Here is a 56340-nt window from a genome sequence, read left to right on the forward strand (position 1 = left end):
CAAAGATTGCCACCATGACAATAGAAAGCTTGTCGATCGGCGCAACGCGGGCGGCATCACCGATCTTCAGCGCCCGGTAATAGGCGATCCAAGAGCCACCGGTCGCAATGCCGGAAAGACCGAGAAACACCCAGGTCTTTGCAGAAATGTTCGATGGAGACTGCCACTGGCCGGTCGCGGTCACGATGCCGATCAGCACCAGAAAGATAACCACAGTGCGGATCAACGTTGCGAGATCCGAATTGACGCCGGCGACCCCGACCTTTCCGAAGATTGCTGTCAGCGCCGCAAAGACCGCTGACAGGAAAGCCCAGAAAGCCCAGCTCTGGGTCATCAGAATTCGACCCCGATCTGAGCCTTGATACCCGAACGGAAGGGATGTTTGACCAGTTCCATCTCCGTCACGAGGTCGGCGATCTCGATCAGTTCATCCTTGGCGTTACGGCCGGTCAAAACGACATGGGTCATTTCCGGCTTCTCGGTCTTCAGGAACTCCACAACCTCGGCGATATCGATGTAGTCGTAGCGGATGGCGATGTTGATCTCGTCCAGCAGCACCATGGAATAGGAGGGGTCGCGGATCAGTTCCTTCGCCTTTTCCCAGGCGGCTTGTGCCATGGCGATGTCGCGCGCCTTGTCCTGCGTTTCCCAGGTGAAACCCTCGCCCATGGTGTGGAATTCGCACAGATCGCTGAAATGCCTGAGGATCAGGTCGCGTTCGCCGGTCGACATGGCTCCCTTGATGAACTGCACCACCGCACATTTCTTTCCATGCGCGATATGGCGGAAGATCATGCCGAAGGCTGCCGACGACTTGCCCTTGCCCTTGCCTGTATGGACGATGACAAGGCCCTTCTCGCCCGTCTTGGTGGCCATGATCTTCTCACGGGCCGCCTTCTTCTTCGCCATTTTCTCGGCGTGGCGGGCGAGATCGGCGGGCGACGAACCCTCAACTTCCTCGGTCATGGTTCCTGTACTCCATTCATGGTTTCGGCTCCGCGCTCGGCGAGCCGGGAAAGATCGAACATCGCCGAATTGCTGCGCGGCGTCCACAACCTGCGATCGATCGCCTCGATCAATCGTTCGGCCAGTTCCCTGAGTGCCGGCGCATTCTTCTCGGCCATGAAGTCGCGGACGCGTTCATCCATGATGAAGGCCTGATAGACCGCCTCGAAATGATGGTCGCGCACCGCGCCCGTGGTCGCGGCAAAGGCGAACATGTAATCGACCGTCGCAGTGATCTCGAAGGCCCCCTTGTAACCATGCCGCATCACACCGTCGATCCATTTCGGATTGACGACGCGGGCGCGCACCACGCGGCCGATCTCTTCCTCAAGGCTGCGGATTACCGGTTTTTCCGGTCGCGAATGGTCGTTGTGATAGACGGTCGGACGACTGCCCGCGACATGCTCGATCGCCGCCGTCATGCCACCCTCGAACTGGTAATAGTCGTCGCTGTCCAACAAGTCGTGTTCGCGGTTATCCTGGTTCTGCACGACCGCCTGTACCCGGCGAAGCCGCTCTTCGAACAGGCCGCGCTCCGCCTTACCTTCCACATCGGCCCCATAGGCATAGCCGCCCCAGACCAGATAGGCCTCGGCCAGGTCGCCGCGCTGCTCCCAGCCCTTCTCGTCGATCAGTGCTTGCAGCCCCGCACCATAGGCACCGGGTTTCGAACCGAATACCCGGTAACCGGCCCGACGCGCCGCAGCCTTGTCGTCCAGTCCTTCGGCAACGAGCTGCGCCGTCTCAGCCCTCACCCGCGCCGCAATCGGATTGTCGCCTTCGTCTTCATCCAGTGCGGCAACGGCTCGAACAGCCTTGTCGAACAGGGCGATCTGCTCGGGGAAGGCATCACGGAAGAAGCCGGAAATCCTGAACGTCACGTCCACACGCGGCCGACCGAGAATTGCCGGCGGCATGATCTCGTAGCCGGTGACGCGCCTTGAGGCCATGTCCCAGAGCGGCTTCACGCCGATCAGCGCAAGCGCCTGCGCGATATCGTCTCCACCTGTACGCATGTTGGACGTTCCCCAGGCTGTCAGCCCGAAGGAAGTGGGCCATTCGCCATGGTCCTGCACGTAACGCGCAATCAGCAATTCCGCCGACTTCTTGCCAAGCTCATAGGCCGCGGGGGTCGGAACCGCGCGGCTGTCGACCGAATAGAAGTTGCGGCCCGTCGGCAGAACATCCGGCCGCCCGCGCGTCGGCGCACCGGACGGGCCGGGCGGCACGAAGCGTCCATCGAGCCCGGTCAACAGTCCCTCGATCTCGGCCCTGCCCGACTTGACCACAGCAGGCTGCAGCCGGTTTTGAATTTCGTCGAGCACCGCCCGCGTCCGCGACCATTCCGGCGGGCATTCGAGCTCTCCTGCCACCAGCTTAGCCGCCAGCAACTCGATCCGCTCGACGGCATCGCCCTTCGTCCGCCATGGCTGGTCGGTGAGATCCGCCAGAATGTCCGGTCTTGCTCCCATCCATGGATCGGACATCACGCAGTCGAGTGGGTCGAAACCATTGGGTATACCGCTATTGACGGCACTCGCGACGTCACCCCCCTCTGGCCTGCCGGCCATCTCCCCCTCAAGGGGGGAGATCGAGGAGGAAAGCGCTCGACCATCCTTCCGGTCGGAGTCAATGGAAACCTGGCCGCCAGATATCCCGAATGGCGGTGCTTCATCCGAAGCGAGCGACCGCAGTTTATCGATCTCCCCCCCTGAGGGGGAGATGGCCGGCAGGCCAGAGGGGGGTAGACCGCCACGCGACGCCATCAACCCAGCATCAAGCGCAATCGCCCGCTGCAGGCTCTGGTCACCCCCCTCGCCCAGCCCGCGCGGCACCCGCGCCAGCGCCACGGTCAGGTCGGTGAGCAAACGTCCCTCCGGCGCAAGGCCGAAGATATGCAAGCCGTCGCGGATCTGCATTTCCTTGAGGTCACAGAGATAGGCGTCGAGTTTTTCCAGCGCGGCCTCCTCGGCCTCGCCCTTCGCAATGCCGGCGTCCTGATCGAGCCCTATATCGGCGACGAGATCGAGGATCTGTTTCTTCAGGAGCTTCAACCGTCGCGGATCGCCGCCCGAGGCCTCGTAATACTCGTCGACCAGCGCCTCTAGGTCCTTGAGCGGCCCATAGCTCTCCGCCCGCGTCAGCGGCGGCGTCAGATGGTCGATGATGACGGCCGAGGTCCGCCGCTTGGCCTGCGTGCCCTCGCCGGGATCGTTGACGATGAACGGATAGAGATGCGGCAAGGCCCCGAACACCGCCTCGGGATAGCAGTTTTCCGAAAGCGCCAGCGCCTTGCCCGGCAGCCATTCGAGATTGCCGTGCTTGCCCATGTGGACGACGGCGTGGGCATCGAACGCTCGGCGCAGATAGGCATAGAAAGCGAGATAGCCGTGCGGCGGCACGAGATCGGGAGAGTGGTAGGTTTCCTTCGGATCGATATTGTAGCCACGCGCCGGCTGGATACCCACCAGCACGTTCCCGAAGCGCGACAGCGGCAGCGCGAAACGCCCTTCGAGGAAGAACGGATCGGCCTCCGGCGCACCCCAGCGTGCCGTCACCTCATCCCGAACCTTTACCGGAAGATCTTCGAAGAAACGAATGTAATCATTTACTGAAATGGCTTCGCGGATTTCCCGCCCATCGTTCGCTGCATTGGTCGGCCCCGCCCTCAGATGCGCCATCAGCGCATCGCCATCGCGAGGCAGATCACCCACTTTGTATCCAGCCGCCTTCATGGCCTTGAGCACCTCCATGGTGCCGGCCGGCGTATCGAGCCCGACGCCATTGCCAAGCCGTCCGTCCCGGTTCGGATAGTTCGCCATCACGATCGCAACCCGCCGCTCCGCGGCTTTAGTGTTGCGCAACCGCGCCCAGTTCGCGGCAAGTTTCGCGACGAAGGCGGCGCGGCCGGCATCCGGCTCATGGGTGACGATATTGGTCTCGACCCGGGCATCGAAGCGCGCCGCTGCCTTGAAGGAAACCGCGCGCGTCATCACCCGGCCATCGACCTCCGGCAGGGCCACGCTCATGGCAAGATCGCGCGCCGAAAGCCCCTGCAAGGATTGCTCCCACGCATCGCGTGACGAGCTGGAAAACAGCGTCTGAAGCACCACCGCGCCTGCCTCGTCCAGCACGGTGGAGGCGCGCTCGCTGCCTGGAGCCGAGACCGCAAATCCTGTGGCGTTCAGCACGACGGCAGGCGACGCCTCTCCGAAGATCCGTCTGAGCGTATCAACCGAAACGGCATCCTTGAGGCTGGAGACGAACACCGGCAAGGCCGTCAGCCCCTCGGCGCGAAGCGCCTCTATCATCGCCTCGACCGGCCGCGTCTCTCCGCTCTGGACGAGAGCGCGGTAGAAGCAGATGGCGGCGATGGGTACGGTTACACGTTCAGTTGCGGCACCCCCCTCTGGCCTGCCGGCCATCTCCCCCTCAAGGGGGGAGATCGGATGGGGCGGCCTTTCCGCTCCAACTTCCGCGGGAGAAGTTGCGTCACCGAAAGCCGACGATGCGGCAGCGGCTGAGGTCGCAGATGCCTGCCGCGAGTCGATCTCCCCCCTTGAGGGGGAGATGTCCGGCAGGACAGAGGGGGGTATCTCCGAATGCGACGCAACAGCCCCGGAATTTGTCTCCACCGGCTCCGAATGATTCGAGGCGGCTTTACGCGATGGAGAATGAACGCCCGCAGCTTCCCGCCATTCCTCGACCCCGATCACACCCCTGCCCGGCCACCAGACCCCGGCCTTCAGCAAGGGCGAAGCCGGCTGTGGTCTTTCGCCAAAGCCAATGAGAGACATGGCATAGTCGACAAAGGCGGACGCATTCGCCGCGCCCCCCTCAACCAGATAGGACCAGAGCGTATCGAGATCGTCGGCCGCTACGGTCGAGAACGCAGAGAGCCCCGCATCCGGCTTGTCGTCGCCTGGCAGAACAGCGATTGCGGCTCCCGACCGGCGGGCGCAGGCATTGAGCGCCTCCAACGCGTAGTGAAAATAGCTAGCCCCTCCGAGCGCCCGGATGACGATCAGCTTCGCATGCCGCGCGGTCCGCTCGACATAGGTATCGACCGACATCGGATGCTTCAGCTGCATCAGGCTGGCCAGCCGCACGCTCGGACCGCCCGCCCGCGCTGCAACGGCGGTCGCGATTGCGGCAAGCTCGGTATCGGCGGCGGACAGGAAAAGGATATCGCCCGGCGTCTGGCCGAGGTCTATCGCCTCCTCGCCGTCGCTGATCGAACCTTTCTGGGCTAGCAGGAGATGCATCGGTATTGTCCTACGAGGGCAGCGTCATCGGCACCCAAGCCTTACGAAGCCGCCTTTTCGACAGCCTCTACCACGGCCGCATAATCCCACTCGTGTAGGCCGATGACCACGAGACGCGTTTCGCGCTTCTCGCTAGCCCCCCACGGACGGTCGAAGTAGGTGTCCACCCGCGAGCCGACGGCCTGGATGACGAGGCGCATCGGCTTGCCCGGAACATCAATGAAGCCCTTGAGACGCAGCACGTCATGGGTTGCGATCACGTCCTTCAACCGCTCGACGAAATCGGCCGGATCGGCAATTGCTGGAAGCTTCATCACAAAGCTTTCGAATTCGTCATGGTCGTGATGATGGTCATGGGCTTCGCCGCTTGCATGCAGCGCCTCATGTTCCAGTTCGTGATGAGACTTGCGGTTCTCGATGTCGTCTTCGGTGCCTGCGCCGAGACCGAGCAGCACGATAGCCGGCACATCGCCGTTCTTCGCCTCGATCAGGGTCGGCTTGCGCGCGATCCGCTCGGCTACTTCCGCACGCACCCGGGCCACGCCCTCGCCGTCCAGAAGATCGGTCTTGTTGAGCACGATCAGGTCGGCGCAGGTGAGCTGGTCCTCGAACAGTTCCTCGATGGGGCTGTCGTGGTCGAGGCTGTCGTCGGCCTCGCGCATGGCGTCCACGCGGTCGTGATCGTCAGCGAAACGGCCGGCGGCGACGGCCGCGCTGTCGACCACCGTCACCACGCCGTCGACGGTTACCCGCGTGCGGATATCCGGCCAGTTGAAGGCGGCGACCAGCGGCTGCGGCAGGGCAAGGCCGGACGTCTCAATGACAATGTGGTCGGGCTTCACGTCGCGCTCGAGAAGCTTCTGCATGGTCGGAACGAAATCGTCGGCGACCGTGCAGCAGATGCAGCCATTGGTCAGTTCGATGATATCGTCCTCGGTGCAGTTCTCCGCGCCGCAGCCCTTCAGCACATCGCCATCGACGCCGAGATCGCCGAATTCGTTGATGATCAGCGCGATCTTCTTGCCGCCTGCATTCATCAGCATGTTGCGGATGATGGTGGTCTTGCCGGCGCCAAGAAAGCCGGTGATGACGGTTGCGGGGATCTTTTCCTGGAGCATGGTTCAACCCTTCATTTTCAGCGGCAGTCCGGCCGCGATGAAATAGACTTCGGCCGCATGTTGCGCGACCAGTTGGTGAAGACGACCTGCATGGTCGCGAAATTCGCGCGCCATGCGGTTTTCCGGCACGATGCCGAGACCGACTTCATTGGAAACGAGAACGAGACGCGAAGAGAGGCCGGTAACGGCCTCGACCAGTTCCGCCGAACGCATGGCCACGTCGTCTTCCGCCATCATCAGATTGGTGACCCAAAGCGTCAGGCAATCGACCAGCACGACGCGGCCGGGACCGTCGATCCGGCGCAGCAGGTCGGCGAGCTCCACAGGTTCCTCATGGGTCGTCCAGCCCTCGCCACGGTCGGCGCGGTGTTTGGCGATCCGCTCGCGCATCTCGTCGTCATAGGCCCGACCCGTCGCGACATAGTGCCGATCGAGACCCGAGCCCGTCGCCAGCCCTTCGGCAAAACGGGATTTGCCGGACCGCGCGCCGCCAAGCACGAGGATGGAAGAACCCTGCACCGTCATCGCTTGAACCCGGAGACAACAAACGGAGCCGCAGCAAACCGCCCAGGCTGCCCAGCAACTGTCGTCATGTGGAATCGAAACATCTCGGCCACTTCCCGAGACGCTATCCCCGGGAGCATCATGCAATGCGCCGATGCGCGGGATCTGGAGACCCCGCTTCTGGATGACGTCGCCACGACAACCTCCGTGCTGGCAACAAGGGGATCCTCCCCCGAAGGTGTGGGCCAATGCCCGGCACGGTTGGCAGGTCTCCTGGCTCGCGGGTCGTGGCGCTTGTTGCACCAGCGGATATTCCTCACCTTCCCGAGGGTCGATGCTGCGCGAAAGGGGACGATTCGTAGATGATAGAGGCGTCCGCCCTGGCTGATCGCGCAGCCCCTCAGTGGCTTTTCCGGCCCCGCTCTTCTTCCGGACCGGCTGCACCATGCAACCGTCATCCATCGAAAATGGCACCGGACGGAATACCCTCGCCGCTCTACAGTCGCGGGGTCGGCTGCGATTGACGGTCCCGATCTGGGTCACCGCTGTCGCATTCCCTTTTGCTTTTCAATCCACCGGCAGGCGGACATGAAAACCATCCGTATTCCATGTGATTAGGCTCGTGACCGGCCAAAGTCAATTATGCGATTCCGGCGACGGGACAACGTGACCGGCAGATAGGAACGCGGCACCTGGAGTAAAGGTTCTGAGACTCAATTGCCAAGCCTGATCGTCCCGCTGGCACCATCCTCGGGATTGATCCTCGTTGCGGCAGGATTGGGAACGACGACCGGGGCAACGGGCATCTCCGGCATCACGGGTTCCGGCGGATCGTTGACGAACTTGGTCATCATCGTGCGCGGCGGGCGCACCACCTTGCGCAGCGAGGGATTGACCAGCGAGAAGGCAAAACGGATGCGGGCGGAAATCTCCTCGGCAAGGCTTTCCTCCGCCATGCCGGGTGCATCGGTCGTCCCGCTGACGTTGAACGTGCCCTCAGCCACCGGCTCGCCGGTTTCGAGCGAAACGGCCGTCGTGACGAACCGGGCATTGGGAATGCCGCGACGGGCGCCGAAACCTGTTCCGACTTCCTCGATCCGCACCAGCATTGCCACGCGCTGGGCGCCGGCGGGTGGCCGCGTCGAGGCGACCGCGGCGGAAACGCGACGGTCGACCCCTCGGATGACACCGAGCGGTACGCCGGCGTCGGCCATCACAGTGACTTCCCGCACGTAGTAGACAAGCGGTCTTGTAATCGGCCGTCCCTGAAAAATGCTGCAGGATGCAAGCGCCACAAAAAGCAGCAGCGCAAAGCTGAACCTGAAGATCCGTGCAAGCATGTGAAACGTCCCGACCGATGATTCCCTGTCATCGTCAGGATTTCACTTTTATGGTTAGCGGTCGGTTAACTTGCCGGCCGAAGGGAGGCAAACAACGCCGTGGCGGCAACCATTTCCTCGAAGCGTTTTTCGCGACGGGCCTGCGCCTCGGCATCCGTACCCCAGTGTTCGTCCGTCCAGTCCTCGTCGAGATGGGCGAGCGACCAGACCTCGTCGCGGCCAAGCCGCCCATGGGCAAAGGCAAGCGCCAGAAGCGCCGAACCGGTCAACGTCGTGACAACATGCAGACAAGCGAGATCGATCGCGCCGGCAAAGGGACGCAACGCCTCGGAATAGGCGGAAACGGCCTCTTCCGGCTGCTCCTGATGGATGATGCCTTCCGCAAGAATGAAGCGGGCGCCATGCACCGAGGCCACCCAGTCGATAACCGGGTCCCAGCGATCCGACTGGCGGGCAACGAGTTCCTGCGGTCCATCGGCGCGGTAGCACAGCATGTCGGTGCCGGAGAAACGGACGATATCGGCAAAGACCTCGTCCTCCTGCCCGGCAATCGCATCGATCGCCGTATTGGCAAGCCGGGTCACCGGCATCGTCGCCGGATCGATCTCCTGCGCCTGCGCCCGCCACTCCTCAGCCACCAGTTCGGCGGCTGCCTGTGTCGGCAGGCGAAGGACGTTCTTGCCCGGGGTCTTCACCGTGCGCCCGTCCAGACGAACGGCGAAACCGCCCTCCTCCGGCTCCACGGAAACAGTATCGTAGAACCGCTTGGCCAGCGGCCGCTTCATCTGGATCTGGGCGCGGCGCACCGGATCGGCATCACTGAGTTCGGTTCCGAGGTCGCTCAGAATATCACGCATGGTCAATTATCCCTGATGGATGTAGCTCAGGATGGTCTCGGGCCGATCGACCACCGCATCCGCTCCAGCCTTCCACAAATCATCGACGGAGGCATAGCCCCAGGAGACACCGATCGCGGTAGCGCCCGCAGCCTTTGCCATCTGCATGTCGTAGATGGCGTCGCCGATGACAACCGTATCCGACGGCGCGATTCCTGCCTCGTTACAGCATTCGCTGACCATGGCCGGGTTCGGTTTGGACGGGCAATCGTCCGCCGTGCGGGTGACGAAGAAATGAGGCGTGTAACCATGCGTTTCAAGCACGAGATCGAGGCCACGCCGCGATTTACCCGTCACCCCACCGATCAGGACATCTTCACGCGCGACGAGCTTTTCGATGAGTGGTGCGATTCCGTCGAACAATGGCTCGCGAAAGTCGAGATCCTTGCGGACAATAGTGAAGAGGCTCTTGTAGTGAACGGCCATCTGCACAGCCTCGTCATCGACATGCGGTTTGCCCTGAAGCCGCGCAATCGCGATATCGAGCGTCAGACCGATAATGCTCTTGGTCGCCTCGAACGACGGAGCGCGATGCGAAAACGCCTCGAATGTACGCCGCATTGTCTCGTGGATCAGGCCTGCGCTGTCTACCAGCGTTCCATCGAAATCGAATAGTACAAGCTTCATTCCATGCCCCTCACTCGTCGTCATCCTTGTTGCCGTCTTCCTGATCGAAGCCGAGCAGGTTCCAGCTCTGCACCATGTGTGGCGGCAGCGGCGCGGTCACCTTCAACCGTCCGCCGGAGGGATGCGGAATGTCGATGTGGCGGGCATGCAGATGCAGACGCTTCTGGATGCCGCCCGGAAAGTCCCAGTTCGGATCATCTATGAAATATTTGGGATCGCCGATGATCGGATGGCCGATGTGGAGCGCATGCACGCGCAGCTGATGGGTACGGCCGGTATAGGGTTCCATTTCCAGCCAGGCGAGATTCTGCGCGGCGGTGTCGATCACGCGATAGAAGGAAACGGCGTGGTCGGCCCCATCCTCGCCATGCTTGGCGACCCGCATGCGGTCGCCTTCATCGGTCTGGTCCTTGACCAGCCAGGTCGAGATCTTGTCTTCGTGCTTGCGTGGCACACCCTTCACCAGAGACCAGTAGGTCTTTTTGGTATCGCGCTCGCGAAACGCCGCAGTCAGCTTCTGCGCGGCACCGCGCGTGCGTGCGACCACCAGAACACCGGAGGTATCGCGGTCGAGGCGATGCACCAGCCGCGGCTTCTCGCCCTTCTTGTTGGTCCACGCCTCCAGCATCTTGTCGATATGGCGGGTAAGTCCCGAACCGCCCTGAACGGCGAGACCTGCCGGCTTGTTGAGAACGAACACCTTGTCGTCTTCATGCAACAGCATGCGCGACAAGAGTGCGCCGTCATCGGAATGCTTGAGGTCATGTGATCCGATCGGTCCGGCCTTCACCTTGAGGTCGACATCGAGCGGAGGAATGCGCACCACCTGTCCCGGTTGCACGCGGCTGTCGGTCTTGACGCGGCCGCCGTCGACCCGGACCTGCCCGGAGCGCAGCAGTTTCTGCAATGCGCCGAAGCCGAGGCCCGGAAAGTGCACCTTGAACCAGCGGTCGATCCGCATGCCCGCCTCATCGGCGTCCACGATGATGTGTTCGATGCCTGCCATTTGAATATATCTTCCGGTCGTTCGGGCGTCTGATGCGCCACTATCGTTCTCGAAAGCGCTTTAGAGCATTTCGATTGAAGATGGAAACAGGAAAACCGGCCGCGGCTACGCTCAGAGCACCGAGCGCATCAGCAGCATGCCCGCAACCGTCGCGGCGATCGATACGACGATGGAGCTGGCAAGATAGACGAAGGAACTGAAGGCTGCTCCCCGCTCGAAGAGCGATACCGCATCCAGCGCGAAGGCCGAGAACGTCGTGAACCCGCCGAGAAAACCGGTGATCAACAGCAGCCGGAGATCCGCCGAGCCCCCGAAACGAGCCACGATCAGTTCCGCCAGCACGCCGATGCCGAAACAGCCCACGACATTGACGGTCAGTGTCCCCCACGGAAAAGAAGACCCGAGCAGCTTCATGGCGCCGAGCCCCACAACATAACGAAGAACGGAACCGACGGCTCCACCGGTCGCAACGAGCACGATTTGCATCATGCTCTTGTCCTAGCGTCTCACCCCGCCTGCGTCCAGTCCGGCGAGCAGCGGTTTTTCAGGCCTTCGCAGCTGTCAGGAATTCGTCGGTAAAATGCTGGAGCGCAGGCCAGTCGGTAAACTCGTGGACCTGCTTCGTATCGGTCGGCGCTCCCTCGCGTTCTGCCAGACGCTTGGCCATCCAGCGCTTGAAGAAATCGTATTCGGTGTAGCGCAGAGCTCCGGCAGCGTGATGCACCATGCCCGGCACCCAGCCCGTCTCGGCCATCAACGCGTCCGGAAAATGCATTGCCTCCTCGCGTTCGTCCGCATATTCACTGCGAATGAACAGTGAAACCGATACGAAGGCGCTTGGAACACTCTTCAGCCAGTCCCTTTCCCTCTGAACGAAATCGATGAAGGGCACCGGATAGCGTCCGGCATGAATGGGAGCGCAAAGGATGGCAGCCTGCGGGTGATCGACCCCGAATTCGGCGCCCGTCACCACATTGAACAGCACCGCCCGATCCCCGGACTTTTCAATCTGTGCGGCAATCGTCTCGGCAATCTTGCGCGACTGCCCCTCGATGCTGACGTAGCCCACGAGGATTATCATGTTTCAGTCCCTCCCTTTGAAACACACCTGCGAACCGGAATTCCGTCCGAGGAAATGTCCAAATCAAATAATTACACACGCCTCCGATTTCTGTCGGAAAATGACATATCGCCACACATTTGCAAAGCACCGACTGAGAAGCGCGGCATCGCGCCGCTATCCGGCTCAGGGCGGATCCAAGCGACTGAAAAATGACGATATTATTTACGTCAGGCGATCGAATTACGCACCACGGCATAGACAAGATAGCAGGAATTCCGTCTCGATCCGAACATTACTTACATTTTTAATATAATATACGGGTTTACTTAAACAGGGGCTCAACGAAAATGCGACAATATTCTTCGATAGTCGTATTTTGGTGATGAGCATGGTACAGGTTGTTACGGTTTCGGCGAACACCGCCGCATATGCGATGGAACCCATCAAACCGCCACAAAGGGTTTCGCGTAGTACCTATGTTGAAGAATATGCACGTGAAGTGAGGGAGCGCGCGGAAGAAAGCAACGACTTTCGCCTGCGTGCCCTCGCAAACATCGTTCAACCGCCCGCGCTATCCCTTTTCTTTCTCTCAGCCGGTCAGAGGCGGATCGAGCAGGCAACGCTTCGGGAAGCGATCGAGGCATACAAGAACTCGGCATATTGAGCGAATACGCGGGAAGAGCGTTCTGACACGAAAAGGCCGCGCCGGTCCACAGCGCGGCCTTTTATCTTTGATTGGCGAAGGCCGTTACTCTTACTTGCCCTTGGCCGGACCAACCGGCAGCACAATCTCAACCGTGCCTGCTTTCTCGAAGGTCAGCTTCACTGGAACGCTGCCACCTTCGACAAACGGGTGCTTGACGTCGAAGAACATCATATGCAGCCCGCCGGGTTTCAATTCGACGGTCTGGCCCGCAGGAACCGGAATACCGTCGTTCAACTGGCGCATCTTCATGACATCGTTGACCATCGCCATTTCATGAAGCTCAACGCGGCCTGCGACAGGAGATTCCGCCGAGACCAGACGGTCATCGGAAGAACCGGCGTTCTTGATAATGACGAAACCGCCACCGACAGGCTGGCCAGGCAGCATGGCCTTGGTGAACCCCGCCGAAAGCTCGATATCGCCGACTTTTGCAGCCTCCATCGTACCGGGGTCGGCCCCGGCCATGCCGGAACCGTCCATGGCCCCGTGGCCATGCATGTTGTGCCCCTGCATGTCATGGCCGGCCATACCGGGCATGGTGTCGTCACCGGCGGCAACCTTGATAACCGGAGCGGGGCTCTTCAAGGAATGCGGATCAACGCCGGGAGCAGCAATTTCATCCCAGGCAACCTTTCCGTCCTTACCGCAAAGCTGGATCGTCTTGAAGGCGAGGCTTCCGCCGGCCTCGATGCCACTCACCTTACCTCGGATTGCAAAGGTATCGTAGAACTCGTCCGGCAGGTCGCCGCCCTTCCAGCGGATCTCGACCGGGCCGGAAGTCACCTTCTTGCCGTGGTCGTCATAGGGTTTCTGGTAGTCGCCCTTGATGACCTCCAGTTCCCAGCCGGCCTTGGGCTGAGGTTTGGCGAAAACGAAACCTTCAGGCAACGTCACCTGCACCTCATTTGTGGCCTTGCCATCGCAACCATGCGGTATCTGCAGGACGGCAACGAAATAGGACTCTGGCTTGACCGGTTCATTGGCAAAGGAAGCATGCGCGAACGCACCGCCGGCGTAGAGGGAAGCGATCGCGGCCGTGCCGAGCGAAAGAAGTTTTTTCATGTCTGGTCTCCTGACCGGCACGGTCCCTGCCCTTGGCGGACTGCTTGCCGGCGATTTGCCTGTCTCAGGCGTGTAGATGTCGTTGAAAGCGAAGCATTTCAGGAGACGACAGGGGGAGCGCGCGAACGCGGCCGTTCGACCGCTTTCTGTATAAGGTGAGTGACGACTGCCTTTTGAGCATTGTAAAGGCTCGGAAAGTTGGAGAGGAGCCAGCCATCGGTGTCGGGCTGCGGCAACAGCGTCGATCCCGCCAGCATGCAGGCTTCGCAATAAAGCGTCGCCGAGGGGTGCTTTATCGCCGAATCGCTGAGGCAAATATCGGCGTAAGTCCCATCGGGAAGCCTGAGCCCGGCCGTTTCCATTGCGGCAGCCATGACCTGGGGCGGCTTGTGCGCGAGACCAAGCGACAGGATAGCGATCACGCACAGCATGCGCGTCAGCAAATTCGCTATCCCTCTTCGTCTCGTCATGGCCCCTAACGCTCCTCGGCGTCCTGATTAACCGGAATCACCAGCCAAGGCAAAACCGAAATTCCCGTGCGACAATTGGAACCCGAAACGACATGAAGAAGTTTGTTCTGAACCAAACATCCTGCAGAAAGTGACGAAATTTCCGGATAATAATGAAAGGAGAACCATGATGCCGGCAAAATCCCAGGCCCAACAACGCGCCGCCGGCGCCGCACTTGCAGCAAAGCGCGGCGAGATATCCAAGAGCGAACTCAAGGGCGCCTCCAAGGAAATGTACAAGTCTATGACCGAGAAGGAGCTTGAGGACTTCGCAAGCACGAAGCACAAGAACCTTCCGGAACATAAGGATTGAAGACCTGGCCTCACCCCTTGCGATGGCTGGGTTGCGGCGCGACAAAAATTTGGCTGAGAACGACACTAGCCTCTTGCCAAGAGACCCGTGTCACCGATAATGCGGATCAACCTTGTAGGGAGAAACCGGTTCGATCCGGTGCCGAAGGAGCAACCGCCCCGGAAACTCTCAGGCTAAAGGACCACAAGGTGCCGACTGAACTCTGGAGAGAACCCTTTCGTAAAAGCAAGGGAGCGCCGAAGGGATAACAATCTCAGGCAAAGGGACAGAGGGGGCTCACGAACCGGCACAACCGTGCCACGATCTGAGCCGGCGCGTCAGCGCCCCGAATGGAGGCCTTCTTGGATCCGTCCCAGCCCGACAACGTATCCCTCAAGCGGACACCGCTTTTCGATCTTCATGTAGAGCTTGGTGCCCGCATCGTGCCGTTTGCCGGCTATGAAATGCCGGTCCAATACCCCGCCGGCGTGTTGAAGGAGCACCTCTTCACCCGTAGCCACTGCGGGCTGTTCGACGTTTCCCACATGGGCCAGGTTCTGGTTCGCGCGAAGTCCGGACGTTACGAGGACGCGGCGCTCGCGCTGGAGCGTCTCGTTCCCGTCGACATTCTCGGCCTCAAGCCCGGCCGTCAGCGCTATGGCTTCTTCACCGACGAAAACGGCGGCATTCTCGACGACCTGATGATCACCAATCGCGGCGACCACCTGCTGGTCGTCGTCAATGCGGCCTGCAAGGATCAGGACGTGGCACACATGCTGGCCGGCCTCGGCGATACCTGCGACATTACCCTGCTCGACGACCGGGCGCTGCTGGCGTTGCAGGGCCCCAAAGCCGAAAAGGTGATCTCTGAACTCTGGGCCGGCATCGTCCAGATGAAGTTCATGGATGTGCGCGACCTTTCGCTCCACGATGTCGACTGTATCGTCTCGCGCTCCGGCTATTCCGGCGAGGACGGCTTCGAAATCTCCGTTCCGGCCGACAGGGCCGTGGAGATCGCCAAGGCACTGATCGACCACCCCGAATGCGAACCGATCGGGCTTGGGGCCCGCGATAGCCTCCGCCTCGAAGCCGGTCTCTGCCTCTATGGCAACGACATCGACACCACCACATCCCCCGTCGAGGCCGGTCTCGAATGGGCGATCCAGAAGGCCCGCCGCAAGGGCGGCGAGCGAGAAGGCGGCTTTCCCGGCGCAGCCCGCATTCTCGCAGAACTCGAAAACGGCACGGCCCGCCGCCGCGTCGGCCTGAAACCCCAGGGCAAGGCCCCGGTCCGCCCGCCATCGGACCTGTTCTCCGATGCCGAAGGCAGGAACCACGTCGGACACGTGACCTCCGGCGGCTTCGGCCCGAGCGTCGAAAGTCCTATTGCCATGGGCTACGTGCCGGCGGAACTCGCCGCACCCGGTACAGAACTCTTCGCCGAGGTGCGCGGCAAGTACCTGCCCGTCACCGTCGCGACGCTTCCTTTCATCACCCCGACCTACAAACGCTGACCCCTCCCTGGAGAGAGAACCAATGCTGAAATTCACCGCAGAACACGAATGGCTGAAGATCGAAGGCGACGTGGCGACGGTCGGGATTACCCGCCATGCCGCCGACCAGCTCGGCGACCTCGTCTTCGTCGAGCTCCCGGAAGTCGGCGCTGCCTTCGACAAGAACGGCGAAGCCGCCACCGTCGAGAGTGTGAAGGCTGCCTCCGAAGTCTATTGTCCGCTTGACGGCGAAGTGACCGAAATCAACCAGTCGATCGTCGATGACCCGTCGCTCGTCAATTCCGATCCGGAAGGCGCAGCCTGGTTCTTCAAGCTGAAGCTCAAGAACGTTTCGGATGCCGATGCATTGCTTGATGAAGCCGCCTATAAAGAGCTGATCGCATGACCACGCCTGTCGAATTCCAGTTCACCGATTACCAGCCCTACGACTTCGCAAACCGTCGCCATATCGGCCCTTCGCCGGCCGAAATGACGGATATGCTGAAGCTGATCGGCTATCCCTCGCTCGACGCCATGATCGATGCGACCGTACCCGGATCGATCCGTCAGAAGGCACCCCTCGTCTGGGGCGCCGCTATGACGGAACGCGAGGCGCTCGACACGTTGCGCGAGATCGCCAACCGCAACAAGGTGCTGACCTCCCTCATCGGTCAGGGCTATTACGGCACGATCACGCCGCCGGTCATCCAGCGCAACATTCTGGAAAACCCGGCATGGTACACGGCCTACACGCCTTACCAGCCCGAGATTTCGCAAGGACGTCTCGAAGCGCTTCTGAATTTCCAGACGATGATCACGGACCTTACCGGCCTAGATGTCGCAAATGCCTCGCTGCTTGACGAAGCGACCGCCGCGGCGGAAGCGATGGCGCTCTCCGAACGAACCGCCAAGTCCAAGGCGAAGGCCTTCTTCGTCGATAAGAACTGCCACCCGCAGACCATCGCCGTCATCGAGACACGCGCCGCCCCCCTTGGCTGGCAGGTCATCGTCGGCGATCCCTTTGCCGATCTCGACCCGACCGAAGTCTTCGGCGCGATCTTCCAGTATCCCGGCACCTACGGCCATGCGCGCGACTTCTCCGGCCTGATCGCACGCCTGCATCAGACCGGCGCGATCGCCACGCTTGCCGCCGATCCGCTGGCGCTGACGCTGCTGAAATCTCCCGGCGAAATGGGTGCCGATATCGCCATCGGTTCGACCCAGCGCTTCGGTGTTCCGGTCGGTTACGGCGGTCCGCATGCCGCCTACATGGCGGTCAAGGATGCGATCAAGCGCTCCATGCCGGGCCGCCTCGTCGGTGTCTCCGTCGATGCCCGCGGCAACCGCGCCTATCGCCTGTCGCTACAGACCCGCGAACAGCACATCCGCCGCGAAAAGGCGACGTCCAACATCTGCACGGCGCAGGTGCTGCTTGCCGTCATGGCCTCCATGTATGCCGTCTTCCACGGACCGAAGGGCTTGAAGGCAATCGCCCAGCAGGTGCACCAGAAGGCCGTTCTGATGGCCAAGGGCCTGGAAAAGCTCGGCTACCAGGTCGAGCCGGAAACCTTCTTCGACACCATCACCGTCGAGGTCGGCCACATGCAGGGCCTGATCCTGCGCGCAGCCGTCGCCGAAGGCGTCAACCTGCGCAAGGTCGGTGAAACGAAGATCGGCATGTCGCTCGACGAACGCACCCGTCCCGCGACGCTCGAAGCCGTCTGGCGCGCTTTCGGCGGCAATTTCGCAGTCGCCGACTTCACCCCGGAATACCGGCTGCCGAAGGATCTGGTACGCGCCAGCGACTACCTGACCCACCCGATCTTCCACATGAACCGCGCCGAAAGCGAGATGACGCGCTATATCCGCCGTCTCTCAGACCGCGACCTCGCGCTCGACCGGGCGATGATCCCGCTCGGCTCCTGCACGATGAAGCTGAACGCAACGGCGGAAATGCTGCCGATCACCTGGCCGGAATTCTCCGAGATCCATCCCTTCGTGCCCGCCGATCAGGCTCAGGGCTACAGGCAAATGATCGACGACCTGATCGACAAGCTCTGCGCCGTCACCGGCTATGATGCCTTCTCGATGCAGCCGAATTCCGGCGCGCAGGGCGAATATGCCGGCCTGCTCACCATCCGCAACTATCACCTCTCGCGCGGTGACAGCCACCGGACGGTCTGCCTGATCCCGACCTCCGCCCACGGCACCAACCCCGCTTCCGCCCACATGGCCGGCATGACGGTCGTCCCAGTCAAGGCAAAGGACAACGGCGACGTCGATCTCGACGATTTCCGCGCCAAGGCCGAGCAGTATGCCGACACGCTGTCCTGCTGCATGATCACCTATCCCTCGACCCATGGCGTGTTCGAGGAAACGGTGCGGGAGATTTGCGAGATCACCCACAGGCACGGCGGTCAGGTCTATCTCGACGGCGCCAACATGAACGCCATGGTCGGCCTCGCCCGCCCCGGCGACATCGGCTCCGACGTCAGCCACCTCAACCTGCACAAGACCTTCTGCATCCCGCATGGCGGCGGCGGTCCGGGCATGGGGCCGATTGGGGTCAAGGCGCATCTGGCCGAGTTCCTGCCGGGTCACGTCGAGACAGACGGCCGTCCGGGCGCGGTATCGGCGGGTCCCTACGGCTCGCCGTCGATCCTGCCGATCTCCTGGTCCTACTGCCTGATGATGGGCGGCGAAGGCCTGACGCAGGCGACCAAGGTTGCGATCCTCAACGCCAACTACATCGCCGCACGGCTGAAGGGCGCCTATGAAGTGCTCTACAAGTCCGAGGCCGGCCGCGTGGCGCATGAGTGCATCGTAGACACCCGCCCGCTGGCAGAATCCGCCGGCGTCACCGTCGACGACATCGCCAAACGGCTGATCGACTGCGGCTTCCACGCCCCGACCATGAGCTGGCCGGTTGCCGGAACCCTGATGATCGAGCCGACCGAAAGCGAAACCAAGGCCGAGATCGACCGTTTCTGCGATGCCATGCTGGCGATCCGCGAGGAGGCCCGCGCCATCGAGGAAGGCCGGATGGACAAGAACGACAACCCGCTGAAGAACGCTCCCCACACTGTGGAAGACCTCGTCGGCGAGTGGACGCGGCCCTACAGCCGCGAGCAGGCCTGCTTCCCGCCCGGCGCCTTCCGCGTGGACAAGTACTGGTCGCCGGTCAACCGCGTCGACAACGTCTATGGCGACCGCAACTTGGTCTGCACCTGCCCCCCGATGAGCGAATACGCGGAAGCCGCGGAATAGTCGGGAAACCGTCATGAAGGGCGCGGTTCACGCCGCGCCCTTCGCCGTCTCCGCACGTCATTCCTGTGCTCGGCACAGGAATCCAGCCAGCCCAAGTCCTTGGGCTGAAGGAACTCGCAGGCCGCCATCCGCCGATCGGCGGATGGCGGAGCAAGATGCACGCCATCCCATTCCGGCACACGCGACCGCAATCTCCGGCAGATCGCTAACCCTGCTCCTTTAAACTTTTCTAAATTGCACCTTGTAGAACCGCTCCATCCGGGTTTTCGACGCCCGCTTTTCAAGGATGGACGGGAAATGGGGATTTCGGCAGTTCTGAATATCGCATCGTCGGGCTTGCAGACGAACACGAAGCGCCTTGCCACCACAGCCAACAATGTCGCGAATGCCGGAACACCCGGCTACAATCGCCTCGAGACCAGCCTGACCAGCCAGCCCTATGGCGGTGTATCGGCGAGCGTCTCCCCGTCGAACGGCGCGACCTTCACCGACACCTCCAATGTCGACCTCAGCTCTGAACTCATCGACATGAAGACCGCCGAAATCGGCTACAAGGCCAACGCCGCCGTCTTCGAGACCGGCGCCGACCTCTGGGATGTGCTGATGAGCATCAAGAAAGATTGAGGATCGCCTCGCCCCTTCTTTCGCACCTTACACCAGCCCCTCGACGCCCAGCGATTCCGCCGTGATCCAGAACACTGCATCCTGCGATTCCGCCGTTTCCAGCCAGACGAATTCCAGATGCGGGAATTCTTCCTCGAGGATTTCGCGGCCCGAGCCGATCTCGCAAATCATCCCGCCGCCCGGATTAAGATAGTCCGCGGCCTCTTCGAGAATTTTCCTGACGAGATCGAGACCGTCCTCACCGCCATCATGGGCCATCGCCGGTTCGGCGCGGAACTCCGCCGGATAGCCATCCATCGCGGCATGATCCACATAGGGCGGATTGGTAATGATGAGGTCATACCTGCGTCCCGCAAGCGGCTCGAACAGATCGCCCTCAAACAGGCTCACCTGATCCTCGACCTCGTGCTCCTTGAGATTAAGCTTCGCGACCTCAAGCGCATCGGCCGAAAGATCAACCGCATCGATCGCCGCATTCGGCAGGAACTTGGCGGCGAGAACCGCAAGGCAGCCGGAACCGGTGCAGATATCGACGGCGCTTTCGACCGCCATTGGATCCGGCAGGAAAGACGAGCCCTGCGGATTGAGATATTCGGCAAACAGGATTTCCCCGATATGCGAGCGCGGCACGATCACCCGTTCGTCCACATGGAAGCGCACGCCCTGGATATAGGACCGGCCGGTGAGATAGGCCGAAGGCTTGCGAGTCCTTACGCGCGCATCGATCCGATCGGCCAGAAGCCTGCGTTCGGAAGGCAGCAACCGCGCATCGAGGAACGGATCGAGCGCATCGATCGGCAGATCGAGTGAATCCAGCAGCAGAAAGGCCGCATCGTCGCTCGCAGTCGTCGTTCCGTGACCGTAGCTGAGATCCGCCGCATTGAAGCGTGAGATCGCATAGCGCCAGTAATCGCGCAGCGTTACGAGTTCGCCGGTAATATCGTCCTGGTTCGCCATTCTCTCAACTCCAAACTTGCGCCATCTCGCCCATTGCCGGTTGCTGAACGGCAGGCATGGTTTTATTGCGAACGCTCTACAGCAATTCCAGCAAAAGTGTGAAGCGGTTTTGCGTCCGTAGTGCCGTCAAAACAGGGAGACGGAGCGTTGAAGGCGATTCCGTTTTCGCCGGAAATGTTCTAGCAATTCCGGACACAAGACGACTGCATGCCGTTGCCGGAAGTGCTCTGGAATGACAGGGGCCGGCGGGTCAACAGATCCTGTCATGGGAACGCATGATGTCAGGGAACACATGATGCCACGCGAACGGAAAGACACACGCAGACAGCCGCAACCGGCACCTGCCCGCAAGCCGGAAGCGTCTCAGGGCGGAAAGCGCGCTACCATTGCCCGGGCACTCTCGAAACTGGGCTATTGCTCCCGCACCCAGGCCGAGGAACTGGTGATCGCAGGGCGCGTGTCGCTGGCCGGACGCATCGTCAGGGACCTGCAGACCTGGGTGGATCTTTCGGACGCGGCGATTGCCGTGGATGGCAAACCGGTCATCGCGGAACAGCGCGTCTACCTGATGCTGAACAAGCCGCGCGGCCTCGTCACCACGCGCCACGACCCCGAAGGGCGCCCGACGGTCTTCGATTGCCTGAAGGATCTCGACCATAGCCACCTCTCCCCCGTCGGCCGTCTCGACAAGGCGAGCGAGGGCCTGCTGCTCTTCACCAACGACACGGAATTCGCGCAAAGCCTGCTCGATCCCGAGACCCATGTGCCGAAGACCTACCACGTCCAGATCGACCGCATCGCCACCGACGAGATGCTGCAAGCCCTGACAGCTGGCATCCGCCACGATGGCGAGTTTCTCCACGCCGAAAGTGTCACGAAACTGCGCGAAGGCGACCGGAATTCATGGCTGGAAATCGTTCTCGACGAAGGCCGCAACCGCCAGATCCGCCGCATGCTGGAAGCGCTCGACATCGCCACCCTCCGCCTGCTCCGCGTCTCGATCGGCAATCTTCCCCTCGGTGACCTCGAAAAAGGCGCCGTCCGCGCGCTGACGGACAAGGAAGTCGAGGGCTTGAGAAGCCTCGTCGCGGCCAAGACTGCGAAGTAGGAGCTTTCCCTTCGATGTTAATCCAGTGTGCTTCGCCGGAAATGGCCTCTCACCCTGATTCTCTTCCCGTGAACGGGAAGAGAGTTCCGGCAGGGGAATGAGGGGCAACTTATCCATTGTCCCAACGGCCGGAGGGAAGGCGACAACTGCGTCCCCCCTCTTCCCCGTTTCCCCTCAAAATCCCCGCCCTCATCCCTCGCGCCTACAATCCATCTGTTCCGTCGCGGATACACCGGGTGTGCGTGCCCGGCGAGGCGGGACCGGCGCTGAAAGGTTCGGGCGATCGCAGGTCCGGCCTTTCGGGGTTCGCGGAAAATGGTCTCCCTCCGGCGACGTGGGGACATGGGAAGGCCTCGGACGGCTGAACCCCATGTCGGCCCTGACGGCGCGCCGGACGCGCCTGTGAGGCGTCAGAGACCGGCGGTATCAGGTGGTCCCGGCGTCCGGCGGTGAAAACCGCAGCCCGATGGACGGAAAATCCTGGGAACCGCCGGAGCAGAGGGACCGAAGTCGCGGATAAAAACCGCCGAACGGGGCGCCGGAAGGTGTCACTTTACTTTTACTTTACGAGGCAGCTTCCAGCGCCCCGACCGCACCCCTCGCCTAAGCGTCGGGTGGAGATCGAAGTGAAAGCCTGAACCGGAAGGAGAGATCCCGACCGGCGTTCATCCATGTTCTTTGAAAAAGCGAAGCAGAAGCACCCCATCGGATCGCCCCCCGCAACGGCAGCCTCAGGCCACCAGTATCGCCTTGACGCCCATGCCCAGAGCGAGAGCGCCGAAGACCAGCAGCACGATGCCGGAAGCGCGGGCGACCCAGTGGGAGAAGCTTTCCGGCAGGCGATGGTGGAGCAGCGAAACCGTCCCGCACAGGAAGCACCACCAGAGCAGCGAGCCGATAAAGACGCCGGCGACGACAAAGGCGGCGCTGGAGCCGTCCACGGCGCCTGCAATCCCAAGGCCGGCCAGGATCGCTGCAAAGGACAGGATAGTCGCGGGGTTTGCCATGGTCAGCAGGAAGGTGGCGACCGTAGTCGAGAACAGGTCACGCGCGCCGATGGTCGCGGCCACAGCGGCCGGGCGGGGCTGGAAGCTTTTAACGCCGAGCCAAAGCATGAAGGCGCCGCCGAAAAGCTGCAGGGGCACTGTGATCGCATCGAAGAACATCGTGAAGGCGGCAAAGCCCGCCGCTGCCATCAGCGCAAAGGTGCAATCGGCAAGCGCCGTGCCGAGGCCGCCGGCGATCCCCGCCCAGAACCCGCGCTCCAGCGTCCGCGAGATGCACAGCGTGCCGATCGGGCCAAGCGGAGCCGCGATAGCGAGACCAAGCAAGATGCCCTTGCCGAACAGGAAAAGGCTCATGTCAGTTCTCCGCTGAGGTAAAGGCGCGCTCGGTGGGCGTGGAAAGCGCAATCATGGTCTGGCTGCGGGCAAGAAAGCGCCGCGCCTTGAGTTCGGAAAGAAAGGCCTCGACGCCGGCGAGATCCCGGACCCGGATCTTGACGAGATAGGACCACTCCCCGGTGACATGGTGACATTCCGCAACGGCCGGATGACCATCCGCAAAGGCCGTGAAGGCCTCCTCCCCGGTCTCGTAATCGAGCGCCACCAGCAGGAAGGCGGTGACGGAAAGCCCGAGCGCTGTCGGATCGGCATCGACGGTAAAACGCTTGATCGCGCCTTCAGCCACAAGCCGGCGCATGCGGTCGTTGACAGCCGAAGGTGACAACCCTACCCGCTCGCCGATATCGGCAAGCGAACGACGGGCGTCCTCGGCAAGCAATCCGGTGATTTTGCGGTCTGTCGTATCCATAACCGTCATATATGCGGAACATTGGCCGGAATCAACATATTTTACGATAAATCCGTATAGATTCCGAAAATACGGCGGAACCTGTCATGCTTTTCCGCAAAACATAAGGTCCGGCGCTTGGCCGGACCTTTCATCGTGGAAATCGATATGTCGGATGACTGTCAGCCAGCCGGAACGGCGGCCTTCTGGCGGGCCAGCTCCGCGAGATCGGCGGCCTTGAGTTCGACCGATTCGCCGCAGCCACAGGCCGAGGTCTGGTTGGGATTGTTGAAGGTGAAGCCCGAGCGCATCTTGGTCGTCTCAAAATCCATCTGCGTGCCGAGCAGATAGAGCACGGCGGCGGGATCGATCCAGACGCTTGCGCCGTCACGGCTGATCAGGTCGTCTTTCGGATTGGGTTCGGTGACGAGGTCGATGGTGTATTCCATCCCCGCACAGCCGCCCTTCTTGATGCCGACGCGGATGCCGCGCACATCGGGACCGGAATTCTCGACGATGCCCCGGACGCGCGCCGCCGCCGCATCCGTCATGCTCATGACTTGAAAGCCCATGCTGTTCTCCTGTCGCGACCGGGTTCAAGGTCCGGTGCTTCGGTGAATGTAGTTGCCGTCTTGACGGCGATCAATACCAGCCTACGGCAACCTGTGCTTCTTCCGACATGCGGTCGGGTGTCCACGGTGGATCGAAGGTCATTTCGACATCGACGCCCGATACGCCCTCGACCGCGCTGACGGCGTTATGAACCCAGCCCGGCATTTCGCCCGCCACCGGGCAGCCCGGCGCGGTCAGCGTCATGACGATCTTGACCATACGGTCGTCATCGATATCGATCTTGTAGACCAGCCCGAGTTCGAAGATATCGGCCGGAATTTCCGGGTCGTAGACGGTCTTCAGGGCCGAGACGATGTCGTCGGAGAGCCGCGCCAGTTCGTCCGCCGGGATACTCGACTGGACGATGCCTTCGCGGACATCCGGCTTCTGTTCGGTTTCGTTCACGCTCATGATCTCATCCTTACGCGAAGAAGGTGCGCGCATAGTCTAGCGCATCGGCCAGCGCGTCGACCTCTTCACGGGTGTTATATAGGGCAAAAGAAGCCCGGCAAGTGGATGTCACGCCGAAACGGGCAAGAAGCGGCTGGGCGCAATGGGTTCCGGCCCGCACAGCCACGCCGCGCCGGTCGATCAGCATCGACACGTCATGGGCATGGATGCCGGCAAGCTCGAAGGAGAAGATCGAGCCCTTGCCGGGCGCATTGCCGATGATCCGCAGCGAGTTGATCGCCGAAAGGCGCTCATGCGCATAGGCGCGCAGGCTTTCCTCATGGGCGGCGATTGCCTCGCGGCCAAGGCTTTCCATGTAGTCCAGCGCATAGCCGAGCCCGATCGCCTGAACGATCGGCGGCGTGCCGGCCTCGAAACGGTGCGGCGGGTCGTTATAGGTCACGACGTCCTGCGTCACCTCGACGATCATCTCGCCGCCGCCCATGAAGGGCCGCATTTCCTTCAGCCGCTCCATCTTGCCATAGAGCACGCCGATACCGGAGGGACCGTAGAGCTTGTGGCCGGTGACGGCATACCAGTCGCAGTCGATGTCCTGCACGTCGACCGGCATGTGCACGGCGCCCTGGCTGCCATCGACCAGCACCGGAATACCGCGCGCATGGGCGATCCGGCAGACGTCCTTGACTGGAACCACGGTGCCGAGCGCATTCGACATATGCGTGATCGCAACGAGCTTTGTGCGCTCGGTCAGGCATTTCTCGAAGGCTTCGAGATCGAAGGAACCGTCATCATGGATCGGCGCCCAGACCAGCTTTGCGCCCTGCCGCTCGCGGATGAAATGCCACGGCACGATGTTGGAGTGATGCTCCATGATCGAAAGAACGATCTCGTCGCCCTCGCCGATATGGTTCATACCCCAGCCATAGGCGACCGTATTGATCGCCTCGGTCGAAGACTTGGTGAAGACCAGTTCGTCTGCCGAGCCGGCATTGAGGAAGCGCCGCACCTTTTCGCGCGCCGCTTCATAGGCATCCGTCGCCGCATTCGAGAGGAAATGCAGGCCGCGATGCACATTGGCGTATTCGTGAGAATAGGCATGCGCCACCGCGTCGATCACCAGCTTCGGCTTCTGCGCCGAGGCGGCATTGTCGAGATAGACCAGAGGTTTGCCGTAGACCTCGCGGGAGAGGATCGGAAAATCCTCCCTCACCTTCTGGACGTCGTAGCCGGGCTTGGCGGAGGAAAGATCAGCCATGACGTTCCAGCCAGTCGGAAATGATTCCTTCCAGCGCCTCCACCAGAGCCTCGTCTTCCAGCTCTTCGACCACCTCGGCCACGAAGGCGTTGACGAGCAGCGCTCGCGCCTTCTTCTGCGGAATACCGCGCGCCATCAGGTAGTAGAGATGGGTATGGTCGATGTCGGCAACTGTGGCGCCATGGGCGCACTGCACGTCGTCGGCGAAGATCTCAAGTTCCGGCTTGACCGAAAACTCGCCATCATCCGACAGCAGCAGCGTGTTGCAGGCCATGCGCGCATCGGTCTTCTGGGCGTCGGGCGCAACCCGGATCTGTCCCTGGAACACACCGCGCGCCCGGTCGAACACCACGTTGCGGATGATTTCCGTCGAAGTGGTGTTGGCCAGGTCGTGGCCGAGCGTCATGGTCACGTCGGTATGGCTTTCGCCGCCGAGCAGGTTGACGCCGCGAAGCGTGAAATCCGATCCCTCGCCTGCGGTTCGGACATGGATTTCCTGACGCACCAGCTTGCCGCCGGCATTGATGATGAAGAGCTTGAACTTGGCATCCGCCCCGAGTTCCACCTTGATCTGGGCAAGATGGGTGTCGGCCAGACCCTGCGTCTGCACGATGATCCAGACGATCTCGGCGCCGTCCTCGATCTTCAGATCGCTGACGGAGGAAACGAGCGCGGCCTCTTCGCCGGCATTCAGATGGCGTTCGATCACCACCGCCTTGCTGGCGCGTCCGAAACGGGCGGGGAAGCGCACATGTACCTGTCCCGCTCCATGGATCGCCTGCAGTTCGATCGGAGCCTCCGGCGCGGCATCGGCTGCAACCGTCAGCTCAAAGCCATCGGTCACAAAGCTGCCGTTCAGTCGGCCGACCGCATCGTCGGAGCTGATTGCCGTCAGGGTTGCAGCAGCCGTGCCGTCGGCGAGCGTATCGCGATAAGGCGTAGCAGTCACACCTTCCGGCAGGCTGGCCTCACCGGCCCTGCCCTGAGCAACGGGAAGAAGTGTCGCGCCCTCAACGATTGTATCGACCGCCTTGGCGAGCGCCGAAAGATCGACGGCCGGAATGGCGCGCAACAGGGCCTTGAGGTCGGTATAGTGCCACGCCTCGATACGGCGTGTCGGCAGGCCGGCGCGCTTTAATTCGTCGAACAGCCTGTCACGGGCCGCGAGCACGGCGCCATCGCCCGGTAGCGCGCCAATCTCGGCGCCATAGGCTTCGATCAACTGGCTCTCCGCCGCTGTCAGCCTGTTTGCAGCTTGCAATGTCATGATCTGCACTCCTTGCCGCAATGGATCAGGCGGCCGCCCCGATGATATCGGCATAGCCATTGGCTTCGAGTTCCAGCGCAAGATCCTTGTCACCGGTCTTGATGATCTGGCCCTTGTAGAGAACGTGAACCGTATCAGGCACGATGTAGTCGAGCAGGCGCTGGTAGTGGGTGATGACGATGACGGCGCGATCCGGCGACTTCAGCGCGTTGACGCCGTCGGCCACGATCTTCAGCGCATCGATGTCGAGACCGCTGTCGGTTTCATCGAGAATGCAGAGATTGGGCTCCAGAAGCGCCATCTGCAGGATTTCGGCACGCTTCTTCTCGCCACCGGAGAAGCCGACGTTGAGCGGGCGCTTCAGCATGTCGGGATTGATCTTCAGCTCGGCGGAAGCTTCCTTCACCCGGCGCATGAATTCCGGCGTGGTCAGCTCGGCTTCGCCGCGTGCCTTGCGCTGCTCGTTCATCGCCACCTTGAGGAACTGCATGGTGGCGACGCCCGGGATTTCCACCGGATACTGGAACGCAAGGAAGATGCCCTTGGCCGCACGTTCGGCCGGATCGAGATCGAGAATGCTCTCGCCGTTATAGAGAATCTCGCCCTCGGTGACTTCATAGTCTTCGCGGCCGGACAGGATGTAGGAGAGCGTCGACTTGCCGGAGCCGTTCGGCCCCATGATCGCAGCAACTTCGCCAGCCTTCACGGTCAGGTTCAGGCCGCGAATGATCTCGGTGCCATCTTCGGCGATGCGGGCGTGCAGGTTCTTGATTTCAAGCATGTCTGTGTTCCTGTTCATAGGGCGGTTCAAGGGCCGCCTGTTGATCATCTGCGCGCCGGATCGACGCCTTTAACTCCGCCATTCCAGAGGGAATCGAGAGTGAACCATTCTTTTCATTTCGCGGAACTGGCTGGTTAAATCGCCACCAGCAAATCCCACAAGCGACAAAACCATCAGAAAGCCTTCAGCCGCCTGTCATGATCATAACGACGCCCTGCCAGAGCTTGGACCAGCCCTTTTCGGAGATCACCGAAACGTACAGGACGAATCCGACCGCTACCGAGAGGAGAACCCAGCGTCCGATGTCGTACAGTCCCTCCATTCGACGATGGAGATAAACGTACCGACTACCATTTCCCGGCTCCCCGCCCGACATCACTGAACACTCCCGACAAGGTTCAATCCGGCACCTTTTCGTATACAGTCCCTCGCCTCAGCCAACCGATCCTTCGAGGCTGATGCCGATCAGCTTCTGCGCTTCGACGGCGAATTCCATCGGCAGCTCCTGAATGACTTCGCGAACAAAGCCATTGACGATGAGCGCGATGGCAGCTTCCTGCGGAATGCCGCGCTGCAGGCAGTAGAACAGCTGGTCCTCCGAGATCTTAGAGGTTGTCGCCTCGTGCTCGAACTGGGCCGTGGCGTTCTTTGCCTCGATATAGGGCACGGTATGCGCCCCGCACTTGTCGCCGATCAGAAGGCTGTCGCACTGGGTAAAGTTGCGGGCATTCTCAGCCTTGCGGTGAGCCGAAACCTGACCGCGATAGGTGTTGTTCGAGAAGCCGGCGGAGATGCCCTTGGAGATGATGCGGCTCGACGTATTCTTGCCGAGATGGATCATCTTGGTGCCGCTGTCGATCTGCTGGTGACCGTTCGAAACCGCGATCGAGTAGAACTCGCCGCGCGAACCGTCGCCACGCAGGATGCAGGACGGATATTTCCAGGTGATCGCCGAACCGGTCTCGACCTGGGTCCAGGAGATCTTGGAGTTCTTGCCACGGCAATCGCCACGCTTGGTGACGAAGTTGTAGATACCGCCCTTGCCTTCCTTGTCGCCCGGATACCAGTTCTGGACGGTGGAATACTTGATCTCGGCATCGTCGAGAGCCACGAGCTCGACAACGGCGGCGTGAAGCTGGTTTTCATCGCGCTGTGGCGCGGTGCAACCCTCGAGATAGGAAACATAAGCCCCGTCTTCGGCGATAATCAGCGTGCGTTCGAACTGACCGGTGTTCTTCTCGTTGATGCGGAAATAGGTCGACAGCTCCATCGGGCAACGAACGCCCTTCGGAACGAAGACGAACGAACCGTCAGTGAACACTGCGGAATTCAACGTCGCGTAGTAATTGTCGGTGACCGGAACGACGGAGCCGAGATACTTCTGCACGAGTTCGGGATATTCGCGGATCGCTTCGGAAATCGACATGAAGATCACGCCGGCCTTCTTCAGCTCTTCCTTGAAGGTCGTGACGACGGAAACGGAATCGAACACGGCATCGACCGCGATCTTCGACTTCGAGACGCCGGCCAGGATTTCCTGCTCCTTGAGCGGGATACCGAGCTTTTCATAGACCTTCAGGAGTTCCGGATCGACCTCGTCGATGGACTTCGGACCTTCTGCGGTCTTCGGGGCCGCATAATAGTAGATGTCGTTGAAGTCGATCTTCGCATAATTGACGCGCGCCCAGGTTGGCTCTTCCATGGTCAGCCAACGCTTGTAAGCGTCGAGACGCCACTGCAGCATCCAATCCGGTTCGTTCTTCTTTGCGGAAATGAAGCGGATAATGTCTTCCGACAGACCCTTCGGGGCCTTGTCGACTTCGATCATCGTCTCAAAACCATATTTGTACTGGTCGACATCGATCTGGCGAACCTGATCGATCGTTTCCTGCACAGCAGCCATTTGCGTTCTCCAATCTTGCCGGGTCCAAGGTCCGGCAGCTTGTCAACGTTTGAAGCGGGGAAACCCGTCCTTATGTAAGCGCCAGAGGCGGATTTTCACCCCTTCTGGCAAGGATAAAATTGTATTTTGCCAATTTTATCCAAGTCTTCCTTGTTCAGTCCTCATGCGGCCTTGCCGGACAATTTCCGCCGTGCCGCAATCCGCGCGAAAATCCCGATGGCGAGATCGACCTCCTCGCCCGTCGTCGAGGGACCGAGAGACATGCGCAAGCCTCCCGTTTTCGCATCCTCGCCCATCGCGGTCAGCACATGGCTCGCCCCGACCTTGCCTGAGGAGCAGGCAGCGCCCGCCGAAAGCGAAAGCCCTTCCAGATCGAAGGCGATCTGACCGGTCTCGGCCTTCAACCCAGGCAGGGTGAAGAAAGAGGTATTCACCACTCGCGTCACGTCGTGGCCATAAATCACCACATCCGGCGCGGCCTCTCGCATGCCTTTTTCCAGCCGGTTGCGCAAGGTGCCGATTGCCGCATTGCGCGTATCAAGACCAGCCGTCATGAAGGCAGCCGCCGCGCCGAAACCGGCGATGGCCGCGACATTTTCGGTACCGGCGCGATGGCCCTTTTCCTGCCCACCGCCGCGAATGAGCGGCGCAGGCATCAGGGTCTCACCGCGACTGACAAGCGCTGCAGCCCCTTTGGGCCCCGCGATCTTGTGAGCAGAGAGGATCAGGAAATCAGCACCGAGGCGCTCGATATCCAGCGGCAGCCGACCGGCAGCCTGCACGGCGTCGACGACCAGCAGGCCACCGCGCGCCCGCACAATCTTCGCCGCCGCTTCCACCGGCTGCACGATGCCAGTCTCGTTATTGACCAGCATGATCGCGACCAACGCCATACCGTCCTGCGGATCGAGCTCGGCAAGCAGGCGCTCCAGCGCTTCGAGATCGACCACACCGCTGCGCAGCACGGGGATTTCGGTGACGCGGTCGGCCGGAAAACGACCACCCTCGCGGATCGCCGGATGCTCGATTGCCGATACATAGAGACGACCGACGAAAAGCGGAGCCCGGCCCATGCGGAAATGCGGAGTCAGCACCAGATTGGCGGCTTCGGTTGCGCTCGACGTGAAGATCACCGATGCGGGACTGGCGCCAACCAGGGTCGCAACATCCCGGCGGGCAGCCTCGACGACAGCACGCGCCGCACGCCCTTCGGCATGAACGGAGGACGGATTGCCGGGGAGCGCAAGCGCATCGACCATGGCAAGACGCGCGGGCTCGCAAAGCGGCGCCGTGGCATTCCAGTCGAAATAGATGCGTTGCCTGTTCATCGGCTCTTTACTGATGCTCCTAACCCGCAACCGGCGCATTTTCCTTGAAATTTCCGCCGGGCTTGTCCTATGACACGATCCAACATGGATGGACAGCCATTCAGTTTTGAACTGTTCTAAACTGAGTCTTAGAAAAGCTGACTTAGTTCGTCAAGTCAGATGTCTGAAACATCAGTTGGTGAACCGGATTTTTTCTCAGGGACCGGAGTCTCAATGCCCGAAGTGATTTTCAATGGCCCGGCGGGCCGCCTCGAAGGACGTTACCAGCCCTCCAAGGAGAAGAGCGCGCCGATCGCCATCATCCTGCATCCGCATCCGCAGTTCGGCGGAACGATGAACAACCCGATTGTCTATCAGTTGTTCTACATGTTCCAGAAGCGCGGCTTCACCACCCTGCGCTTCAACTTCCGCAGCATCGGCCGCAGCCAGGGTGAATTCGACCACGGTGCAGGCGAGCTTTCGGATGCCGCTTCCGCACTCGACTGGGTGCAGAGCCTGCATCCCGACTCGAAGAGCTGCTGGGTCGCCGGTTATTCCTTCGGCGCCTGGATCGGCATGCAGCTCCTGATGCGCCGGCCGGAAATCGAAGGTTTCATGTCAATTGCTCCGCAGCCGAACATCTATGACTTCTCGTTCCTAGCGCCCTGCCCTTCGTCCGGCCTCATCATCCATGGCGATTCCGACAAGGTCGCACCGGAAAAGGACGTCCAGGGCCTCGTCGACAAGCTGAAGACCCAGAAGGGCATCCTGATCACCCACAAGACGATCCCGGGCGCCAATCACTTCTTCAACGGCCAGGTGGAAACACTCATGTCCGAATGCGAGGACTATCTCGACCGCCGCCTCGACGGCGATCTGGTGCCGGAACCGGCTGCCAAGCGTATCCGCTGATAACCAGAACAATTCGTTCAAGGGCGTCGACCGAAAGGCCGGCGCCTTTTTCTTTGCGGTGTCATCCCAGCAACATTGACAAGGGCGATGGAGATAGTTCTCAATTGAACAATTGAGACATCGTCCCTTTCAGCCAGCCAATGATACGACCCGCAATGACCGGAAGCCTTTCCTTCGATGCCATCGGGTTTGCCGGAGGCGGAAACCGCTGCTACTGGCAGAGCGGTTTCTTCGAAGCCCTGAACGCGCGGTATCCCCAACGTCCCGCCTACTATGTTGCCGTCTCTGCCGGAGCTTATCACTGCGCTATGAACCTTGCCGGTGTTCGCGACCGTGTGCTCGCCGCTGCCTTTGCCTTTGCCGAACGCGGCCTCCCCGACATTGACTGGTCCGCCTTGCGCCGGAGGCGTTCACCACTGGTGGTCGGCGGACTGTTTCGCGATTTCCTGACGGAACAGTTCGGCGAGACGGAACTGGCTGCGCTACACGCCGCGCCGCCGATCCAGATCCAGCTTTCGCTCCCGCCGGCGTGGATGCCGGGAGGACTTGCCGCTCTCGGCTCGATCACCGCCTACCAGATCGAGAAGCGCCTCACCGGTGGCGCACATTCGAAGGCGGGTTCCTATCTCGGATTGAAGCCCGCATGGATATCCACCCATGAGATCGACAGCCCGGCGATGCTCGTCGACGCGATCATGGCGACTTCCTCGGTGCCGCCCTTCATGCCGGTCGGCAACATAGCCGGCAGTGCCTGTCTTGATGGCGGACTGGTCGATAATCCACCCCTCCGCAAGCTCACGGAAACCGAGAATGAGGGTGGTCGAACACTGCTGCTGACGACCCGCTACGGCAAGATCCCGCCTTCCGCGGCAGGGCGAATCGTCGTCGGCCCGAGCGAGGATATCCCGATCGACAAATTCACCGTCGGCGATGCGGACGGATTGCGTCACGCCTGCGCGGTGGGACGACGGGACGGAGAGACATTTGCCGAGCGGCTTCCGGACCTGCTCTCCGGCTGAAACGTCCTACTTCCGGGTCCGGGCCACGACGCCGCCGCTCACAGGCTGGCGCGCACCGGTCGTTCCCGGAAAGGTCAGCGGCAGCCCCTTCAGCGAACGTGCCGCGAGATAGGCCCACGCCTCCGCCTCCATGGCATCGCCATCGAAACCCGCATCTTCGGCGGATAGTACAGCCGCTCCATGATACGACGCGAGTTCCCTGAGATCCGCCATGATGATGCGATTGTGCCGGCCGCCGCCGCAGATGATGAAAGTCTTCGGCATTTCCGGCAGATGACCCGCCGATTTCAGGATCGCGGCAGCCGTCAGATAGGCAAGTGTGCGCGCGCCATCGGAAAGCTCCGCTTCGCCTCCCTCCGGCGGCAGGAAATCATTGCGATCGAGCGAACGGCGCTTTTCGGCGGTGAAGAACGGATTGTCGAGGTAGCGTTCCAACAGGGACGCAACCACCCGCCCTTCGGAGGCGATCATTCCGCCCTGATCATAAGGAACGCCGGCATGGGTTTCGACCCACTGGTCGATCAGCGTGTTGCCTGGTCCGCTGTCGAAGGCGATGATCGCGCCATCGCGTCCGAGGAAAGTCAGGTTGGATATGCCGCCTATATTGACGAAGCAGACCGGCCATGCGGCATTCTTCAACCCTTCAGCCAATGCCGCGTGATAGGCGGGAACCAGCGGCGCGCCCTGCCCGCCATGCACCATGTCATTGGCGCGCATGTCGTAGACCACATCGATGCCGGTTTCCGCCGCCAGCAGCGCCCCGTCACCGACCTGCACCGTCAGCGCCTCATCGGGCCGATGCAGCACCGTCTGGCCGTGGAACCCGAGAATGTCGATGTCGGCGGCGCTCAATCCGTTCAACTCAAGAAACTGCCTTACAGCCTCCGCATGGCGTAGCGTCAGTTCCCGTTCCAGATCAGCAAGAATACCCGGACGCTCCGTCCGCACGCGGATCGTTTTTGCATCCTCCAACCCCTGCTTGAGACGCTCGCGGAAAGCAGGGGCATAGGGCACGGCGAGAAACGGACCGCGCTCGATGACGTTTTCACCATCGGTCGCCAGCATGGCTACATCGATTCCGTCCATCGATGTGCCGCTCATCAGGCCGATTGCCCGCATCAGTTCACTCACGCTGCCCTCCCGTCCTTCACGGCTTCCGATCTCGGCTCGAATGAGTCGCATCAGCAACATTCATGGCCGAAAGACGTGCACATTTCAAAAAACAGTGCTAAAGCCGCCGCGAAATTTAATGTCCCGCACGATCCAGAGAGTTCCAAGGTCATGACGAAGCTCAAGTCCGATTTCCTCCGCACCATGCATGAGCGCGGCTTCATTCATCAGATTTCCGATGAAAGCGGCCTCGACGATCTGCTGAGCAAGGAAAGCGTCACGGCCTATATCGGCTTCGACCCGACGGCGCCCTCGCTGCATGCCGGCGGCCTCATCCAGATCATGATGCTGCACTGGTTCCAGGCGACCGGCCACCAGCCGATCTCGCTGATGGGCGGCGGCACCGGCATGGTCGGCGATCCTTCCTTCAAGGAGGAAGCACGCCAGCTGATGACCATCGACACGATCGAGAGCAACATTGCCTCGATCAAGCGCGTCTTCGCCAACTACCTCGACTACGACAAGGGGCCGAAGGACGGCGCCCTGATGATCAACAACGCCGAATGGCTGCGTTCGCTCAACTACCTCGAATTCCTGCGCGATGTCGGCCGCCACTTCTCGGTCAACCGCATGCTGTCCTTCGACAGCGTGAAGACCCGCCTCGATCGCGAACAGTCGCTGTCCTTCCTCGAATTCAACTACATGATTTTGCAGGCCTACGACTTCGTGGAGCTGGCCAAGCGCTACGACTGCCGGCTGCAGATGGGTGGCTCCGACCAGTGGGGCAACATCGTCAACGGCATCGACCTCGGCCACCGCATGGGCACGCAGCAGCTCTACGCGCTGACATCGCCGCTGCTCACCACGTCCTCGGGCGCCAAGATGGGCAAGTCGGTGAACGGCGCCGTCTGGCTGAACCCGGACATGCTGTCGGCCTATGACTTCTGGCAGTACTGGCGCAACACGGAAGACGCCGACGTCGCGCGCTTCCTGAAGCTCTACACGACACTGCCCATGGACGAGATCGCTCGTCTTGCGGCGCTCGGCGGCTCTGAGATCAACGAGGTCAAGAAGATCCTCGCAACCGAGATCACCGCCATGCTGCACGGCCGCGAAGCCGCCGAACAGGCAGCGGAAACCGCTCGCAAGACCTTCGAGGAAGGCGGTCTTGCCGAAAACCTTCCGTCGATCGAGGTGCCCGCCGCGGAGCTCGACGCCGGCCTCGGCCTGCTTTCACTGATCGTACGCGCCGGTCTTGCCGGTTCGAACGGCGAAGCCCGCCGCCATGTTCAGGGTGGTGCGGTCAAGATCAACGACACTGCCGTCAGCGACGAGCGCATGACCATCGGCAGCGGCGAAATCACCGCCGATGGCGTCATCAAGGTCTCGCTCGGCAAGAAGAAGCATATTCTGGTTCGCCCGGCCTGATCGGGCCGGACAGCCGTCACTGGTACGGCCAAACATGGATAGATAATTGAACCGCTCGCAACGCCCGTTGCGGGCGGTTTTTCTTTCCGGCAATCTCACGGACCTGATTTGGGAGGAGGTGCGGCATGGAGAAATTCACCGGTGGCTGTTTGTGCGGCAATATCCGCTTCATTGCCTCGGGGCGACCGTACCGGGTCGGCATATGCCACTGCCTCGACTGCCGAAAACATCACGGAGCCCTCTTTCATGCCTCGGCGATATTCCCGGAAGCGTCGGTGATTATCAAAGGCGAAACCCGCGACTATACGGGACGGTTCTTCTGCCCCCGCTGCGGCTCCTCCGTCTTTTCTCGAAGCGGCGATGAAATCGAGGTCAATCTTGGCTCTCTCGACAAGCTCGACCAGTTCAAGCCCACCTACGAACTCTGGACCATCCGGCGCGAGTCGTGGCTGCCGCCATTTCCGCTCGACAGACGATATGAACGGGACCGCGAGCCCGCGAGCCGATTCGAAGAATAGATCGCTCCGGGGTCAAACCTCAATCAGGATACTGCGCGCAGAACACCTGTCCTGATTGAGTTTTGACCCTGATTACCGGAACTCGAAGATCTGCCGGAAGACGCCGGGCGCGATGATCGACAGCGGATTGATCGTCAACTTCGGCTGCTCGGTCGCACCCGACAACTTGAAGGTGATGCCGAGCAACCCGCGATCCCGACCGTTGCCAAGCAGCACGCCGATCACCGGCAATTCGGCAAAGAGGCGGTTGAGGCCATAGGCCGGCATGAAGGTGCCAGTCATGTCGATCCGCCCATCGGCGTCCCGCACGGTTCCCTGAAGCGTTGCGCCGACCTGCTCGCCACGAACGATGCCGTTTTCGATACGCAACGCCGAGTCCGAATAGACCAAGCGAGCAAAGGCCCGCTGGAACCGTGCGGTACTAACGTCAATGTTGCGTTTAACGGCACTATTGAGGCTCTGGCCATTCGCGCCAGTCGGCGTGGAGACGATCGACTGGAGCCGCTGCTCATTCTCCACCTGGAAATTGCGGATATCGAGCGATCCATTCCAGATCCCGTTTGCCCCCTCGGCAAGCTTCAGATTGAGGAGGCCTCCGACCATGTGATCGTAGAGATTGATGAAACGGCTCAGCGCTCCCGCATCGCTGCTGGTCACGGAAATCTCGCTGAGCCCCTCGGGCTTGCGCAGTTTCGATACCAGCGCCTGTCCGGTATCCGTCACGGCTGAGACGTCGAGCCCCGTCGTTTTTCCTGCGCGTGAGGAATATGTCAGCGACACATTGCTCATGGCCTCGTCGCCAAAGCCGACGACACGATCGAGTTTGGCCTGAAGCCGCAGGTTCAGGTTACTGTCAGCGCCACCGCCTCCGGCCTTGCCCCCGCCTGCGGCACCGCCGAAGCCAGCAGGTCCGTCGGATTTCATCTTGGCCAGGAGCGAGCGAAAATCTGCGGACTTGCCGGAGATATTGACGTCATAAGCGCCCTTGGCCGAACGCAGGGTCAGTGCGAAATCATCGCCGGGCGTAAACTGCAGGCGAGCGAAATCAGCAGAAATCAGCCCGTCCTTGCCGGTCGCCAGACTGCCCTTCGCGCCAAAGCCATCGCCATCCAGCACGAACTTGTTAATGTCGGTCTCGCCATTGTCGGCCTCGGTCGTTTCGAAGGTCGCCTTGGCATTAATGCCCTGCCCCTTCGACCAGCCGATCCATGGCACCATCAGGTTTGCCGATTTCAGGTCGACGCTCACCGCCTGCCGTTTCTCATCGAGACGGGTCAACTGGACGACGACAGGCCCGTCGACCATGTCGTCGAGACCCGGCACGAGCTTTGCGCGAGCGGCGTTATCGAGAGTGGCCTTTACCACGCGCTCACGCGCCACATCCGAATCGGAATCGACCGGCTCCGTCATGGCGATTTCCATGGGAACGCCGTCGATGCCCGCCTTGGCCTGAAGGCGCGCGGCGCGCGGATCGACATCGAGCGTTCCGTCGATGTTCGAAATCTTGCGATCGCCAAAAGGCTTGGCGACATCGACGCCCTGAAGCTGGAGGTTCGCCTTCCATACCGGCTCCGGCGGCTTCTGATCAGCGATCAAGCCAAGGCGAACCTGAGCGGTGCCGTGCACGGTGCCGGAAAAGTCTTCCGGCGCAAACCCCACCCGTTGCAAGGCCCGCATCGGCTTGAACGAAACGAGCTCTGCAACACCGTCGGCAGCACCGGAAACGGCGATATCGATGTCGGCCATCAACGGCTTTACATAGACGTTTTCGAGCCCGAGCCTGCCGCTGTCGATCTTCACCATGCGGCCAGAGGGGAAATAGGAGGTCGCAGTCTTGATATCGACGCTGACCTTGCCGCCGCTCATGTCGAAATGGGCGTCCATGTCCCTCAGCGGAGGTATCTCGCCAGTAACGTTCATCCGGGCATCGACGATGTCGAAATTGATGTTCAGTTCGTTGGCATCGAGATGCAGCGGCTTAGGCTCGACGGACAGGCGGTTCTGCGGAATGAAAACCGAAATCTGCCCCCGCGTGACAGTCCCGCCAAAGACATTGGCCAACACCCATTTCCGCGGTTTATCCGCCATCCAGTAGGGCCACAGCTGCTTGATGACGCCAGACCTCATGTTGTTGACAAGCGCATCGAACTGGATTTCCGGTCCTGTGCCGCCGAAACGGATACGCAGGTTGCCATCCATGGTTCCGGACGGAGTGGATACTGAAAGCGTATCGAGCTGCAGCTCCTTCGCTTCATTTACATAGCGGCCGAAAACCTTGAGCGAGAAGGGAAAGGGCGCTTCTCCGGCGGCGGGTACGGAGGCGAGCCCCTCGGACACCAGCAGATCGATGCCGAACCCACTGCCACCAACCGTATTGCCTGGCAGCCGGTCTAGATCGATGAGCCCACCCGACAGCGGCAGAACCATCGGCCCGAATTCCATCCGCGAATTCGGAGCAATCTCCAGCGTATCCTTGGCAAAGTCATAGCCGAAGCTCATCTGGGCACGAGTGAGCTCCTGCGGATTGCCGTCGAAGTAAAAAGTTCCTGCCTGACTGTTCAGCGTCAGCGACATTGACGGCGGGTGTCCGTCTCCGGCCCGCCTGGCGGAGATGATGACCTCGGAAGATCCGTCCAGCCCCTGCCTTGGACTGCCCGTCTTGTCGCGCTTCAGCATGAAGGGGGTCAGCCTGAGATCAGCGATTCTCATTGTCAGGGACTGCGCCCGACCGCCATCGTTGACCGTCAGCGCCGTCAGTTCCGTCTGCTGGCCATTGATGGAAATCGCACCGTAGATCGAAAGTGAGTTATCCTTGCCCCGCTCTAACGCCAGATCGTCCACGGAGATCGTCAGTGGACCGCCGCTGACGCTGGTCGAGGAAATCTCGAGGCCCCCGACACGCATCCGATCAAGGCCCCCCTTGGCAATGAAAGATTGCACCATGTCGAGTTGAAGAAAGGAGTTTTCCAGAACCGCCGGGATACTGTCGACCCGAAGTTTCGAAAGGTCGAGCGGCTCGCTGGCAGGCAGTAGCCTAGCATCGAGCGCCACGCCTTCGCTCTCGATTTCGCGCACTCTGACATGGCCTGCTAGCAACGCCAGCGGGTCGAGAATAAGACGAACGGATTTGGTCTGGGCAATCGGACTGCTGTCAGCCTCGCCGACGAGCGAAACATCCCGGGCCTCGATGGCGAGCTGGAAGCCCTCCGCGAATCGGATGGCCGTACCGCCGATATCCGCGCGATATGCAGGCTCTACAGCGGCATTGAGCGCAGAACGCGCAAAGTTGGAAAGAACGGAATCAAGGCTGCCGCTCTCGACCAGCGCAAACAGGCTGCCGGCCATCAGCAAGAAGAAGGCCAGCATTCCCAGAGACCACCGCCCGACCCCTCCAGCGAGCGTCGATCGTGGCGGACAATGCACGATAATGGGGTCCTCGGCGCCGGCCGAAGGCAATTCATGCAGAGGAATGAAGTCTTCTTTGCGAAACCTTATCTTTTCGCCGCGGATTTCTCCCATGTGCCTGGCGATTGTCTCCGTCCAAGGATGCCGATATTCACAGTCGTGCTGGACGACTTCGGTCCGGACTATATATCGATAGCGACGACAATCATCCATAAAACAGGCAAAAGAAAGGTTATCCCATGGCGGAATTGACAGTCGGCGATCAGGCCCCGGATTTCACTCTGCCGCGTGACGGCGGCGGCTCTGTGTCGCTTTCCACACTTCGCGGCAAGCCCGTGGTCCTTTACTTCTACCCCAAGGACGACACGAGCGGCTGCACCGCCGAAGCCATTGCCTTTACAGGCCTGGCCGAGGAATTCTCCAAGGCCGGAGCGACGATCATCGGCATGTCCCCCGACAGCGTCAAAAGTCACGACAAGTTTGCCGGAAAGCACAATCTTTCCATCGTGCTGGCCTCCGATGAGGAGAAGACCGCGCTTTCCGCCTATGGCGTATGGAAGGAAAAGAGCATGTACGGACGCACCTATATGGGTGTCGAGCGCACTACCGTGCTGATCGATTCGGAAGGCCGAATCGCCGCCATCTGGCGCAAGGTCAAGGTTCCAGGTCATGCCGAAGCCGTGTTGAACGCTGTTCGCGCGCTGTGAACGGCAGTCTTTCCGGCATGACGGTCAATCCATTGAACTCCCTGCGAGGAGCCGCGACTTACGCCATCCTCAGCACCGACCTGGACGAGAAGACGGAACTGGCGCAGGAGGCTGCACGCCGCTGGCATGCACGCCGCCTGTCGCTGCGCTCACCGCTCGATCCCGACCTGCCGGAACGGCCGGGACGGCCGGCAAAACCGGAACTCGTACCACCTAAGGCGACGGAAAAGCGCTCCCTGCACACCCTGCCCGGCCGCATCGCCATGCTGCATGCGCTCGCCCACATCGAACTCAACGCCGTCGATCTCGCACTTGATATCGTCGCGCGATTCGCGACCGAGCCGGTGCCGCATTCCTTCTTCGACGGCTGGATGCAGGTGGCCTTCGAGGAATCCAAGCATTTCCGAATGGTTCGCGAGCGTCTGAAGGCGCTCGGCGCCGATTATGGCGACATGCCCGCCCACGACGGACTGTGGCAGGCAGCCCATTCAACCCGGAACGACCTGACGGCGCGGCTTGCAGTCGTCCCGCTCATTCTGGAAGCCCGCGGCCTCGACGTTACCCCCTCGCTGCAGGAAAAGATGCGCGAAACTGGCGACATCGAAAGCGCCGATGTCCTGAAAGTCATCTACGACGACGAAAAGGGACATGTGGCGATCGGCGCCAAGTGGTTCCGCTTCCTCTGCGCCCGCGAACGGCGCGATCCGGCGGCGACCTTCAAGGCACTGGTGCGCGCCAATTTCCGCGGCGCCCTCAAGGCTCCGTTCAACGATGTCGCCCGCGCCGAAGCCGGCCTCACGCCTTCCTTCTATCGGTCGCTGACTTCAAAGAACAGCGACTAGCAACTCAGCCGGTCAAGGCTCAAACAACCTTTTTCAAGCCTTTGTTAACCTTAATGGTGTCTGATCGCCACAGGCAAAAACCGTTACCGGAACGGCGTTCATCGGCCTTATGAAGAGCGCTTACGGCCGATGGGACAGGGGAAATCGCGTGGCGACTTCGGCGGGAAATCGGGTCTTCGGAAAACGCAGACAGCCACACGTCGTGATTCTGGCGCGCGGCGACAAGATCCGCCACATGACGGTGCACCCCTGGATGGCGGCAGTTGCCTTCTGCTTCGTCGGCGTCATGGCGATTGGATATCTCGGCGCAACGACCTATCTCGTTTTCCGCGACGACCTGATCGGCGCCAGCATGGCGCGCCAGGCCCGCATGCAGCACGACTACGAAGACCGGATCGCAGCCCTCAGGGCCCAGGTGGATCGTGTCACCTCCCGCCAGCTGCTCGACCAGCAGGTGGTCGAGGAAAAGGTTGAGAAACTGCTGGAACAGCAGATGGCGCTTTCCTCCCGCCATGGCCGACTGGACGCCTTGCTCGATCGAGCGGAAGCCGCCGGCGCATTGCCCATCTCCATTCCCGTTCCGAACGAGAAGCCCGAAGTCACCGGCAAGCGGGCAAGCCTTTCCGGCGGACTGGATGCGATCGAGAACCTGCTCGGTCGCAAGACGGCCTCGGCCAAACCGGCTTCGGAAAAGACCAGCGGAACAGGGACGTCCGCCCTCGGCTATGTACCGCTAACAGACACTGCCGCAGACCGTTCAGACCGCCTCTTTTCTCAAATGACGCTTTCGCTCAAGGATATCGAGCACGACCAGATCGACCGTGTTCAGAAACTTGCCGACGGCGCCTCCGAGACCGCAAGCCAGATTTCCGGCATCCTGCAGCGCAACGGCATCCCACTCGACCAGGTGGACGAAAACGCGGGCATGGACGCCATCGGCGGTCCCTATGTCGCCCCTCAGGCAGCGGAAGCCTTCAACTCATCTCTGAACGAACTCGATACGGCACTCAGCCGGCTCGAAAGCGTTCGCGCCACCGCGATCCGAATGCCCTTTGCCAATCCGGCACCGGGCCGGGAAATTACCAGCCGCTTCGGCAACCGGCTCGATCCGTTCTTCGGCAGGCTGGCCATGCATGCCGGCATCGATTTCCGTTCGCCCGTCGGCGGCGAGATCCGTGCGACAGGCGCCGGCAAGGTGGTCACCGCCGGCCCTTCCGGCGGATATGGAAACATGGTCGAGATCGACCACGGTCTCGGTTTCAGCACCCGCTTCGGACATATGTCGAAGGTTGTCGTCAAGGTCGGGGACGAGGTCAATCCCGGCGACGTCATCGGCTATTCCGGCAATACCGGCCGCTCCACCGGCCCGCATATCCACTACGAAGTGCGCCGCAATGGCGAGGCCGTGGATCCCATGCAATTTCTCAACGCCGGCATGAAGCTGACATCGCTGATCGATTGACCCCGCATCGCCTGCGTGTACTCTCGCTTGAGTATCACCGGAGGAGTCGCCATGGAACCGCATGCCCTTCTGGCCTTCGCACTCGCCTTCTTCGTCTTTGCCGCAAGCCCCGGTCCCGACAACATGACGATCATGGCGCGCACCGTTTCCCACGGCGCAGCATCGGGGATTGCCTATGGCGCCGGCACGGTGATCGGCATCCTGATCTATCTGGCGCTTGCCGCCTTCGGCCTCTCGTTGATTGCCAGCGAAATGGGCTTCGTGATGACGCTTCTGCGCTACGGCGGCGCAGCCTATCTCATCTATATGGGTTTCAGGCTCTGGACCGCAGCACCCGTCGTGGCGGAGACGGCACCACAGGAGCGTAGCCGCGATCTTGCGACCGTCTGCCTGACGGCCGTCGCGTTGAACCTCGGCAATCCGAAGATGCCGCTCTTCTATCTGGCGCTTCTGCCCAATTTCGTCGGCGCGGATTTTACGACCGAAACCTATCTGAGCCTCGCCTCGACCATCGTTGCGGTCGAAGTGATCGTGGTCGGCGGCCATGTCTGGATCGCAGGGCGCGCGCGCCGGTTGCTGCGTACTCCGCGTATCGTTCGGATGGTCAATCGCGGCGCGGGCGCAGTATTGGCGCTTGCCGGAATTGCGGTAATGGCGACCCGACGCGCCAGTTGAAGGAACTGTTCATCCTTTGTTACTGCAAATCCCGTAGTTTCCTTGACTTTCCGGCTTTTTGGCACTATCCCGCGCTGACGTTAACGCCCGCGTTCGAGGGCGATGCAATTGTGTTCGCAAGAACCGGAACGGAAACAGATTTCCCTTTGACCACTTTCGCTGACCTTGGCCTGAGCCAAAAAGTACTTTCAGCCGTCACTGACGCCGGCTACACCATTCCCACCCCGATCCAGGCCGGAGCCATTCCGCCTGCCCTGCAACGCCGCGACATTCTCGGCATCGCACAGACGGGAACGGGCAAGACCGCCTCCTTCGTGCTTCCCATGCTGACGCTCCTCGAAAAGGGTCGAGCTCGCGCCCGGATGCCCCGCACGCTGATCCTCGAGCCCACCCGCGAACTGGCCGCCCAGGTTGCCGAGAACTTCGAAAAGTACGGAAAGAATCACAAGCTCAATGTGGCCCTGCTGATCGGCGGCGTCTCGTTCGATGAACAGGACCGCAAGCTGGAGCGCGGCGCCGACGTTCTGATCTGCACGCCCGGCCGGCTGCTCGATCATTGCGAGCGCGGCAAGCTGCTGATGACCGGGGTCGAAATTCTGGTTATCGACGAAGCCGACCGCATGCTCGACATGGGCTTCATCCCGGATATCGAACGCATCGCCAAGATGATCCCGTTCACCCGGCAGACGCTGTTCTTCTCGGCCACCATGCCGCCGGAAATCCAGAAGCTCGCCGATCGCTTCCTGCAGAACCCCGAGCGCATCGAAGTGGCTCCGCCGTCCTCGACCGCAAAGACCGTGACGCAGCGCCTCGTCGCAACCCACAACAAGGATTACGAGAAGCGCTCCGTCCTGCGCGACCTGATCCGCGCCCAGGAAGAACTGAAGAACGCCATCATCTTCTGCAACCGCAAGAAGGATGTGGCCGACCTCTTCCGCTCGCTCGACCGTCACGGCTTCTCTGTCGGCGCGCTGCATGGCGACATGGACCAGCGTTCGCGCATGACCATGCTGCAGAACTTCAAGGACAACAACATCAAGCTGCTCGTCGCATCGGACGTCGCCGCACGCGGCCTCGACATTCCGGACGTCAGCCACGTCTTCAACTTCGACCTGCCGATCCACGCGGAAGACTATGTCCACCGCATCGGCCGTACCGGCCGCGCCGGTCGTTCGGGTGCAGCTTTCTCGCTCGTCACCAAGAGCGACACCAAGTTCCTCGATGCGATCGAGAAGCTGATCGGCCAGAAGATCGAATGGCTGAACGGCGACCTTTCGGCGCTCCCCGCGCCTGCGGAACCCTATGACGACCGTCGCGGCAAGCGCAACGGCGGCAAGGACAAGGATAAGGGTCGCGACCGTCGCGGCAGTCATAAAACCGAAACACGCAGCGAACAGACTGCAGTCATCACGGAAGAAGTGGAAGAGGCAAAGGTGGAAGCAGTGGCGAACGAACGCAGGTCCGAAAAGCGTGGCCGTGACGCCAATCGCAATAGCCGCCCGAACCCGGCTAACGACGATCATCGCGAACGTCGCCGCAACCACTACCGTGACCATGACGACGGCCCGACGCCCGTCGGCTTCGGCGACGACATTCCGGCCTTCATGCTGATTGTCGCCAACGCGAAGGTCTGACGGAACTCACCTTTTCGAGAGCGTACGCTCATGACCCAGCCCGGCATCGATTTTCCCGGCCTCGGTGTCGGCCTTGCCATCCTGCGCGATGGCAAGCTGCTGCTATACCGTCGCCGGAAGGCCCCTGAAGCGGGTTTCTGGAATATTGTTGGCGGCAAGGTCGACCATATGGAACCGGCCGAGCAGGCCGCCCGCCGCGAGGCTGAGGAAGAAACAGGCCTCGCCATCGGCAAGATCGGCTTTCTTGCGACTACCGAGCAGATCATCGATACTGACCGGCAGCATTGGGTTTCGCTGCTTTACCGGACCGAAGACTTTTCAGGCGAACCACAACTGACCGAACCGGACAAGCTTTCGGATTTCGGCTGGTTCGACCTCGACGCGCTGCCCCAGCCGCTCTCAGCCTTCACCAGCGCCATCCTGCCTTTTCTTCGCTGACTTCTGCTTGGCGGACTTTGGCTTGGCCGGTTTTGATCGCGCAGGCTTCGCCTTCGATGCCTCGGCCCTCAGTCCTGCCTCGAAGGCGAGCCGCACCCACTTCGCCATTTCGTCGGGATCGTCATACGCGTCATCAGGGATCGACCAGTAGGGCATCGCGACGGGGCTTTTGCCCTCCCGCTGGTAAACCCATTGCCGGGCACCCGCCTCTTCGAAACGCGGCGCGCTGTCGTTGTCCGCCTTCAGCATGATCTCGTCGAACAGGTCGAGCGCAAAAATCACGCCGTCGCGATAAATGCCCTTTCCTCCGAACATCCGCCGGATGGAGACAGGCCCAACCGACTGAAACATCTCTTCTATCTCGACATTGTCCATTGCGATCAACCCTTGAGAACGCCGCCTGCGGCCAGAACCGCTTCCGGCGTATCGACATCCAGTTTTGCCGCAGCGCCGATCTCGACGTCGATGATCGGCAGGCCCGAAGTTTCGATAATATGGCGCGCACCGATATCCCCTTCGAGCCGCATCAGCGCAGGAAAGGTTGCACGCGGCAGGATGACCGGATTGCCACGCTTGCCATCAGCCACCGCCCGCACGATGGATCGACCGCCTGATTTACGAAATGCCTTCACCAGTTCCTCGAGATCGGCGCGCGTGACCCCCGGCATGTCGGCAAGCAGGATCATCACACCTTCCACGTCCTGCAGGGAGGCCGCGGCAAGGCCAGTACGGATCGAGCTCGCCATTCCGCTGGCGTAATCGCGGTTCTCCTCGATATCGACCGGCAACCCTTCCAGACAGGCGGAAATCTCGGAAGCACGAAAACCGGCAACAAGGACGACGGGACCGCTGCCTGCATCGAGTGCTCGTTCCGCCATGCGCCTCACCAGCGGCACGCCCTCGAATTCGGCCAACAGCTTGTGCCGGCCGCCCTCGCCCATCCGGCTCGCCTTGCCCGCCGCCAGGATGATGATGCCGACACGGAGGGGCGTATCGGCAGAGGTTGCAACCTCACGCGGCAGCGGACGACTGGGAATTTCCATCAGCAAGCCTCCGACACCAAGCCCTGTCAGTTCCAGCGCATCAGGATTTTCACCGGCGAGAATCCGGTTCAAGACCCAGTCGAAGCCGTTTTCCTTCGGCGAACGGGCGCAGCCCGGCGCACCGATGACGGGAATTTCCCCGACATGACCCAGCACCAGCAGATTTCCGGGATCGACCGGCAGCCCGACCTGATCGACTGTTCCTCCCGCCATGCGGATCGATTCCGGGATGACATCGACCGGATCGCACATGGCCGATGCCCCGAAGACGACAACGAGCGGCGGATCGGCCGGTTGCAGGCGCAAGGCATCCTCGATAGCGCCTGCAACCGCATCCGCCCGGTGCGCCACCCTCCATTCACCGACCAACCGGCTGCCAGACGCGGCAAGGCGCTGTTCCAGAATCCGAGCGGTCTTGTCCATGACGGAGGTCTTCAGCGACGGCAGCTGCGTCGCGATCAGGGCGACGTTGCGCGGACGATAGGGTTTGAGTTCGATGGCCCGCCCTTCGGCAAGGATGGACAACGCACTTGCCACGCTCGCGCCGGAAACGCCGAGCGGGATGATCTTCACCGTCGCGACGAGATCGCCTTCGCGCACGTCGCTATGATCTGCCAGACACGCGAAGGTGATTGCCGGGTCGACGCGGTTGAATCGGTCGACCAGTTCCCGGCTTGCCACGAAAAGGCCGTTGCAGGTGGCGTAGAAATTCACCCGACCCGTCGCCGGCTCGGACATCCGCAGGTGATCGAGGCTAATGCCAGCAGCAAGACGCCCCGCCGCCTCGTCTTCGCCGAGATCGCCATCCTCGAGCCGACAGGCGATGATGGTACGAATGCCCGCTTCGGAAAGACGGGAGAGATCCGATCCGGAAAGCCTATGGCCCTTCGGCAGCCGGCCGGGCGGCAATTGCACAGAATGCGCCAGCACAAGGCCTTCAGCCCCTTCCAGCGGGAATTCCCCGAAGATCATGCCGCCTCGCTCACCGCGACGCCAAGCGACCGGCGCCGAAAGGACTGGATAACCTCCGCAAGCACGGATACCGCGATTTCGGCAGGTGTGGCGGCGCCGATGTCAAGCCCCACCGGCGCGGAGATACGAGCGATCTGCTCCTCGGAGAGACCCTGCTCTTTCAACCGCTCCACCCGTTTCGCGTGGGTCTTGCGACTGCCGAGCGCGCCGACATAGAAACAGTCTGCTTTCAGCGCGGCGACGAGAGGAAAGTCGTCGATCTTCGGATCATGGGTGACAGCAACCATCGCGCAGTAGCGATCGAGCGGCCGCTCCTTCAACGCATCTTCCGGCCAGTCCGCCACGAGGTCGACGCCTGAGAAGCGCTCAGGCGTCGCAAAGGCGGTACGAGGATCGATCACGGTGATGTCGTAGCCAGCAATCTCGGCCATGGGACAGAGCGCCTGACTGATATGGACCGCGCCGATCACCACGATGCGCGGTGGAGGGAGGTGTACGTTGAGGAAAAAGCTGCGCCCCTCCAGATCGACCAGACCGGATTTGCCGGACAGCAGCCTTTGCCCGATCTCCGCTCCCAGCGGTCCGATGACGGTTTCTCCCTCGACCACAAGCCGGTCACGGCCATCGTCAAGATCGGTCATCAGCACGGCCGCGCGTCGTGCCAGCCGGGATTCGTTCAGCTTTTTCAGGTTCACCGGATCCATCAGCCGAGCCTTTCGACGTAAACGCGGATTCGACCACCGCAGGAAAGCCCGACCCTCCAGGCCGTCTCGTCCGCCACACCGAATTCGAGCATCCGCGGTTCGCCCGATTGCAGCACGTCAAGCGCCTCGGTAATGACCGCCCCCTCCACGCAGCCACCGGAGACGGAGCCCTCGAAATTGCCATCGGCATCGATCACCAGATGGCTGCCGACCGGGCGCGGCGCCGATCCCCAGGTCTCGACAACGGTCGCAATCGCCACGGCGCGCCCCTTGCCTTTCCATTCCTCGGCAACGAGCAGCGGATCCATCCGCCCTGCAATGACCGTCATGTTCAAGCCCTCATCGTCTTCAGGAAACGTTTTGGATCGGCATCGCCCTGCATCGGCCCGGAAAGGGCTGCGACCAGGTCGGCAAGCGAATCGAGATTATGCACGGAACGCAGTTCATCGACATGGGGAAGCATCGCCCTGACGCCCCGCGCCCGCGCCTCGAAACCCTCAAACCTCAGGAGGGGATTGAGCCAGACCAGCCGCCGACAGGAGCGATGCAGCCGGTCCGTCTCTGCCGCGAGCATCGCCACATCCTCCCTCTCCAGACCGTCAGTGATCAGCAGGACCACCGCCCCCTGCCCGAGCACGCGCCGAGCCCATTGCCGGTTGAAGAGCCTGAGCGTCTCCCCGATTCGCGTGCCGCCGGACCAGTCGCTGACCGCGCCACTGCATTGCGCGATCGCCTCGTCAGGATCGCGGTTCTTCATCTGGCGCGTGACATTGGTGAGCCGCGTGCCGAACAGGAATGTGTGGACGCGACGGCGGCGCTCCGTCAGCACATGCAGGAAATGCAGGAAGATGCGGGTGTACTGGCTCATCGAACCCGAGATATCGGCAAGAATGACCAGCGGCGGCTGTTCGGTGCGACGCGCCCTGAACTTCGGCAGGATAACATCGCCGCCGCTGCGCAGAGCCGCACGCATTGTCGCCCGCGCATCGACATCTCCCGGCCGGCGGGATGGGCGAAAACGGCGCACGCGCACGGTATCGAACGGCATGGCCAGCCTCTCGATCTCGCGCCGCGCCTGAGAAAGTTCGGCTGCGGACATCTGGGCGAAATCCAACCGGCGCAGCACTTCCGAGCCTGAAGTCGTGAAGCGCGCATCGATTTCGATATCCGGCTCGTCGCGCGGTTCCTGCCGCCGCTCGCGTTCAGCATAAAGCGCATCGCTCACTCGGGAAGCCCCGGCCTTTGCCTTCTCTCGTTCGCTGAGATCGGCAGCAACAGGCGACATCATCGCGATCATCTTGGCAACCAGATCCCGCGAACGCCAGAACAACCTGAAGGCCTCGTCGAAGACCGGCTGGTCCTCATGCCGGTTGACGAAGATCGCACCGAGCGCCGCATGAAACTCCTCACGCGATCCGATACCGATGGCGTCGACCGCAGCGATGGCATCGAGCACCGCCCCCGGCCCCGGTTTCAGACCAGCCCTGCGCAACACGCGGGCAAAGTGCACGATATTGTCGGCAAGCCTACCGTCGCCAGCTACCGGCGGCGGCATCACGATCCCATCCCGGCCGGCCGAAATCTCCATGGCTCAACCCGCCGCCAGAAGCTCCGCCTTCACCTCGGAAAGAACCTTCTGGCCTTCCGAGCCCTGAATGCGGGCGATGTCGTCCTGATATTTCAAAAGCGTGCCGAGCGTGTCGGCGATGGTTTCCGGATCGAGCGCCAACCGGTCTAGTTCGGTGAGAGCCGTTGCCCAGTCGATCGTCTCGGCAACGCCGGGGTTCTTGAAAAGGTCCAGCGTGCGCAGCTTCTGCACATAGGCGACGATCTGGCGCGAAAGCTGCTCGTTGCAGCCGGGCACCTTGCGCCGGATGATCGCCAGTTCCTCGGCAGCCTTCGGATAATCGACCCAATGATAGAGGCAGCGCCGTTTCAAAGCGTCATGCACCTCGCGCGTCCGGTTGCTGGTAACGATGACGATCGGCTTTTCCGTTGCTTTCACGGTTCCGTATTCGGGGATCGTCACCTGAAAATCGGACAGCACCTCCAGAAGAAAGGCTTCGAAGGCCTCGTCCGTGCGGTCGAGTTCATCGATCAGGAAAACCGGGGCACGGCCGGGCTCGCTCTCAAGCGCCTGCAGCACCGGACGGCGGATCAGATAGCGGGCGGAGAAGATATCGTGTTCCATTCGGTCACGGTCGGAAACGCCCGCGGCCTCGGACAGGCGTATCTCCAGCATCTGCGCCGGGTAGTTCCATTCATAGACGGCCGATGCAACATCGAGGCCTTCATAGCACTGGAGGCGGATCAGCGGCCGGTCGAGCGCGGATGCCAGCACCTTGGCAATCTCGGTCTTGCCGACACCGGCCTCGCCCTCCAGGAAGAGCGGTCGCTGCATGCGAAGGGCAAGGAAGAGAACCGTGGCCAGCGGCCGACCGGCGAGATAGTCATGCTCCGCGAGAAGGTCGACGACGGCATCGATCGATCCCGGCAGGTTTGTTGAGGACGTCTCAGGCATCCTTCCTCCTCTTTTTGGGAGGAGCTTACAGGCTGTGGTAGCTGCGGTCCAGATAGATCAGCGACGCCTCCCTGGCCCCGAAATGCACCGCCTTCACCTCGCCGAAAAGCACGGTATGGGTCGCCGTGACCTTGGTGTCCGTAACCCGGCAATCAAAGGAGACGATGGCGTCTGACAGCACCGGAGCGCCAGTGACCAGCCTTTGCCATTCGCCAAGCGCAAAGCGCTCATCGACGGAGAGGCAGCCGAAACCGGCAAAGCCGTTGGCAAGGTCACGATGATGCGCACCCAGCGTATTCAGGGCGAAGAACCCGCTTTCGAAGAACACGGCATTCTTTTCATTGGTATTGTTCAGGCAGGCGAGAACGGTCGGCGGATGGTCCGAAACAGAGCATGCTGCGGTGATCGTCACGCCACGGCGGATGCCGCCATGCTCCGTAGTGATGAGCTGGACATGACCCGCATAGCGGCTCATCGCTTCCCGATAGACGACCGGATCAATCTGCTGCGTGTTCAACACTTCACTCTCCGCGATTGGCCTAAGCCTCTATCCGACCGTACTATGCCGGGCAAGTTTTACCTTTTCCCAAACAGACGGTTTTTACCCTGAAGACCGCCAGTTATTGCACCGCATTGCAGTTTCCGTCATGGAGCGGTTAGACTAGGCAAGTCTCAATGGCTTAACGTCGTATCCGGAAAAACCGAAACAAGAATGAACCCTCATCGCTTCCTGCCGCTGACCTTTGTCGCGTTGACCGGTCTTGCCGCGCCGCTCGCCGCCGCTCCGCTGAGGATCGCGGTGGTCGCTCCTCAATCGGGAAACTTCGTGACATTGGGCGATGAAGTGCGTCTCGGCGCAAAGATCTCCGCCGACCGACTCGGCATTGAACTCGCTCTGATCGACGAGAGTTGCGAAGTTGGAAGCGGCCCTCAGGTCGCTGCTAGAATTCGCGAGGCCGGCGCGACCGCCGCCATCGGCTTCCTCTGCTCGGAAAGCCTCGACGGCGCGCTTGCACCGCTGAAGGAAGCCGCGATACCGGCGATCACGCTTTCCGTGCGCTGGAAAGGCGTGATGGAGGACGCCATCAAGAACGGCTGGCCACTCTTCCGCCTTGCGCCCACGACCGAAGACGAGGCTCAGAAGCTCACCGAAATCATCCTTCGTGACTGGACGAGCGATGCCATCGCCTTGATCGAGGACGGCACGATCCACGGCCGCGAGCTGGCCGATGCCATCCGCAACGGCCTTGAGACCCATGGATTGAAGCCGGTTTTCACCGACACTTTCCGTCCTGGACAGGAACAGCAGATCTCGCTTGTTCGCCGTCTGCGCAAGGCCGGTGTGACCAAGGTCTTCGTCGGCGGCGACCGCACAGATATCTCGATCATTACACGCGACGCCGCGGTGGAAAAGATCGAACTCGGTTTTCTGGGCGGCGAAGCTCTGAATGCTGCGGATCAGCCGGTACCGCTTGCCGAAGGCGTACGCGCCGTCCTGCTCCCCTATGTCGTAGGAGGACCACCGCAGAACGGCACCTCCGCCGAATTGCCGCGTGAAGGCTATGTGCAACCCGCCGAGGCTGCAGTTTCCATTCTTGCGGACGCCGCTGCCCTGTCCAGCGCTATGGGTTCGCCCCTTGCCGACACGCTGGTCGATACGGCTTTCGACACCCCGATCGGCCCGATCACCTTTTCGACAGGCCATGAACTCGCGGACAATCCCTATCGTCTGATGGAATGGCGCAAGGGCGGCTTCATTGAAGCGCCGCCCTCGACCCAGTGACAATCAAGCCAGTTGGCAGACTGTCATGACGGATAGGGCCAGAAGGCCTGCGTGAAGACACCGCCATCGACCCAGATTGTCTGCCCGGTCACGAACCCGGCCTCCTGACCCGCAAGAAACAGCACCGGTCCCGCAATATCGGCTGGCGTACCGACCCGGCGCAACGGCGTCACGCTGCCCCATGTCTCGGCATAATCGGGCGCCTCGGCGCGGGTGCGTTCCGTCTCGATAGCGCCGGGAGCCACGCAATTGACGCGGATTCCGTGCGGACCGAGCTCCACGGCCGCTACCTTGGTGAACTGTTCGACGCCACCCTTGGACGCCGTGTAGTCGACGAGCTTCGGAAAGGCGAGCTTGTTGCAGCCGGAGCCCAGATTGATGATGGAACCGCCCTTGCCGGCCGCTACCAAGCGCCGCCCCACTTCCCGCGTATTGAGAAAGGTGCCGGTCAGGTTGGTGCGGATCACGGCATCCCACCGCTCCTCGGACAATTCCAGCAGCGGAGCCCATGTCTGGATACCGGCATTGTTGACGAGAACATCCGGCGCATCGCCGAACCAGTCGCAGGCCTCATCCATGAACGCCGTAACGGAAGCCGGATCGCCGACATCGGAGGAAAACGCGCGGACCTGACCGCCGGCACCGGTAATCTCGGCGACGACCTCTACGGCGGCGGCTCCGTCATTGCGATGCGTAAAGGCCACCCGATATCCCGCCTGCGCGAATGCAATTGCGAGATGCCTGCCGATGCCGCTGCTGCCGCCGGTGATGATCGCGGAACGTCCCATGTCTCTCCTCCTGTTGCTCCTCGTCACGAGGGATGGAGAAGGATCAAGCCAAGGTCAAGCCGGCCTCGTTCATGGCAGACTTTCGAAGAGTTGCCGGGCTGGCCGGGCGGTGCTATGGGCAGGCCGAAAAGTCAGCAATTCCGGAGCATCCGCCATGACACGCCCCCTCAAGATCGCCCCCTCGATCCTCGCTGCAAACTTCGCCCGGCTCGGTGATGAAGTCGCCGACGTGGTCGAAGCCGGCGCAGACTGGATCCATCTCGATGTCATGGACGGCCATTTCGTTCCCAACATCTCTTACGGCCCCGCCGTCATCAAGGCGCTGCGCCCCTTTACCAAGGCGGTCTTCGATTGCCATTTGATGATCTCGCCGGCCGACCCCTTTCTCGAAGCCTTCGCCGATGCCGGCTGCGATGTCATCACCGTCCATGCCGAGGCTGGCCCACACCTGCATCGCTCACTGCAGAAGATCCGCTCGCTCGGCAAGAAGGCGGGCGTCTCGCTGAACCCAGCAACGCCGCTCTCGGCGATCGAACATGTTCTCGACGACCTCGACCTCTTGCTCATCATGAGCGTCAACCCCGGCTTCGGCGGCCAGAAGTTCATTCCCGCCATGACCGAAAAGCTCGCCAAGGCAAATCTGATGATCGGCAACCGTCCGATCGATCTCGAAGTCGACGGCGGCGTGACCGCGGAAAATGCGGCACTCGTGACGTCTGCCGGCGCCAATGTCCTCGTCGCCGGTTCGGCCATCTACAAGGGTCAGGGCGTTGACGATTATCGCAAGACGGTCGACAGTCTGCGCAAGGCCGCGGAAGAGGGACGCCGTTGAACTATTGCAGGACATGGCTGGCAGGTGTTGCGACGGCTTTCGTCGCCCTGCCGGCCATGGCCGCCGATTTCTCCAGCTTCCAGTCGCTCGGCTTTTCTAAAGACGGCGGCATCTACGCCTTCGAGGAATTCGGCATCAATGACGGTTCGGGACTGGCCTACTCGACCATTTTCTTCATCGATACCGTAAAGGACAGCTTCCTGCCCGGAACACCGATCCGCACAGGCGTGGAACGCGACACGGAAAGCATCGCGACCGCACGCCGCGAGGCGATGGAAAAGGCCACACCGCTCCTCTCCGAACATGGGATTCTCGACAGGCCGGGCGAGTTGGCGGCTTTCAGTCCGATCACCGAGATCGGTGCGCCGAAAGACGAGCTACGCTATCTCGAACATCCCGCCGATCCCGCCTTCGGCAAGCCCTACACCCTGAAGATCGAGGAATTCACCGTCGCCTCGCCCCAGCGATGCCGCGATTTCATCAATACGCTCAAGGCCTTCAGGCTGACGTTCAGCGAGAAGAACGGCGAGCCGGCGGATGAGATCGTGCATGCGGACGGCACGGACATTCCCGAAAGCCGCCGATGCACTGTCGGTTACAGGATCGGCGGCGTCGTGACCTATTCTCCTCTTGCCGGCGCTCCGATCCACATGGCGCTCGTCAACGTGCTGAGCCTCGGCTTCGAGGGCCATAACGGGCGCTGGATCGCCGTTCCCGCCCACCCCTGATGACGGACATAGCTCTCCCCAAGCCTCAAACAACCATACGCGACCGGTTGGCCGCCGCCCGCCCTCCCGTAGGGCTCTGGTTCGCGGGTGCGCTGGTCTGGGGTGCCCTCATGGCAGCGGTCCTCGGCCTGTCGCTTTACGGCATGGAACGTCTGGACAGCGGGCATACGCCCGCGCTCTTCGGCCTCTATTTTTCAGGCGGGGCGATCGGTTGGCTGCTCGCCCTCCCAATTATCGGCTTCTTCAGTTTCCGCCGACGCCCGGAAACGCGGTTTGCGGCCGCCTTCCTCTTCCTCTCCTGCGGTACACTCGGCGCAACGGCGCTTCTCTTCGCCCTGCAATACCGCATGTTCTACGCCCAATGGCATGCGCCCTTCGGCACCGTGATCTGGACATTCCAGTTCGCCTTCACCTCCGCCTCCGCCGTCTACCAGTTCACCGCACTCGGCAGCCGGCACTACTTTCCCTTCGGCGTCGCACTGCTGGTTGCAGCAAGCCTCTGGCTTGCGCGCCGCAACCGTTGAGATTGCCGGGCTTCTTTGCTAAGAGCGCCTGACAAAAGCTCCGGCCAGCCGACCCTCCCGGTGTTCGACCGAGTATCTGATCAGGCGTCAAGCAGGCGCCATCGCCAGCCCAAGGAAAGAAAAGCCCATGATCCCGCGTTATTCCCGGCCCGAAATGGTCGCCATCTGGTCTCCCGAAACCAAATTCCGTATCTGGTTCGAGATCGAGGCCCATGCCTGCGATGCGCTGGCCGATCTGGGCGTGATCCCGAAGGAAGCCGCACGGACTATCTGGGAAAAGGGTGGGGCCGCCGAGTTCAACGTCGCCCGCATCGACGAGATCGAGGCCGTCACCAAGCATGACGTCATCGCCTTCCTCACCCATCTTGCCGAGTTCATCGGCCCCGACAGCCGCTTCGTGCATCAGGGCATGACGTCCTCCGACGTGCTCGACACCACGCTGAACATCCAGCTCGTGCGCGCCGCCGACATCCTGCTCGCCGACATGGACCGCGTTCTCGCCGCCCTCAAGGCCCGCGCTTTCGAACACAAGGACACGGTGCGCATCGGCCGCAGCCACGGCATCCACGCCGAACCCACCACCATGGGTCTGACATTCGCCCGCTTCTACGCCGAAATGGTCCGCAACCGCGCCCGTCTCGTGGCAGCTCGGGCGGAAGTTGCAACCGGCGCGATCTCCGGCGCCGTAGGTACTTTCGCCAACATCGACCCCCGCGTAGAGGAACATGTCTGCGAAAAGCTCGGCCTCGTTCCCGAGCCGGTCTCGACGCAGGTCATCCCGCGCGATCGTCACGCCATGTTCTTCGCCACCCTCGGCGTAATCGCATCCTCGATCGAGAACGTCGCGATCGAAATTCGCCACATGCAGCGCACCGAAGTTCTGGAGGCGGAGGAATTCTTCTCGCCAGGCCAGAAGGGTTCGTCCGCCATGCCGCACAAGCGCAACCCGGTCCTGACCGAAAACCTGACCGGCCTTGCCCGTCTGGTGCGTATGTCCGTCGTCCCGGCCATGGAAAACGTGGCTCTCTGGCATGAACGCGACATCAGCCACTCCAGCGTCGAGCGCGCCATCGGCCCCGATACCACGATCACCCTCGACTTCGCGCTGAACCGCCTTGCCGGCGTC

55 protein-coding genes and 2 riboswitches (2 of these 57 cut by a window edge) are annotated in these 56340 nt (G+C 61.5%); of the genes, 22 read left to right on the forward strand and 33 right to left on the reverse strand.

Going from position 1 to position 56340, the window contains the following annotated elements:
* The 11 genes from H4I99_RS03935 to H4I99_RS03985 all read right to left on the reverse strand — a co-directional run.
* Window positions 1-334, reverse strand: partial view of an EamA family transporter gene (locus H4I99_RS03935; protein ID WP_163899323.1) — the 5' portion only. The gene continues 92 nt to the left of window position 1, outside the view; the window shows 334 of its 426 coding nt (coding positions 1-334); it begins with the start codon at window positions 332-334; its stop codon lies beyond the left edge, outside the window.
* On the reverse strand, window positions 334-966 hold the full coding sequence (gene cobO, locus H4I99_RS03940) for a cob(I)yrinic acid a,c-diamide adenosyltransferase (RefSeq protein WP_163899325.1): 633 nt from the start codon (window positions 964-966) through the stop codon (window positions 334-336). Before cobO ends, H4I99_RS03935 begins: the two co-directional genes overlap by 1 nt.
* The gene (gene cobN, locus H4I99_RS03945) at window positions 963-5270 is read right to left on the reverse strand and encodes a cobaltochelatase subunit CobN (protein ID WP_163899327.1); all 4308 of its coding nucleotides are present in this window, start codon (window positions 5268-5270) and stop codon (window positions 963-965) included. The genes cobO and cobN overlap by 4 nt, the downstream gene beginning before the upstream one ends.
* A gap of 41 nt (window positions 5271-5311) precedes the next feature.
* Window positions 5312-6388 carry a cobalamin biosynthesis protein CobW gene (gene cobW / locus H4I99_RS03950; protein ID WP_163899329.1) on the reverse strand — a complete coding sequence of 359 codons (1077 nt, stop codon included), beginning with the start codon at window positions 6386-6388 and terminating at the stop codon, window positions 5312-5314.
* Between the two features lie 3 nt (window positions 6389-6391).
* Entirely contained in the window at window positions 6392-6913 is a 522-nt protein-coding gene (cobU, locus tag H4I99_RS03955) for a bifunctional adenosylcobinamide kinase/adenosylcobinamide-phosphate guanylyltransferase (protein ID WP_163899331.1), read from the reverse strand.
* Between the two features lie 225 nt (window positions 6914-7138).
* Window positions 7139-7507, reverse strand: a riboswitch (cobalamin riboswitch).
* 98 nt (window positions 7508-7605) lie between these two features.
* Entirely contained in the window at window positions 7606-8232 is a 627-nt protein-coding gene (locus H4I99_RS03960; RefSeq protein ID WP_163899333.1) for a hypothetical protein, read from the reverse strand.
* A gap of 65 nt (window positions 8233-8297) precedes the next feature.
* Window positions 8298-9089 (reverse strand): ATP12 family chaperone protein, encoded by a 792-nt coding sequence (locus H4I99_RS03965; protein WP_163899335.1) that lies wholly within the window; start codon window positions 9087-9089, stop codon window positions 8298-8300.
* A 6-nt stretch (window positions 9090-9095) separates the two neighbouring features.
* Complete coding sequence (locus H4I99_RS03970; RefSeq protein WP_163899337.1) at window positions 9096-9755, reverse strand: HAD family hydrolase; 660 nt, start codon at window positions 9753-9755, stop codon at window positions 9096-9098.
* 10 nt (window positions 9756-9765) lie between these two features.
* Window positions 9766-10761, reverse strand: a complete 996-nt coding sequence (locus H4I99_RS03975) for an RluA family pseudouridine synthase (protein ID WP_163899338.1) — start codon at window positions 10759-10761, stop codon at window positions 9766-9768.
* A 111-nt stretch (window positions 10762-10872) separates the two neighbouring features.
* A complete protein-coding gene (gene crcB / locus H4I99_RS03980) occupies window positions 10873-11250 on the reverse strand; it encodes a fluoride efflux transporter CrcB (protein ID WP_163899340.1) in 378 nt (125 codons plus the stop codon).
* A 55-nt stretch (window positions 11251-11305) separates the two neighbouring features.
* Window positions 11306-11842 carry a flavodoxin domain-containing protein gene (locus tag H4I99_RS03985; protein ID WP_163899342.1) on the reverse strand — a complete coding sequence of 179 codons (537 nt, stop codon included), beginning with the start codon at window positions 11840-11842 and terminating at the stop codon, window positions 11306-11308.
* A gap of 370 nt (window positions 11843-12212) precedes the next feature.
* On the opposite strand from H4I99_RS03985, the gene H4I99_RS03990 reads away from it, so the two are divergent.
* Entirely contained in the window at window positions 12213-12488 is a 276-nt protein-coding gene (locus tag H4I99_RS03990; RefSeq protein WP_163899344.1) for a hypothetical protein, read from the forward strand.
* 90 nt (window positions 12489-12578) lie between these two features.
* Here H4I99_RS03990 and H4I99_RS03995 read toward each other — a convergent pair whose 3' ends face one another.
* Both H4I99_RS03995 and H4I99_RS04000 read right to left on the reverse strand, forming a co-directional pair.
* Window positions 12579-13592, reverse strand: coding sequence for a DUF1775 domain-containing protein (locus H4I99_RS03995; protein ID WP_163899346.1), 1014 nt, complete (start codon window positions 13590-13592; stop codon window positions 12579-12581).
* 98 nt (window positions 13593-13690) lie between these two features.
* Window positions 13691-14062 carry a hypothetical protein gene (locus H4I99_RS04000; protein WP_163899348.1) on the reverse strand — a complete coding sequence of 124 codons (372 nt, stop codon included), beginning with the start codon at window positions 14060-14062 and terminating at the stop codon, window positions 13691-13693.
* A 169-nt stretch (window positions 14063-14231) separates the two neighbouring features.
* On the opposite strand from H4I99_RS04000, the gene H4I99_RS04005 reads away from it, so the two are divergent.
* The 5 genes from H4I99_RS04005 (at window position 14232) to H4I99_RS04025 (ending at window position 19777) form a co-directional block, all read left to right on the forward strand.
* Window positions 14232-14414 carry a DUF3008 family protein gene (locus tag H4I99_RS04005; protein ID WP_163905709.1) on the forward strand — a complete coding sequence of 61 codons (183 nt, stop codon included), beginning with the start codon at window positions 14232-14234 and terminating at the stop codon, window positions 14412-14414.
* Window positions 14415-14519: 105 nt separating this feature from the next.
* A riboswitch (glycine riboswitch) is annotated at window positions 14520-14608 on the forward strand.
* Between the two features lie 135 nt (window positions 14609-14743).
* The gene (gene gcvT, locus H4I99_RS04010; protein WP_163899350.1) at window positions 14744-15907 is read left to right on the forward strand and encodes a glycine cleavage system aminomethyltransferase GcvT; all 1164 of its coding nucleotides are present in this window, start codon (window positions 14744-14746) and stop codon (window positions 15905-15907) included.
* 22 nt (window positions 15908-15929) lie between these two features.
* Window positions 15930-16292: a glycine cleavage system protein GcvH gene (gene gcvH / locus H4I99_RS04015; protein ID WP_163899352.1), complete on the forward strand. Its 363-nt coding sequence runs from the start codon at window positions 15930-15932 to the stop codon at window positions 16290-16292.
* Complete coding sequence (gene gcvP / locus H4I99_RS04020) at window positions 16289-19153, forward strand: aminomethyl-transferring glycine dehydrogenase (RefSeq protein ID WP_163899353.1); 2865 nt, start codon at window positions 16289-16291, stop codon at window positions 19151-19153. The genes gcvH and gcvP overlap by 4 nt, the downstream gene beginning before the upstream one ends.
* A gap of 297 nt (window positions 19154-19450) precedes the next feature.
* The gene (locus tag H4I99_RS04025; protein WP_163899355.1) at window positions 19451-19777 is read left to right on the forward strand and encodes a flagellar basal body protein; all 327 of its coding nucleotides are present in this window, start codon (window positions 19451-19453) and stop codon (window positions 19775-19777) included.
* A 27-nt stretch (window positions 19778-19804) separates the two neighbouring features.
* On the opposite strand, the gene prmB is transcribed toward H4I99_RS04025, so the two are convergent.
* A complete protein-coding gene (gene prmB, locus H4I99_RS04030; protein ID WP_163899357.1) occupies window positions 19805-20734 on the reverse strand; it encodes a 50S ribosomal protein L3 N(5)-glutamine methyltransferase in 930 nt (309 codons plus the stop codon).
* A gap of 265 nt (window positions 20735-20999) precedes the next feature.
* Here prmB and H4I99_RS04035 point away from each other — a divergent pair, with 265 nt between their 5' ends.
* On the forward strand, window positions 21000-21842 hold the full coding sequence (locus H4I99_RS04035; RefSeq protein ID WP_244624905.1) for a pseudouridine synthase: 843 nt from the start codon (window positions 21000-21002) through the stop codon (window positions 21840-21842).
* A 731-nt stretch (window positions 21843-22573) separates the two neighbouring features.
* Here H4I99_RS04035 and H4I99_RS04040 read toward each other — a convergent pair.
* From H4I99_RS04040 to H4I99_RS04080, 9 genes are all read right to left on the reverse strand, one after another.
* Complete coding sequence (locus H4I99_RS04040; RefSeq protein ID WP_163899359.1) at window positions 22574-23203, reverse strand: LysE family translocator; 630 nt, start codon at window positions 23201-23203, stop codon at window positions 22574-22576.
* A 1-nt stretch (window position 23204) separates the two neighbouring features.
* The gene (locus tag H4I99_RS04045; RefSeq protein ID WP_186663225.1) at window positions 23205-23654 is read right to left on the reverse strand and encodes an Lrp/AsnC family transcriptional regulator; all 450 of its coding nucleotides are present in this window, start codon (window positions 23652-23654) and stop codon (window positions 23205-23207) included.
* Between the two features lie 161 nt (window positions 23655-23815).
* Entirely contained in the window at window positions 23816-24205 is a 390-nt protein-coding gene (gene sufA, locus H4I99_RS04050) for a Fe-S cluster assembly scaffold SufA (protein ID WP_163899363.1), read from the reverse strand.
* 70 nt (window positions 24206-24275) lie between these two features.
* Window positions 24276-24656: an SUF system Fe-S cluster assembly protein gene (locus H4I99_RS04055; protein WP_163899365.1), complete on the reverse strand. Its 381-nt coding sequence runs from the start codon at window positions 24654-24656 to the stop codon at window positions 24276-24278.
* Between the two features lie 10 nt (window positions 24657-24666).
* Window positions 24667-25911, reverse strand: coding sequence for a cysteine desulfurase (locus tag H4I99_RS04060; protein WP_163899366.1), 1245 nt, complete (start codon window positions 25909-25911; stop codon window positions 24667-24669).
* On the reverse strand, window positions 25904-27178 hold the full coding sequence (sufD, locus tag H4I99_RS04065; protein ID WP_163899368.1) for a Fe-S cluster assembly protein SufD: 1275 nt from the start codon (window positions 27176-27178) through the stop codon (window positions 25904-25906). Before sufD ends, H4I99_RS04060 begins: the two co-directional genes overlap by 8 nt.
* A 25-nt stretch (window positions 27179-27203) precedes the next feature.
* Window positions 27204-27959: a Fe-S cluster assembly ATPase SufC gene (gene sufC, locus H4I99_RS04070; protein WP_163899370.1), complete on the reverse strand. Its 756-nt coding sequence runs from the start codon at window positions 27957-27959 to the stop codon at window positions 27204-27206.
* A 433-nt stretch (window positions 27960-28392) separates the two neighbouring features.
* Window positions 28393-29862: a Fe-S cluster assembly protein SufB gene (gene sufB, locus H4I99_RS04075; protein ID WP_163899372.1), complete on the reverse strand. Its 1470-nt coding sequence runs from the start codon at window positions 29860-29862 to the stop codon at window positions 28393-28395.
* 161 nt (window positions 29863-30023) lie between these two features.
* A complete protein-coding gene (locus H4I99_RS04080; protein WP_163899373.1) occupies window positions 30024-31190 on the reverse strand; it encodes a cysteine desulfurase family protein in 1167 nt (388 codons plus the stop codon).
* Window positions 31191-31403: 213 nt separating this feature from the next.
* On the opposite strand from H4I99_RS04080, the gene H4I99_RS04085 reads away from it, so the two are divergent.
* Both H4I99_RS04085 and H4I99_RS04090 read left to right on the forward strand, forming a co-directional pair.
* Window positions 31404-32081 carry an alpha/beta hydrolase gene (locus H4I99_RS04085; RefSeq protein WP_099058020.1) on the forward strand — a complete coding sequence of 226 codons (678 nt, stop codon included), beginning with the start codon at window positions 31404-31406 and terminating at the stop codon, window positions 32079-32081.
* A 155-nt stretch (window positions 32082-32236) separates the two neighbouring features.
* The gene (locus tag H4I99_RS04090) at window positions 32237-33100 is read left to right on the forward strand and encodes a patatin-like phospholipase family protein (protein WP_163899375.1); all 864 of its coding nucleotides are present in this window, start codon (window positions 32237-32239) and stop codon (window positions 33098-33100) included.
* Between the two features lie 6 nt (window positions 33101-33106).
* Here the strand turns inward: H4I99_RS04090 and H4I99_RS04095 are convergent, their stop codons facing one another.
* Window positions 33107-34231, reverse strand: a complete 1125-nt coding sequence (locus tag H4I99_RS04095) for an anhydro-N-acetylmuramic acid kinase (protein WP_164490787.1) — start codon at window positions 34229-34231, stop codon at window positions 33107-33109.
* 150 nt (window positions 34232-34381) lie between these two features.
* Here H4I99_RS04095 and tyrS point away from each other — a divergent pair, with 150 nt between their 5' ends.
* On the forward strand, window positions 34382-35638 hold the full coding sequence (gene tyrS / locus H4I99_RS04100) for a tyrosine--tRNA ligase (protein WP_163899377.1): 1257 nt from the start codon (window positions 34382-34384) through the stop codon (window positions 35636-35638).
* 125 nt (window positions 35639-35763) lie between these two features.
* Window positions 35764-36156, forward strand: a complete 393-nt coding sequence (locus tag H4I99_RS04105; RefSeq protein ID WP_163899379.1) for a GFA family protein — start codon at window positions 35764-35766, stop codon at window positions 36154-36156.
* A gap of 72 nt (window positions 36157-36228) precedes the next feature.
* Here H4I99_RS04105 and H4I99_RS04110 read toward each other — a convergent pair whose 3' ends face one another.
* Window positions 36229-39675 carry an AsmA-like C-terminal region-containing protein gene (locus H4I99_RS04110; RefSeq protein WP_163899381.1) on the reverse strand — a complete coding sequence of 1149 codons (3447 nt, stop codon included), beginning with the start codon at window positions 39673-39675 and terminating at the stop codon, window positions 36229-36231.
* A 125-nt stretch (window positions 39676-39800) separates the two neighbouring features.
* On the opposite strand from H4I99_RS04110, the gene H4I99_RS04115 reads away from it, so the two are divergent.
* The 6 genes from H4I99_RS04115 (at window position 39801) to H4I99_RS04140 (ending at window position 45319) form a co-directional block, all read left to right on the forward strand.
* Complete coding sequence (locus H4I99_RS04115; protein ID WP_163899383.1) at window positions 39801-40268, forward strand: peroxiredoxin; 468 nt, start codon at window positions 39801-39803, stop codon at window positions 40266-40268.
* A gap of 17 nt (window positions 40269-40285) precedes the next feature.
* Window positions 40286-41110, forward strand: coding sequence for a ferritin-like domain-containing protein (locus H4I99_RS04120; RefSeq protein ID WP_163899385.1), 825 nt, complete (start codon window positions 40286-40288; stop codon window positions 41108-41110).
* 109 nt (window positions 41111-41219) lie between these two features.
* Window positions 41220-42572, forward strand: a complete 1353-nt coding sequence (locus H4I99_RS04125) for a M23 family metallopeptidase (RefSeq protein ID WP_163899387.1) — start codon at window positions 41220-41222, stop codon at window positions 42570-42572.
* A gap of 51 nt (window positions 42573-42623) precedes the next feature.
* A complete protein-coding gene (locus H4I99_RS04130) occupies window positions 42624-43247 on the forward strand; it encodes a LysE family translocator (RefSeq protein ID WP_163899389.1) in 624 nt (207 codons plus the stop codon).
* A 146-nt stretch (window positions 43248-43393) separates the two neighbouring features.
* A complete protein-coding gene (locus H4I99_RS04135; RefSeq protein WP_163899391.1) occupies window positions 43394-44881 on the forward strand; it encodes a DEAD/DEAH box helicase in 1488 nt (495 codons plus the stop codon).
* 30 nt (window positions 44882-44911) lie between these two features.
* On the forward strand, window positions 44912-45319 hold the full coding sequence (locus tag H4I99_RS04140) for an NUDIX domain-containing protein (protein WP_163899393.1): 408 nt from the start codon (window positions 44912-44914) through the stop codon (window positions 45317-45319).
* Here H4I99_RS04140 and H4I99_RS04145 read toward each other — a convergent pair.
* The 7 genes from H4I99_RS04145 to H4I99_RS04175 are packed head-to-tail and all read right to left on the reverse strand — an operon-like array spanning window position 45281 to window position 51079.
* Window positions 45281-45694: a TfoX/Sxy family protein gene (locus H4I99_RS04145; protein WP_163899395.1), complete on the reverse strand. Its 414-nt coding sequence runs from the start codon at window positions 45692-45694 to the stop codon at window positions 45281-45283. The genes H4I99_RS04140 and H4I99_RS04145 overlap by 39 nt on opposite strands.
* A gap of 5 nt (window positions 45695-45699) precedes the next feature.
* Window positions 45700-47334, reverse strand: a complete 1635-nt coding sequence (locus tag H4I99_RS04150) for an NTP transferase domain-containing protein (protein WP_163899397.1) — start codon at window positions 47332-47334, stop codon at window positions 45700-45702.
* On the reverse strand, window positions 47331-48038 hold the full coding sequence (locus H4I99_RS04155; RefSeq protein WP_163899399.1) for an XdhC family protein: 708 nt from the start codon (window positions 48036-48038) through the stop codon (window positions 47331-47333). Before H4I99_RS04155 ends, H4I99_RS04150 begins: the two co-directional genes overlap by 4 nt.
* Entirely contained in the window at window positions 48038-48367 is a 330-nt protein-coding gene (locus H4I99_RS04160; protein ID WP_163899401.1) for an XdhC family protein, read from the reverse strand. The genes H4I99_RS04155 and H4I99_RS04160 overlap by 1 nt, the downstream gene beginning before the upstream one ends.
* A gap of 2 nt (window positions 48368-48369) precedes the next feature.
* A complete protein-coding gene (locus H4I99_RS04165; RefSeq protein WP_163899403.1) occupies window positions 48370-49626 on the reverse strand; it encodes a vWA domain-containing protein in 1257 nt (418 codons plus the stop codon).
* A 3-nt stretch (window positions 49627-49629) separates the two neighbouring features.
* Window positions 49630-50559, reverse strand: coding sequence for an AAA family ATPase (locus H4I99_RS04170; protein WP_163899405.1), 930 nt, complete (start codon window positions 50557-50559; stop codon window positions 49630-49632).
* 25 nt (window positions 50560-50584) lie between these two features.
* Window positions 50585-51079 (reverse strand): flavin reductase, encoded by a 495-nt coding sequence (locus H4I99_RS04175; protein WP_163899407.1) that lies wholly within the window; start codon window positions 51077-51079, stop codon window positions 50585-50587.
* Window positions 51080-51271: 192 nt separating this feature from the next.
* Between H4I99_RS04175 and H4I99_RS04180 the strand changes: the two genes are divergently transcribed.
* On the forward strand, window positions 51272-52342 hold the full coding sequence (locus H4I99_RS04180) for an ABC transporter substrate-binding protein (protein ID WP_163899408.1): 1071 nt from the start codon (window positions 51272-51274) through the stop codon (window positions 52340-52342).
* 23 nt (window positions 52343-52365) lie between these two features.
* On the opposite strand, the gene H4I99_RS04185 is transcribed toward H4I99_RS04180, so the two are convergent.
* On the reverse strand, window positions 52366-53130 hold the full coding sequence (locus H4I99_RS04185; protein WP_163899410.1) for an SDR family NAD(P)-dependent oxidoreductase: 765 nt from the start codon (window positions 53128-53130) through the stop codon (window positions 52366-52368).
* Window positions 53131-53284: 154 nt separating this feature from the next.
* Here H4I99_RS04185 and rpe point away from each other — a divergent pair, with 154 nt between their 5' ends.
* From rpe to purB, 4 genes are all read left to right on the forward strand, one after another.
* Entirely contained in the window at window positions 53285-53962 is a 678-nt protein-coding gene (gene rpe, locus H4I99_RS04190; protein ID WP_163899411.1) for a ribulose-phosphate 3-epimerase, read from the forward strand.
* Window positions 53959-54690 (forward strand): DUF2259 domain-containing protein, encoded by a 732-nt coding sequence (locus H4I99_RS04195; RefSeq protein ID WP_244624907.1) that lies wholly within the window; start codon window positions 53959-53961, stop codon window positions 54688-54690. Before rpe ends, H4I99_RS04195 begins: the two co-directional genes overlap by 4 nt.
* 110 nt (window positions 54691-54800) lie before the next feature.
* Window positions 54801-55214, forward strand: coding sequence for a hypothetical protein (locus tag H4I99_RS04200; RefSeq protein WP_244624908.1), 414 nt, complete (start codon window positions 54801-54803; stop codon window positions 55212-55214).
* A gap of 127 nt (window positions 55215-55341) precedes the next feature.
* Window positions 55342-56340: the 5' portion of an adenylosuccinate lyase gene (gene purB / locus H4I99_RS04205; protein WP_163899423.1), read on the forward strand. 303 nt of this gene lie beyond the right edge of the window; only the first 999 of its 1302 coding nucleotides appear in the window; the start codon lies at window positions 55342-55344; the stop codon falls past the right edge of the window.

Source organism: Paenirhizobium daejeonense (genome assembly GCF_014280875.1).
GTDB lineage: Bacteria > Pseudomonadota > Alphaproteobacteria > Rhizobiales > Rhizobiaceae > Allorhizobium > Allorhizobium daejeonense.

What these genes read in the sequence shown, in the direction of transcription:
- cobO (WP_163899325.1), bottom strand. Translation starts at nt 966, where the DNA reads ATGACCGAGGAAGTTGAGGGTTCGTCGCCCGCCGATCTCGCCCGCCAC.
- cobN (WP_163899327.1), bottom strand. Translation starts at nt 5,270, where the DNA reads ATGCATCTCCTGCTAGCCCAGAAAGGTTCGATCAGCGACGGCGAGGAG.
- cobW (WP_163899329.1), bottom strand. Translation starts at nt 6,388, where the DNA reads ATGCTCCAGGAAAAGATCCCCGCAACCGTCATCACCGGCTTTCTTGGC.
- cobU (WP_163899331.1), bottom strand. Translation starts at nt 6,913, where the DNA reads ATGACGGTGCAGGGTTCTTCCATCCTCGTGCTTGGCGGCGCGCGGTCC.
- H4I99_RS03960 (WP_163899333.1), bottom strand. Translation starts at nt 8,232, where the DNA reads ATGCTTGCACGGATCTTCAGGTTCAGCTTTGCGCTGCTGCTTTTTGTG.
- H4I99_RS03965 (WP_163899335.1), bottom strand. Translation starts at nt 9,089, where the DNA reads ATGCGTGATATTCTGAGCGACCTCGGAACCGAACTCAGTGATGCCGAT.
- H4I99_RS03970 (WP_163899337.1), bottom strand. Translation starts at nt 9,755, where the DNA reads ATGAAGCTTGTACTATTCGATTTCGATGGAACGCTGGTAGACAGCGCA.
- H4I99_RS03975 (WP_163899338.1), bottom strand. Translation starts at nt 10,761, where the DNA reads ATGGCAGGCATCGAACACATCATCGTGGACGCCGATGAGGCGGGCATG.
- crcB (WP_163899340.1), bottom strand. Translation starts at nt 11,250, where the DNA reads ATGATGCAAATCGTGCTCGTTGCGACCGGTGGAGCCGTCGGTTCCGTT.
- H4I99_RS03985 (WP_163899342.1), bottom strand. Translation starts at nt 11,842, where the DNA reads ATGATAATCCTCGTGGGCTACGTCAGCATCGAGGGGCAGTCGCGCAAG.
- H4I99_RS03990 (WP_163899344.1), top strand. Translation starts at nt 12,213, where the DNA reads ATGGTACAGGTTGTTACGGTTTCGGCGAACACCGCCGCATATGCGATG.
- H4I99_RS03995 (WP_163899346.1), bottom strand. Translation starts at nt 13,592, where the DNA reads ATGAAAAAACTTCTTTCGCTCGGCACGGCCGCGATCGCTTCCCTCTAC.
- H4I99_RS04000 (WP_163899348.1), bottom strand. Translation starts at nt 14,062, where the DNA reads ATGACGAGACGAAGAGGGATAGCGAATTTGCTGACGCGCATGCTGTGC.
- H4I99_RS04005 (WP_163905709.1), top strand. Translation starts at nt 14,232, where the DNA reads ATGCCGGCAAAATCCCAGGCCCAACAACGCGCCGCCGGCGCCGCACTT.
- gcvT (WP_163899350.1), top strand. Translation starts at nt 14,744, where the DNA reads ATGGAGGCCTTCTTGGATCCGTCCCAGCCCGACAACGTATCCCTCAAG.
- gcvH (WP_163899352.1), top strand. Translation starts at nt 15,930, where the DNA reads ATGCTGAAATTCACCGCAGAACACGAATGGCTGAAGATCGAAGGCGAC.
- gcvP (WP_163899353.1), top strand. Translation starts at nt 16,289, where the DNA reads ATGACCACGCCTGTCGAATTCCAGTTCACCGATTACCAGCCCTACGAC.
- H4I99_RS04025 (WP_163899355.1), top strand. Translation starts at nt 19,451, where the DNA reads ATGGGGATTTCGGCAGTTCTGAATATCGCATCGTCGGGCTTGCAGACG.
- prmB (WP_163899357.1), bottom strand. Translation starts at nt 20,734, where the DNA reads ATGGCGAACCAGGACGATATTACCGGCGAACTCGTAACGCTGCGCGAT.
- H4I99_RS04035 (WP_244624905.1), top strand. Translation starts at nt 21,000, where the DNA reads ATGGGAACGCATGATGTCAGGGAACACATGATGCCACGCGAACGGAAA.
- H4I99_RS04040 (WP_163899359.1), bottom strand. Translation starts at nt 23,203, where the DNA reads ATGAGCCTTTTCCTGTTCGGCAAGGGCATCTTGCTTGGTCTCGCTATC.
- H4I99_RS04045 (WP_186663225.1), bottom strand. Translation starts at nt 23,654, where the DNA reads ATGGATACGACAGACCGCAAAATCACCGGATTGCTTGCCGAGGACGCC.
- sufA (WP_163899363.1), bottom strand. Translation starts at nt 24,205, where the DNA reads ATGGGCTTTCAAGTCATGAGCATGACGGATGCGGCGGCGGCGCGCGTC.
- H4I99_RS04055 (WP_163899365.1), bottom strand. Translation starts at nt 24,656, where the DNA reads ATGAGCGTGAACGAAACCGAACAGAAGCCGGATGTCCGCGAAGGCATC.
- H4I99_RS04060 (WP_163899366.1), bottom strand. Translation starts at nt 25,911, where the DNA reads ATGGCTGATCTTTCCTCCGCCAAGCCCGGCTACGACGTCCAGAAGGTG.
- sufD (WP_163899368.1), bottom strand. Translation starts at nt 27,178, where the DNA reads ATGACATTGCAAGCTGCAAACAGGCTGACAGCGGCGGAGAGCCAGTTG.
- sufC (WP_163899370.1), bottom strand. Translation starts at nt 27,959, where the DNA reads ATGCTTGAAATCAAGAACCTGCACGCCCGCATCGCCGAAGATGGCACC.
- sufB (WP_163899372.1), bottom strand. Translation starts at nt 29,862, where the DNA reads ATGGCTGCTGTGCAGGAAACGATCGATCAGGTTCGCCAGATCGATGTC.
- H4I99_RS04080 (WP_163899373.1), bottom strand. Translation starts at nt 31,190, where the DNA reads ATGAACAGGCAACGCATCTATTTCGACTGGAATGCCACGGCGCCGCTT.
- H4I99_RS04085 (WP_099058020.1), top strand. Translation starts at nt 31,404, where the DNA reads ATGCCCGAAGTGATTTTCAATGGCCCGGCGGGCCGCCTCGAAGGACGT.
- H4I99_RS04090 (WP_163899375.1), top strand. Translation starts at nt 32,237, where the DNA reads ATGACCGGAAGCCTTTCCTTCGATGCCATCGGGTTTGCCGGAGGCGGA.
- tyrS (WP_163899377.1), top strand. Translation starts at nt 34,382, where the DNA reads ATGACGAAGCTCAAGTCCGATTTCCTCCGCACCATGCATGAGCGCGGC.
- H4I99_RS04105 (WP_163899379.1), top strand. Translation starts at nt 35,764, where the DNA reads ATGGAGAAATTCACCGGTGGCTGTTTGTGCGGCAATATCCGCTTCATT.
- H4I99_RS04110 (WP_163899381.1), bottom strand. Translation starts at nt 39,675, where the DNA reads ATGGGAGAAATCCGCGGCGAAAAGATAAGGTTTCGCAAAGAAGACTTC.
- H4I99_RS04115 (WP_163899383.1), top strand. Translation starts at nt 39,801, where the DNA reads ATGGCGGAATTGACAGTCGGCGATCAGGCCCCGGATTTCACTCTGCCG.
- H4I99_RS04120 (WP_163899385.1), top strand. Translation starts at nt 40,286, where the DNA reads ATGACGGTCAATCCATTGAACTCCCTGCGAGGAGCCGCGACTTACGCC.
- H4I99_RS04125 (WP_163899387.1), top strand. Translation starts at nt 41,220, where the DNA reads ATGAAGAGCGCTTACGGCCGATGGGACAGGGGAAATCGCGTGGCGACT.
- H4I99_RS04130 (WP_163899389.1), top strand. Translation starts at nt 42,624, where the DNA reads ATGGAACCGCATGCCCTTCTGGCCTTCGCACTCGCCTTCTTCGTCTTT.
- H4I99_RS04140 (WP_163899393.1), top strand. Translation starts at nt 44,912, where the DNA reads ATGACCCAGCCCGGCATCGATTTTCCCGGCCTCGGTGTCGGCCTTGCC.
- H4I99_RS04145 (WP_163899395.1), bottom strand. Translation starts at nt 45,694, where the DNA reads ATGGACAATGTCGAGATAGAAGAGATGTTTCAGTCGGTTGGGCCTGTC.
- H4I99_RS04150 (WP_163899397.1), bottom strand. Translation starts at nt 47,334, where the DNA reads ATGATCTTCGGGGAATTCCCGCTGGAAGGGGCTGAAGGCCTTGTGCTG.
- H4I99_RS04155 (WP_163899399.1), bottom strand. Translation starts at nt 48,038, where the DNA reads ATGGATCCGGTGAACCTGAAAAAGCTGAACGAATCCCGGCTGGCACGA.
- H4I99_RS04160 (WP_163899401.1), bottom strand. Translation starts at nt 48,367, where the DNA reads ATGACGGTCATTGCAGGGCGGATGGATCCGCTGCTCGTTGCCGAGGAA.
- H4I99_RS04165 (WP_163899403.1), bottom strand. Translation starts at nt 49,626, where the DNA reads ATGGAGATTTCGGCCGGCCGGGATGGGATCGTGATGCCGCCGCCGGTA.
- H4I99_RS04170 (WP_163899405.1), bottom strand. Translation starts at nt 50,559, where the DNA reads ATGCCTGAGACGTCCTCAACAAACCTGCCGGGATCGATCGATGCCGTC.
- H4I99_RS04180 (WP_163899408.1), top strand. Translation starts at nt 51,272, where the DNA reads ATGAACCCTCATCGCTTCCTGCCGCTGACCTTTGTCGCGTTGACCGGT.
- H4I99_RS04185 (WP_163899410.1), bottom strand. Translation starts at nt 53,130, where the DNA reads ATGGGACGTTCCGCGATCATCACCGGCGGCAGCAGCGGCATCGGCAGG.
- rpe (WP_163899411.1), top strand. Translation starts at nt 53,285, where the DNA reads ATGACACGCCCCCTCAAGATCGCCCCCTCGATCCTCGCTGCAAACTTC.
- H4I99_RS04200 (WP_244624908.1), top strand. Translation starts at nt 54,801, where the DNA reads ATGGCAGCGGTCCTCGGCCTGTCGCTTTACGGCATGGAACGTCTGGAC.